Below are 56,177 nucleotides of genomic sequence, written 5' to 3'. Positions count from 1 at the left end.
CTTCTACAGGAACTACTCGACGATGTCGAAACGATCCAGCAACGCCTGCTGGACCCACTGGATCCAAAGGAGCGCGTAGTTTTTATGCGCCTCCTGACGAAGGTAGTGCATCTGAACAACGACGTTAGCCGCGCCCCTCTTCGCATCGAGTGAGGCGAGAACCACGCTGGGCCCCCACTGTGGGCAAAAACTTGGCACCGACTCGGCCGAGCTAGCACCGGCCCAGCATCTCAGGCTGCGAAGATCTAGATAGCTCGGATCGCACCTCAGGCAACGCCAAGTCGCTTGCCAGCGCCGGGAACTTGGCCAAAGACATCCCCTTACGGCGATTTCCCGTTCAGCACATCGCGGTCCGCTACCCCAAGCAAGTCGGATCGACACCGCTATAACCCGCCCGACAGGGCATGGTTCCCCTCCCCGACATACCCTCCTTGGCGGAGCTGAGCGCACCAAGCACGCCGCGGAAGCGACTCACTGAAACACGGCGCACGACACGCAGTGCGGGCGAGCGGCGCGCCCCTTCCCCCTTGCCTACGGGTATCCCCTTGCAAGCCTCAACTTAATTGATGAGTACACTTATTTAAATGAACAGTACACTTATCAATTTGACTGGCTCACCTGCCTCTGCCCTGAACGCCACCTATGACCGGGAAGTAGATCTCCTCGTCGTCGGCGCGGGCGCCGCGGGAATGGGAGCAGCACTTGTCGCCGCAATAGAAGGGCTGGAGGTACTCTTGTGCGAGGCCAGCACCCAAGTGGGCGGCACTGCGGCGACATCTGCAGGAACCGTGTGGATTCCAGGGAACCATCAAAGCAGGATGGCCGGTTACGATGACACCGTTGACGCGGCGCGCGAGTACCTTCGTGCATTGATCGGATCAAACAGCAGAGACGACTTGCGTCATGCTTATCTCGAACACGCGCCCCAGGTCATCGACTATCTACGTCAGAACTCCAAGGTGGAATTCGTGCCGTGCGGCATGCATCCCGACTATCAGGATCTGCCGGGCGCTGCAGCGATGGGACGAGCACTTGCACCCAAGGCGTTCGACGGGCGGACACTAGGCAAAGCATTTGCACGCGTGCGAGCGCCCATCTCCGAGTTTCTGGTCCTCGGCGGCATGATGGCGGGCAAGGAAGACCTGCCTCGCCTCATCGGCCGCTTTCGCTCGCTGCCCAACTTCCTTTACTCGGCAAGTCTTTTTCTGCGCTACGCCGCGGATCGAATCATGGGCTACAGCCGCGGGACTCGGCTCCTGATGGGAAATGCTCTGGTCGCGCGTCTTTTCGCCAGCCTGCGCGACCGGGAAGTGCCTATCTTGTTCGAGACACGGCTTGTCGACTTGCTAAAAGAAGATGGAGCGGTCGTGGGCGTCGCCTTGCAGACACGCGAACGGATCGAGCGGGTGCGCGCGCGCCATGGCGTCATCTTGGCCACCGGCGGGATTGCCCATGACAATGCCATGCGGCAAGCCTATCTGCCATCTCGCGTGCCGACCCACTCTTTGGCATGCCCGAGCAATCAGGGAGATGGGCTAAGGCTCGCACAGGGAGCTGGCGGTGCGATCGGCGACGCGCCAGCGAGCAGCGGAGGATTCTGGACTCCCGCATCGGTGACTCGCATGCGAGGGAAGCACTGGGGAGGGGTGTTCCCTCACCTCTCGTTGGATAGGGCCAAACCCGGCCTCATCGCAGTCAATGCTGCCGGTCGACGCTTCGTCAACGAGGCGGCGTCATATCACGACTTCGTACTCGCGATGTTCGCCTCGAATCTTCAAGCGCCAACCGTGCCGGCTTTTCTTATCTGTGAGCAGCGCTTCGTTACCAGGTATGGCTTGGGACTCGTTTATCCAGGAGTGAAAGCATCGGATCTGACCAAGCACGAAGCTGAGGGCTATCTCTTCAGAGCATCGACGCTGTCCGAGCTCGCAGAAAAGATCAAGGTCAGTGCCTCTGGTCTGATACAGACTGTCGAGCGCTACAACGTGCATGCGCACAAGGGAGAGGACCCAGAGTTCCACAAAGGCAGCACTACGCTCAATCGCTTTAACGGCGACCCTTCCTGCAAACCCAATCCTTGCTTAGCGCCGATTGAGCACGGACCATTTTGTGCAATGGCCGTCTGGCCGGCCGAGATCGCCTGCAGCACGGGCTTGCTAACTGACAAGCATGCACGAGTACTTGACCCGCGCGGTCGACCGGTTCCCGGACTCTATGCCTGCGGCAACGACATGAGCTCCATTATGGACGGCACCTATCCTGGCCCTGGCACAACACTAGGCCCAGCGCTGGTCTTTTCCTATCTGGCTGTCCAGCATGCACTGAAGATGCGCCATACAGGTACGCACGAACGCGCGTCAAAAGCTGATCCGTCGGGTAGTAGACCAACGATGTCAGGCATGGATTCTTTAGAGAACTTGAAAGCCCATCCAAATGAAGCTTCTTGATAGATGGCTATCGGCTCTTGGCCAGCGCGTTGCGGATGGATAGTCACTGGCGGATACACGCAGCGGAATTTCTGTAGGGTCATCCTGTTTCGCCAGGCACTCATGAAACACCAAGTTGCTCATGCTCACGCGGCTATGGCCCCTGCCAAATAAGTTCCGCCGACCGATGTCTTGGTCGAAGCCCCGGACATTGGGTTCTTCAAGACACAGAAATACAGATCTTTAGGTGCGGCAGAGAAAGCCGCGCTGGTGCGCTCGCGTGCCAAGAGGATGTGGAGACATCCTGGCTCTCGCGCTTTTTAGGTTGCAGTTGAGACACATGAGGAATGAGACAAATGACTAAACCCAGTTCCCTTGGTTCGTATGCGAAGGAAAACGATGGAGGCGCCAGTGCAGGGCGCACTCCAAGCAACGCAGCGCGCGTGCGGGCTGCGATCGCCGCCATGGTCGGGACCATGCTGGAATGGTACGACTTCACGTTGTTCACACTTTTCTCCGCGCTGGTGTTTCAGCGAATATTCTTCGTCAGTTCTTCTCCTGAGATCGCGACCGTTCTTTCGCTGGGCGTATTTGCAGCGGGGTTTCTCGCACGTCCCATCGGCGCTCTGTTGTTCGGCCGCATCGGCGACAAATACGGTCGCAAGAACGTGTTGGTTGCGAGCCTCGTCATGATGGGCACTGCGACGACGCTCATCGGCTTGCTCCCCACCTATGCACAAATTGGCGCTTGGGCTGCTCTGCCATTGTTGGCTCTGCGAGTGGTTCAGGGATTTGCCGCCGGCGGCGAATTAGGAACCGCGATTACGTACTCGGCTGAGTATGCCCCCCCTCGTTGGCGTGGCCTATGGGCAGCAATGCCAGCAGTTGGGAATTTCGCCGGCATCGTCCTGTCCGCCTTGGCATTTCGTTGGGCGGTGGGTCTTTCGGAGGAAGAGTTGTTCTCCTGGGGTTGGCGCATCCCGTTCATTTCAGGTGCAGCGGTCCTGATCCTTGGCATCGTAATCCGCTCGGGCATGCATGAGACGCCGGCATATATTGCCAAGGATTCGGGTGGGATTGCCCAGCACCTTACCCTTCAACAAGTCCTGCTGCGCGCATGGAAGCCGATGCTCATCCTCGGTATTGTTTACTTCTGTGCCAATGGGACGGCGTATTTCTTTCAGGCACTAGCCGCTAACTTCGCCTCAAGTGTTCTCATGATCTCGCGCGTTGGCATCGCTAACGGCACACTTCTCGGTGCGATCGGCGGCATGTTCACCGTAATGATGTTCGGCGCCCTGTCGGACAAGATTGGCCGGCGACCTGTCATGATCATTGGATTCATGCTTGCGCTCGCTGCGGCAGCCATTCTCTTTTTCTTCCTCAAGACCGGTGACGCCGCTGGTTTTGCCGTCGTTGTAGTCATTGCTCTGGCCGGTGCAAATGCAGGCTACAACTCCGCGATCAACAGTTGGGGCTCTGAGTTGTTCACGACCGAAATTCGCTTGACTGGCATGAGCTTTAGCAGAGAGGTCGCGGGAAGCTTGGGTGGAGGCTTGGTTCCGGTCGTCGGCGCGAGCATCATCGCTGCAACCGGCGCAGGGGCCAGCCGATACTTGTTCGCACTGCTTAGTGCGTTGATTGGCATTGCAGTCATTGCCATTCTGATGACCAGGGAAACACGCGGGGCCGCGTCCGATATGGATATTGGTGAAGTGAAGCTGGGCCCAGGCCGTTGACAACAGGGAGGACCAGGGTTGTGATGAACAACTGGTCCTGCTGATCACCAAACGCCTCTATCGGTGCAGCTACCGGTGCAGGTCCTGCCAACTCGGCTCAACCGACGGTGCCGCAGCCTAGAGCTTGGTAGTCCCCTCGGTGGCAGTGTGCAAGGTCAGACCTACAGAACGCTCTGCCAGGAAAGTATCAGTCTTGGCTACGCAGGCCACGAAACACGAAGTGCATCGGTAACAACGCTCCATCCTGCGGCTGGAGGTCGCGCATGCCGGCACGCGCGACGCGTGTGGCAACCCGATGCCCGATTCGGAGGAACACCTCGGGAGCTTCTATCTATCAACGAGACCTTCAATTCCCGCCTAGATCACTGGTGACTGCAAATCACCTTAGCAGTCATTCATCTGTTCCGCCTTTACCAATTAGAGTCTTTGGAGATTTATCAATGCTCAACAATCAAACTGAGCTTCCCATACTTGTAGCCGGCGGCGGCATAGGTGGTCTGGCCGCGGCGCTTTCGCTTGTTCGGCGAGGGTTCCGCGTCAAGGTGCTGGAGCAGGCGCCCGAGATCGGCGAGATCGGTGCCGGCATCCAATTGGGTCCGAATGCCTTCCATGCCTTCGATGCGCTCGGCATCGGCGAGAAGGCGCGCAGCCGTGCTGTTTACACCGACTACATGGTCATGCACGACGCTACCGACGAGTACCAGGTCGGCAGGATTCCGACCGGTGAAGCGTTCCGTCAGCGCTTCGGCAATCCGTACGCGGTGATTCACCGCGCGGACGTGCACCTCTCGCTGCTCGAAGGCGCGCAGGAAACGGGTCGGGTGGAGTTTCTCACCGCGACCCGTGCCGAGCGCATCGAGCAGGATGCGCATGGCGTCACGGTCCTCGACCAGCACGGCAGCGCCCACCGCGGCGTGGCGCTGATCGGCGCCGACGGCGTCAAGAGCGTGGTGCGCGAGCAGTTCGTGGGAGACCCGGCGCGCGTGACAGGGCATGTGGTCTACCGCGCCGTGGTGGACAGGGCCGACTTCCCTGAGGACCTGCAGTGGAATGCCGCCAGCATCTGGGTGGCCCCCAACTGCCATCTAGTGCACTACCCGCTACGCGGTGGTGAGCAGTACAACGTCGTCGTCACCTTTCACAGCCGCGAACAGGAGGAATGGGGTGTCCGCGACGGCAGTAAGGAAGAGGTGGAGAGCTACTTCCAGGGCATCTGTCCGAAAGCACGCCAGCTCATCGAGCTGCCCAAGAGTTGGAAGCGATGGGCCACGGCCGACCGCGAGCCCATTGGCATCTGGTCGTTCGGCCGCGTCACACTGCTGGGCGACGCCGCCCACCCGACGACGCAGTACATGGCGCAGGGCGCCTGCATGGCGATGGAAGATGGCGTGACGCTGGGCGAGGCCTTGCGCGTGAACGGCAACGATTTCGAGAAGGCGTTCGATCTCTACCAGCGGTCGCGCGTGGCGCGAACCGCCCGCATCGTGCTGAGCTCGCGCGAGATGGGCCGCATCTACCACGCCGAGGGCGTGGAGCGACTGGTGCGCAACGACTTGTGGAGAGGTCGCTCGCCAGAGCGCTTCTATGACGCAATGGAGTGGTTGTACGGCTGGAACGTCAATAACTGTCTAGCCGACTATTGAACACCAGGAGAGGGCCGCATGCGAGGGCGTATCGCCCTGCAGCGACCATCTCCTTGCTGTTCTTGAACAAAGAAAAGGGCCGAGAGCGTTGAAGGATCCGCCTCAGACAGGGCTCTGTTCGAACAAGTCGTGGGAGGAATCAGTGCGTTCTTCTGAGTGTCCAGCAACGAAGCCAACGGAACGCTGGCACTGAGCTGTGGAAGCACGTCCGCAGGTTTCGCAACCTGCTCAAACTCCAACCAGCATCCCTTCACCGAGATGGTCCTGGGAGTTCTGCGCAACGCCGATGCCGTGCCTACCGAAGTCCGAGCGCGGTCGATTACCTTTAACAATGCCGAGGCGGCCGGGCGGCCATGTACGGAATCCGTATTTGTAAGAGACTGTGAAAAATCAAGTCTCAACAGGATTGGGCGCAATTTCTGGATTATCCATCCAGCCAGGGACAGCTTATCCCTGAGTCGCTGTTGCCTAGACTCGATCTCCCGTCACACACATTCAAGGAGATTGATATGGCAGACCATTCCATCAGAGGCAAGACCGTTCTCATTGCGGGCGGCGCCAAGAATCTCGGTGGGTTGATCGCCCTCGATCTGGCGCGACAAGGTGCCAAGGCCGTGGTAGTCCACTACAACAGCGCCGGCAGCAAGGCCGATGCCGATGCCACTGTTGCAGCAGTCAAGGCCGCTGGCGCGCAAGCGATCGCGATTCAGGCTGACCTGACGACGGCCGGCGCCGTCGAAAAGCTGTTCACGGATGCCATCGCTGCAGTAGGCAAGCCGGACATCGCCATCAACACCGTCGGTAAGGTGCTCAAGAAGCCCATGGCCGAGATCAGCGAGACCGAATACGACGAGATGACTGCCGTCAATTCCAAGACCGCCTTCTTCTTCCTCAAGGAAGCAGGCAAGAACCTGAATGACAACGGCAAGATCTGCACGGTGGTTACGTCGTTGCTTGGCGCGTTCACCCCGTTCTACGCGGCCTATGCGGGCACCAAGGCCCCGGTCGAGCACTACACGCGCGCTGCGTCGAAAGAGTTTGGCGTGCGCGGCATCTCTGTGACCGCAGTCGGCCCTGGCCCGATGGACACACCGTTCTTCTATCCTGCGGAAGGTGCCGACGCTGTGGCTTACCACAAGACGGCCGCGGCGCTTTCACCGTTTAGCAAGACCGGCCTGACCGACATCCACGACGTGGTGCCGTTCATCCGTCACTTGGTCAGCGACGGCTGGTGGGTCACCGGTCAGACCATTCTCATCAACGGCGGCTACACCACGAAGTAAGCATGCGCGCCGGGCGGCGTGCACGGAGACGACGTGACCCGAAGCGAGCGGTCGTGGCCCGACTGGCAAATTGGACGACATAGGGATGTACCCCTAAAACGCACTTAGAGATTTCGAGGGAAACAACAATGCCAGCATCAAACCTGAAGGTGGAAACACGCATAGGCGCGAAGCGTAAGCCGCGGCGCATCCTATCGATCGTTTCCAATACCGCCCAGCTCAAGGGCTTCCCGGTGGGCTTTTTCGCCGAAGAGATGACGCGTGCCTTCCTGATGTTCACGGAGGCCGGGCATCACGTGGATCTCGCATCCCCGAACGGCGGCGAGGTGATGTTTGATACGCACAGCGATCCGCGCACCCCTGGCGGGGCCTATGTCGACGATCTCATCAGCCTTGGCTTCGCACATCACGCCAAGTTTTCAGGGATGTTGAAGAACACCCTTGCCATCAGCGCGCTCGCTGTGGATGACTATGACGCGATCTGGGTCGCCGGAGGTGGAGGGCCTCTCCTAACCTTTAAGGACGATTCGGCGCTGCACCGGCTGATCGCTGCCTTCTATGAGAGCGGCAAGATCGTCACGCTGATCTGCCATGGCTCTTCTTTGCTACTTTGGACGCGTCTGTCTAACGGAAAACTTCTAGCCGAGGGAAAGAGCTGGACCGGGTTCACCGATGAAGAAGAAGACGAGGTGAATGCCGCTTTCGGCATGAAGTTGAACGAATACACCATCCAAAGTGAGGCTCGCCTCATCGAAGGAACCCGCTTCCTGTGTCGTCCGGCCAACGAGCCCTTTGCTGTACGCGATGGACGCCTAATCACCGGGCAGCAGCAATACAGCAGCGGTATCACGGCGGATCTGGTTCTGGAAGCGCTAGACGAATACTGAGGTTCGATCTGCGGTTGGTGAGCCTTTCCAACAGCAGTATGAAATGCGCTGGTGAATGATCTCGCGCGGACACCGGCAGCATTTCGTGACGTCAACGGCAGGACATTTTTCTATCTGACAGGAGTTTGCGAATGGTTGCTATCGCCCACCAAGAAATACGAAAGACATTTCCTTCGGCCACAAGCACCGGCGCGCGTCGCTTCATCGGCAAGACCGCCATCGTGGTGGGCGCCTCCGCCAACGTGGGCCGGGCGTTGGCCGAATTGCTAGCGCAGGAAGGCGCTGATGTGGTGGTCCACTACAACTCGGCGTCCAAGCAGCAACAGGCCGAAGAAACCGCCACGGCGGTGCGGGGACACGGCCAGCAGGCGCTGATTTTCCAGGCCGACCTCACCAAGCCCGCGCAGGCCACGGCGCTGTTCGATGCCGCCCTTGGCCGGTTCGGCAAGATCGACATCCTGATCAATACGGCGGGCAAGATCATCCGCAAGCCACTCGCCGAATTCGAGGAAGCGGAATTCGACGATCTATTCAACGTCAATGCCAAGGCCGCCTTCTTCCTGCTGAAGGAAGCCTCGAAGAAAATTTCCGACGAAGGCCGCATCCTGAGCTTCGTCACCACCATGGTGGCGGCCTTTGCACCCACGTATGCAGGCTATGCTGGTAGCAAGGCGCCGCTCGAGCACTTCAGCAAGGCCCTTGCCAAAGAATTGGGCGGTCGCGGCATCACAGTCAACTGCATCGCGCCCGGACCGCTCGATACCTCCTTCTTTTATCCCGCCGAATCCAACGAGAACATTGCCTGGCTGCAATCGATGTCAATTGACGGTGGCCTTGGCAACATCGCCGACATCACTGGCCTAGCGCTTTTCTTGGTCTCGCCGGAAGCGCGCTGGATGACGGGCACCACCAGCTATATCAACGGCGGCATCATTTCACCGATCAACTGACAGGTTGAGCGTCGGCGGCATCAATGATTAGTCAGTCCTCCGTAGAGGATAGTTTGGTAAGGAGAGATCGCGTGCCCAATAAATTCCAAACGTTGCTCGATGCCCAAAAAGCGCAATTTCTGAGCGATGAAACGAAGTCCTTTGAATGGCGCATCGACCAGCTCGAGCGCATGGAGCGGATGCTGCTCGAGAATCAGGACGCGTTCTGCGCCGCGCTCTACCAGGACTTCGGCAAGCCGTCGTTCGAACAACTGTTTGAGATCACGGTGCCGCTGGGCAACATCAAGTACTACCGGGAGCATCTGAAGGACTTGATGGCGCCCCAGCCGGTGGCCATCCCGAAGGGCCTTGAAGCGACCGGAAACAGTGGACTGATCCTCAAGGAGCCTTACGGCGTCACGCTGGTGATCGGCCCCTTCAACGCCCCCATCCTGCTGTTGCTCGATCCGGCCATCGCCGCGCTGGCCGCCGGCAACCCGGTGGTCCTCAAGCCCGCCAACACCACGCCGGCCACGGCGGCGCTGTTCCAGAAGTTCGTGCCGCGGTACTTCGAACCCGAGAACGTGACCATCGTGACGGGCGGGCGCGAGGAGATTGCCGATCTGCTGGCACTGCAGTTCGACTTCATCTTCTTCACCGGCAGTTCGACCGTCGGCAAGATCGTGATGCGCGCGGCAGCCGAGAACCTGACGCCGGTGATCCTGGAACTTGGCGGACAGAACCCCACCATCGTCGACGAGACCGCCAACCTGGACATCGCCGCCGACCGCGTCGCTTGGGGCCACAACGCCATCTCCGGCCAGTGGTGCATCGCGCCGGGCTACGTCTACGTGCACGAGAGCGTCGCCGATGCGTTCATCGCAAAACTCAAGGCAGCCATCGTCAAGATGTACGGCGCCGACCCGCAACAAAGCCCCGACTTCGCCCGCATGATCAGCGAGCATGACGCGCAGCGCGTGGCGTCGTACATCCTGCCCGACAAGGTGGTGCACGGTGGCCGTTCGGATATTCCTGGTCGTTACGTGGAGCCTACCGTGCTGTATCCCTCCACCTGGGACGACCCGGCGCTGCAGCAGGAAGTCTTCGGTCCAGTGTTGCCAGTGATGCCCTATTCCGACCTGAAAGAGATCGTAGGCCTCATGAAGCGCAAGCCGAAATCGCTCGCCGCCTACATCTTCAGCAAAAACCAGGCGAACATCGACTACGTACTAGCAAGCCTGTCTTTCGGCGGTGGCTGCGTGAATCAGACCAACCTGCATTGCTGGATCGACAGCCTGCCGTTTGGCGGTGTCGGCTACAGTGGCATGGGCAAGTACTACGGCAAGGCCGGCTTCGAAGCGCTCAGCAATACCAAGGCCTTGTTGATCGGCAATCCGGACCTCGAACTCGATGTATTCCCGCCCTATGCCGGCAAGGACATCGCGAAGAATCTGAGCGTGTTCTCCTGAACGGGAACGTCTGCAGATAAAGAATCCGTTTCGAGGAGAGCACGTGTCCGAACCGATTCGTAGAAGAGCGCTGTTGCTGATGGCCACAACCGTTCCATTGAGCGCCTGCGCGCAGAAACCGTCGGTGCCGCCGCCAGGTCCAGGGATGAGCGCATCCACCACCTACCTCCACCTGCTGGCCAAGACGCCCTTCTTCACGGCCCTGTCGCGCGACCAGTTGCAGTGGGTGATCAATCATTCGCGCGAATGGTCCGTCGCGCCTGGCACCGAGATCGCTGGTAGCACACGCGCTGCCGGGAGCTTCTGGGTACTGCTCGACGGCGGCTGGCAGGTCGAGCACAAGGGCCGCAGTGTGAAAGCCGGCCACGCTGACCCGGCCAAGTGGTATGGCGGGCGCGACATGCAGGCACTGGGCATTGGCGACACGCGCCTGCTGGCCACAGCGAAGAGCTACGTCATGCAGATCCATCAGGTGGATCTGGATGAGATGCTCCGACGCGGTTTCGCTTTCGGCCCGCACCTGGACGCTGGCATGAAATTTTATCGTTCGCTGCGCAAACAATGAGAACTACGGGAGATTCGACATGCATGTGCTGATGGTGATCGGGGGTGGCTTGGTCCTCCTGGGTGTTTTCGTCCTTTTCGGCTGGCTCTGGGGCGCGAGTGCCGCCGGCATGGCGCTGGCGGCCAAGGTCTTCGTGCCGGCCTGGCTGTTGTTGGCCGCCGTCAACATGTGGGTGGGTGTCGCCCACGCGGGCTACAGCACGCGCGAGGAGTTTCCTATCCTCCTGCTGGTCTTCGCGGTGCCGACCATCGCGGCCGGCATCGCGGTCTGGCGCCTCTCGCAGGCATGAAGCACGAGGCCGCGACGGTGTCGAACGGACCGGTGTCAGACCATCCCTTGCTGCGGCATCGGGATGGCCACCACGCGCGCGTGACCTACGAAGAACTGTTCTTCGACCTGGTCTACGTCTTCGCGGTGACCCAGCTCAGTCATGAACTGCTGCACAACCTCACGGCCTTCGGCGTGGTCGAAACGCTGATCCTGTGGTTCGCCATCTGGCTCGGCTGGCAGTACACCTGCTGGGTCACCAACTGGTTCGACCCGGAGACACCCCGTATCCGCGGAATGATGTTCGCGACTATGCTGCTGGGGCTGGTCATGGCGGCCAGCATTCCGAAGGCCTTCGGTGACCGGGGAGTCATCTTCGCCGGTGCCTACGTGGCAATGCAGGTGGGGCGGACCGCGTTCATTGCGTTGCAATTGCCCGCCGGCCATCCATTGGCACCGAACTACCGCCGCATGCTCGGCTGGGTCTCGATCTCCGCTGTATTCTGGATCGCCGGAGCCATCGCGCAGCACGAGATGCGTGCCTTGTTCTGGCTCGTCGCCGTGCTATGCGAGTACATCTCGCCGATGTTCGGCTTTGTCTTGCCGGGAATGGGGCGCTCCCATACGCAAGAATGGACGATCGAAGGCGGCCACCTGGCCGAGCGCTGCCAGTTGTTCGTGATCGTAGCCTTGGGTGAAACGGTTTTGGCCAGCGGCGCCACACTCGCCGATGCCGGCAGTTGGGACGTGCCGGTGGTACTGGCGCTGCTGGCGACCTTCGTCGGCACATTGGCCATGTGGTGGCTGTATTTCGGCACATCGAGTAAGGATGCGACGGCGGCCATCACGCGCTCGGATGACCCGGGTCGCATTGGTTCGTATTTTCACTATGTGCACGCCATCCTGATCGCGGGCGTCATTGCCTCTGCGGTTGGCAACGACCTGGTGCTGGCCCATCCGCAGGTGCACGCAGGTGCGGCCCAGATCGCTGTTCTGCTGGCCGGCCCGGCAATCTATCTGTTGGGCAGCGCCATCTACAAGCGCATTGTCTATGGCACGTTGCCGGTGTCGCACCTGGCCGGGGTGCTGATGCTGCTCGTGTTGGTGCCCGTTGCCTTTGTCGCCGACATGCTAATCCTGGGCTGGCTGACCACCGTGGTTGTGCTGGTGGTGAGCTTCTGGGAGGGGCGCTTGTTGCGCAGACGCCGAAATATGCACCGAGCATGAACGCTGCAGTCGGTTTCAAACGGGCGCGTGCCTACAGGGCTGCCGACGAGCAGGGCACTGCGAGCGGTGCTGCCGATGTCGTACGTTTTTGGCAGGCGGCCCACACGGATTGGTTCAGTCATGATCCAGCCTTCGACCGGCGCTTTCGCGAGTGCTTTTTAGACCTGCATTTTTCGACGGCACGGCGCGAGCGTGACGCTTGGGCAGAAACGCCCGAAGGCTCGCTGGCATTGCTGATCCTGCTCGACCAATTTCCGCGCAATGCCTTTCGCGGCACGAGCCATATGTACGCGACTGACGCGCTGGCGCGGCATTTCGCGCGCATGGCGAATGCGGCCGGGTACATAGACTTTATCGATCCGGAGCTGCGCCTGTTCTTCTGCCTGCCTTTCTCGCATTCGGAGGACATCGCCGACCAGGACCTGTCGGTGGAACTCAACACCAGGCTCGGCCCGGCCGAGCAATCGCACGCCGAAGGCCATCGCGACATCATCCGCCGCTTCGGCCGCTTTCCACACCGAAACCCGCTTCTGCTGCGCGAGACGACCTCGGAGGAACAGGCCTTCCTGGACCGGGGTGGGTTTACAGGGTGAGCCTCATCCTTTTGATCGGGTCCCGCTTGTGCCGGCGAGCCTGACATCGCTACCAGGGTTAAATGCGGAATGGACAAACTCGATCAGTACCGCGTCTTCGTGCAGGTGGCCGAGATGGGCAGCTTCATCAAGGCGGCCCATGCACTGGCACTACCGCGCGCCAGCGTGTCTGCCGCCATTCAACAGCTAGAGGAGAAGGTCAGCGCGCGCCTTTTGAACAGGACAACGCGACAGGTTCACCTGACAGCGGAGGGCACACAATTGCTCGAACGCCTGCGCCCCTTGTTAGCCGACGCCGAAGACGTCGAGCACCTGTTCCAGAGCAGTCAGCGACAAGTCGCAGGTCGGCTTCGGATCGATGTACCCAGCCGAATCGCCCGACGCCTCATAGCGCCGGCGCTGCCGGGCCTGCTGCGGCGCTATCCAAGGCTGCAACTAGTGCTAGGCTCCACCGACCGCGCCGTCGACCTGGTCCAAGAAGGCGTTGATTGCGCAGTGCGTTTCGGAGCGTTGCACGACAGCAGTCTCGTTGTCCGGCCGCTGGGGTGCATCGCGCTGATCAACTGCGCCAGTCCGGGGTACTTGCGTGAATATGGCGTCCCGGAGAAACCGGAAGACCTCTTGAAGAAGCACTGGACTGTCGGCTACGCATCGCCATCCAGCGGTCGGGAACTGCCTTGGGAATACATTGACGCCTCGGGCAAGACGCAGGATTTGAATTTACCCAGTCGAGTCGTCGTCAACAACGCAGAAAGCTACATCGCCGGTTGCCGTGCCGGCACCGGTTTGATCCAGATCCCTCGGTTCGACGTCCAGCATCTGCTGGACCGGGGCGAACTGATCGAAGTCATGCCGGCGCACCGCGCGACTTCGATGCCGGTCTCGCTCTTGTATCCACACCGGCGCCAGCGCTCTCGGCGTCTGGTCGCCTTCGTGGAATGGTTCTCCGAATTGATGGAGGCACATCTGGAGCGTGGACCGGCAGGGGCGCAATGCTGATCTAAGATGCGACGGGTTTTGGCGCCATCTGGAGACCATGGCATAGCAGCTGACGCAGCTCAATTTCCAATCACATCGTACAGGCGCAGGATCCACGAGACTTGGTAGGCTAAGCTGAGCACGGCAAACGCGGCGTGGAAACGCGCATTGGCGGTGCGGAAAGCCAGAATGCACAAGCCGCCGCTCAACCTGCCTGTATGGCGAGGCCGTTTAGCGACAGCTCGGTCCCCTATCAATGCCAACATGACAGGAGCCCTCCCCCGGCGTCGCCTACTTTTCGGGGGACTCGGCAGTTTGGGCCGCAATCATGGCGCGCTGCATCTCCTCGCGGGAAAGAACTCCGTCCTTGTCGGCATCAAGCCCGTCGAAGTACCTTGATATCTCTGGAACAACAATGGCCTCTGCCTTGCTGATCTTTCCGTCCTTATCTTTGTCCAGTTCCTCAAATGCGGCGTCGACTGCCTGTGCCCGATTCTTAAATCGCGACTGCTGGAAACTGGTGTATTCGGTCTTGTCGACACGGCCATCACCATTGGTATCCATGGAAGCGAATGTCTTGTCGATGTAGGTCTGCTTCTGGTCTGGCATAGCTGCCAACGCAGACACCGCTGCGAACAAGGTCAAGAGAGCGATTTTTTTCATAGTTCACGTCTTTCTAGATCTAGAGTTAATGTCGAAAACTCTTTTTTATGCCTCGGGGGTAAGTTCTTTCCCATAAGACTGTTTTCTGAATTGGTGAACGGGTTCGCCTCTGCGAACAAGCCCGCCAAACTCTAAAGCACGCAGTAGTTGCGCGGAAGGCGACAGAGCGTTCCATCGCCTCGCATTCCAAACGCAAGCACCGACAACAAGGTCTACACGCAAGGGCACAAGAGCGTGGCGGCTTTTCTGCTGTACAAGCACATCCGGCGCGCACCGCTGAATCAACTCATTCGCAGCGATAGGCGTACCCGTCCCTGGCCCGGTAAGTGTCCGTTGCCCGGTCGTAGTTTCCATAGCGGCTTAGGCAGTAGTCCGCCCGCGAGCGTTCATCCTTTTCCCGCTTGGCCGCCGCCGCGATAACGCCTGCCAACACCGCCGTTCCAACGACCCCAACCACGACACCCGCGGCTGTGGCGTCCTCCCTGCGCTCGCGCTCGCGTCGGTTGTGATCTTCGCGCTGACGCTCCCAGTTGTTCATGTACCAATCGGTACGCTGATGATCCCATCTCTGCGCATGCGCAGAACCTATATAAGACAACGCCAAGACTTGGGCGATTGCACCCAGCCACAACGTCATGCGCCCCGCTTCAAAAAACATAACTCGTACTCCTTTGTGCCAATCTTCTGGCAGTTGGGAGTGGGCACCACAAACATTGTCTCAACATGGTGCCATCACCACTTCTCATCCTGAGCATGGGTGACATGCTTTTTCCCTGCAGGTGAACGTCGGATCCGTTCGATTCACCGAGAGGTTGACGTGCGAGAGGAAAGCCACGCCCGCACAAGGTGCATGAGGCAAATCTGACGCACGGGAGATCCAAGGGTCATGCTCCGACGCCCAGAAGATCGCACCGAGGAAGCCGGCATCTGCCGTGCCGCGCGCAACCAGTGAGGGCACCATCTCGCGTTGTATCCGGCATTCGGCGTCACCGACAGCGCCAATGCTGCTTGGCTCAGGGTTTGGAACCTAGGAGTAGCCGCCGGGTCCCGCACAATCGTGCGTACGGTGGTCCTTCGATACCCGGTTTCCCAGAAGGACCACGATAGGTCGAGTTCCCGGGTCACGTCTACCTTGGCACTTCCGCCCAAGAGAAGCCTCTGCTCCACCGCGACGGCAGCGCCAAAGAGGCTTGGGGAGCGACTTCACCTCATGCTCATTGTGTTCGCACCAGAACGCCCAATTTTTCCCATAGCACCGGCGGACTGACCCAGCACATGCGGCGACTGGCCATGTCCAACGCTACTTGGACGGAAGAGGCCTTGTGAAGGCGTCTGCCTGTATGCAAGCACGAGATCAGGTAGTCAATCTTGAGGCGATGCTCCCATTCGACAATGGTGGCCCGGATGCGCACAGGCTGATCGAACTCAAGCGGCGCCATGTACTTCATGCGCATCTCAATGATGGGCCAGACGTATCCGGAAGCCTGCATCTGTACGTCGCCGCAGTCGAACTTCGCCAGCAGCGCGACACGGGCGGCTTCGAGGTATTGGGCGTAGTGACCATGCCGGGCGCTGCTGATCGCATGATCCGGCTCGTTCACCATTGCAGGCATTTCGATTGCGTGGCTCAGATCGAGAGCGTTGCTCTCTGTCAGTGCGAGAGCAGAGTCGACCCGCCGATGCGGCTCGGGCGACGAAGGCGACTTGTTCGGACGCATGATCGACATCTATCGTTGAAGGTATAGGGGCACTCTATGTCCGCGACATTGCCGCAACATTGCGTCGTGCCGTGTCTCTATGTGCTACTTTTGGCGGATGAAGTCAATGGAAAGCTGAGCGCTTCGCATGCGGATACTCATCGTGGAGGACGAACCAGAGATGGCGTCAGTGATCAAACAGGCTCTCGAAGCAGAGGGCATGGTGGTCGACGGCGCAGTGTCAATCGCGCAGGCCCATGCGGCGCTTCGGCAAGGTGTGCATGATCTGTTGCTGCTCGATCGCCAGTTGCCCGATGGGGACGGTGCCAGCCTCATTGCCGCAGCGCGCAGTTCCCACCCGGATCTGCCCATCATCTTGTTGACTGGCAAGAGCGGCGTTGCCGACAAGGTGCAGGGGCTGGACCTGGGCGCAGACGACTACCTGAGCAAACCCTTTGCCATCGAAGAACTCATGGCCCGCCTCCGCGCCATCGGCCGGCGCCCGGCGCAGGTGAGCATTCCGACAGTGAGTGTGGGGCGCCTCACCTTCGATTTCAGCGCAAGGGAAGCGCGCGTCGATGGCTTGCCTGTGCCCCTTCCGCGCCGCCAGTTGCTGGTACTGGAAGCGCTATGTCTGCGCGCGGAGCGCACGGTGGTGCGCGAATGGCTGATCGAGCGCGTCTATGGCTTTGACGACGACATCCAGTCCAACGCGCTCGATGCGCACGTTTCCAAGCTGCGTCGACAACTGGAATCGGTGGACGCGAAGGTGACCATTCACGTCATCCGCGGCGTGGGCTACCTGCTCAGGGCAGCAAACCATGGCTAGGCGCCGCAGATCGCTCGTTTTCAAACTGACTGCCAGCCTCATGGGCTTCCAGTTGGTCATCTTCGTGCTGGTCCTGACGGGAATTTCATGGGTGATCGCCGTCAAATCCGCTGGCTCTGTGGACGAAAGCGTGGTGGCCGCCGTCGCGAAATCGATCGAACTTGACGCACAGGGCCATCTGGTTCAAGCCAACACAGCAGAAGTCCGCGCCCTGGAGAGTTTCCCAACTGTCTGGTTTGTGGCCAGGGATGGTGCAGGGCGCGAACTTCGCCGCGGACCTGTGCCGCCACACATCGAAGGCTTGGTCAGCGTGCTGCCGTCGTTGGGCGACTCCGGAATATGGGCACGTCACAACCCTGCAGTGTTCGCAACGCGCGTCGCGGTGCACGATGCGCCATTCGGGCCGGTGTATCTGCTGGTGGGGGGTGCCCCCACCCAGGGCATCTGGGCTGCCTTCACGCTGTTGTTCAGCGCGTTTGGCCTGCAACTGATGCTGCCGCTGTTGCTGGTGACGCTATGCTTCATCCCCTGGTTGGCGCGACGAGCGCTGGCGGGCGTCGCTCGAACTGCGCGGCAGGCCGAGGCTATCAACATCCGCAAGCGGGATGCGCGACTGGGCGAGGAAGACCTTCCCACCGAGATCCAGCCACTGGTCCGAGCGGTCAACGAAGCCCTGACGCGCCTGAGCCAGGACTATGACGCACGCGACCGCTTCCTCGCTGACGCCGCGCATGAACTGCGTGCACCGATTGCCATTTTGGAGGCTCGTGTCGGCCTGCTGGTATCAGGATCGGCACGCGCACGCGTGCTGGCCGACGTGTCCCGTCTCTCGAACCTCGCCGAGGCGCTGCTGGACCTGCAGCGCTTGGGGCGCAAGCTAAGTGACCTGAAACCGGTGAATCTGCGTGCAGTCGCACATCAGGTGACCACTGACATGGCGCCCCTGGTGCTCAGCGCAGGGTATGAGATCGAGGTCAATGGGGGTGATGCGCCTGTCCTCGTTGCGGGAGACAGGTTGGCGTTGGGGCGCGCCTTGATCAACCTGGTGCAAAACGCGATCGTGCACGGCGGTGGTCATGGCGTCATTTCCATCGACGTCGGCGCCAACGGCACGCTGAGCGTGCGCGACCAGGGACCCGGCGTGGCAACTGAAGAGCAGGAGCGCATCTTCGAACCCTTCTATCGCATCCAGCCCAGCGACCAGGGCACGGGGCTGGGCTTGCATCTGGTGCGTGAGATCGTCGACCTGCATCAAGGCTCGGTCGAGGTCGCGGAAATTCAGGGTGGGGGAGCCTGCTTCGAGATACGACTGCCTCTGCTGTCGGCCCCCCCTGCCGCCTCCCCCCGCTGACTCACGAGCCACCCAACGCCAGCGCCAGCTTCACGTCATTGCCAACCTGATCGCGCAGGACCTGCGCCAACGCAAGCTCGGAGCTGCGCAGCTCCTGCTGTGCATCCAGCCAAGTGCGCAGCGCGCTGGCACCTTCTCGGTAGCGCGCCTCGTACATGCGCGCCACATCGCCCGCCGCCTGATAGGACCGCTGTCGGGCGTTACGCTGGTCCTGCAGGCGCTCGCGCGCCGACAGGGCATTGTCCACTTCCTGAAACGCGATATGAAGCGTGGTGCGGAACTCACTGGCGGCCTTCAGATAGGTCACGCCAGCCGTTTCCGTGCTGATCCGCATGCGCTCCACGTTGATGAACGGCAGGTTCAGGCTCGCGCCCAGCATCCCCGCCGGGTGACGAAGCACGTCGGACAAGGCGGCGCTGCTGCCGCCCATGGACCCCGTGAGGCTGAGCGACGGGTAGTAGCTGAGCACCGTGGCGTCGACGTTCACGAGCGATGCACGCAAGCGCCGTTCAGCAGCGCGCAGGTCGGGGCGTCTGCCCAGCAGTTCGGCCGGGACTCCTTCGCGCACCATCAGCGCATCGAGGTGTTGCAAAGACTGAGGCTCGTCCTGCTGCGGCCAAGGCCGACCATCGAGCAGCACCGTCAGCGCATTGCGCACCTCCACGCGCTGTTGCACAAGCGCTCCCTGCGCCGCTCGCTGACTTTCCAACCGCTGCTGCGCCTCCCGCGGCTCCAGACGAGACACATCGCCTTCGCGATGCTGGACCTCCACCAATTGGAGAATGCGCTCCAGCGCAGCCAGATCCTGCTCGCCCGCATGAATGGACTGGTTCAGATAGGCCAGCATCCAGTAGTAGCGGCAAACATCACCCACCAGTGCCAGCGCTGTCGCCTGCAGATCGTCGGCAGAAGCCTGTGCCCCCCACGTCTGCACATCGCGCTGTGCGGCCAGGCGGCCGAACAGATCGACCTCCCAGTTGAGTCCGACATTGACGCGGTGGCTTCGCGCAGAGCTGCCGCCACCATCAAGCTCGCGGGTGGCACTGCCTTCAAGCCTGGCCACAGGCTGCGGAAACAGGTCGTTTGAAGTCATCCTCGCCTCCAGTCGGGCTCGGCGCAGCGCAAAGCCTGCCGCCGTGAGGTTGGCGTTGACGGTCAGGGAGTGGTCGACCATCCGCGCCAATCGCTTGTCGCCAAAGCTGTGCCACCAGGGATCCTTCCGCACGTCGCTGCTGCGCTCGGCGTCAAGCGGCGGAAGCATCGCGAGTGCCTCCACGGACGCGTTAGACAAAGCTGTGCCCCGGCCGTACTCGGCCGGGATCTCGATGGGGGGCACCTGCGAGGCATAGTGATCGGACGACGCGCATCCGGCGACAAGCACCGCCAAGGCCAGTGCCGAAATGGAAAAGATCTGGTTCATCAGCGGATCAGTGCCTCTACAGGGTCGAGTTGTGCGGCGTTGCGCGCCGGAAGAAAGCCGAATGCAACGCCGATCAGGCTAGAGCAAGCGAAGGCCGCCACGATCGAGGTCGCGGAGAACACGAGGCTGAATCCCACGTCCGCCAGTTCCAGCAACAGCCCCAACCCCAATGCCAAGCCCACGCCGAGCGCGCCGCCCAGCAGGCAGACCAGCACGGACTCGATCAGGAACTGCTGGAGGATGTCGCTGCGTCGCGCGCCGACGGCCATGCGCACCCCGATTTCTCGGGTGCGCTCCGTCACCGAAACCAGCATGATGTTCATCACGCCAATTCCACCCACCACCAGTGCAATCGCCGCGATGGCACCGATCATCATGGTCAGTGTGCGGGTGGTCTGCTCGATCGTTTCGCGAATCTGCGCACTGTTGTTCATGTAGAAATCCTGCGTGCCGTGGCGGTGCTTGAGAAGTCGAGTGACAGCCCTTTCGGCGGTCTGCATCGAGACGCTTTCGGACACGCGCACGGTGATGCTTGACACATGGCTCTTGCCCAGCATGCGCGACATGGCCGTCGTGTACGGCACCCAGGCGTTGAGTACGGAGCCGTCGCCGAAGGCGGCAGACTGTTTCTGCGTCACTCCAACCACGCGCGCCGGCACCTTGCCCAACAGAATGGTCTGGCCGATCGGGTTCTCGCGCGGACCAAAGAACCTTGCGCGGGTGTTCGGATCGATCACGACGACTTGCTGGTGACCATCGACACCGGGGGCTCCGAAGAATCGCCCTTCGGCGATCTTGATTCCGCGCACGCGAAAGTACTGCGCCCCCACGCCGCTGACTTGGGCAGTGGCTGATTTGTTGCGGTACATCGCCGTGACGGTCGACGCTACGCCTGGCGTGGCGCTGTCCACGAAGCTCTGCCGCGCCAGCGCTGCGCTGTCGCCGGGGGTGAGCGTTTCGACGAGGCTGGCGCGCAGATCCCCAACACCCGTGCCCGGATAGACCTCAAGGGTATTGGTGCCCAGTGATGAGATGTCGGAAAGGATCTGCTGACGCGCGCCGGCACCGAGCGCCACCACCGACACCACCGAGGCGATACCGATGATGATGCCCAGCATGGTCAGGAAAGTGCGCATGCGATGGGCATTCATCGCCCGCAGCGCCATGCGGAATGCCTCCGTGAAGCGGTCACGCAGGGCCCGAGCGCTGTCGCCGACGGACGAGCGCCGGGCCTGTGGCCGGTGCTCCGTGTATTGCGTTGCCTGCACGTCGGTGCGCCGATCGGCCACGATGCGCCCGTCGCGGATCTCGATGATGCGCTGGGCGTGCTCGGCCACCGCCATGTCATGAGTCACCAGCACGATGGTGTGTCCGTCGGCATGCAGCTCGCCGAGGATCGCCATCACCTCCTTGCCCGAGTGAGTGTCGAGCGCCCCGGTAGGTTCGTCGGCCAGGATGACGGCACCGCCGTTCATCAACGCGCGGGCGATCGAAACGCGCTGCTGCTGTCCACCGGAGAGTTGGCCGGGACGGTGGTCGGTGCGCTGTGCCAACCCGAGCCGCGTCAGCAGTTCCTCGGCCCGCGCGTGCCGTACCTGCGCAGGAACGCCCGCATAGATGGCGGGCACTTCCACATTGCCTGTCGCGCTCAGATCACTCAGAAGGTGATAGCGCTGGAAGATGAAGCCGAAGTGCTCTCGCCGCAACTCGGCCAGCTCATCCGGTGTCATCTGGCTGGTCTCACGCCCGGCCACCCGGTAGCTGCCGCCAGAGGGTCGATCCAGGCAGCCGAGGATGTTCATCAGCGTCGACTTGCCCGAGCCGGACTGGCCGACGATTGCGACCAGTTCGCCAGCGTCGATGTTCAGGTCTACATCATTCAGAACGACCAGAGGCATGTCACCGGCAGGAAACTCGCGACGCAATCCGCGCACGCGCAGCAGGGGTTCCGTCATGTGCTCCCCCCTACGCCGCAGGCCCATTGGGATTGGGCTTGTGCGACGGGTTCTTCGCCTTGCTGGTCGTACGGGTCTCGGGGTCACCCAGCACCACCTGCTCGCCTTCGCTCAGTCCGCGTTTGACTTCCACCTGCAACTGATCATCGAGACCGATTTCTATCTTGCGCGTCTGAACGCGACCGTCTGGGCCAAGTACCTGCACGGCGTAGCTGCCATCGCCGGCCCGCGCCCCCAGGGCGGTTGAAGGAATGGTCAGCACGCTCTTGGCTCGGCCCAGCACGATGCTGACCTGTGCCGTCATGTAGGCGCGCAGTTGCCCGTCGGTGTTCTCCACGTCGAACAGGCCGCTGTAGTAGATAGCCGTCTTCGCCGGGGCGCCTGCAAGAGCCTGCGCGGACAGACTGGACCGGTCCTCATTGGTGATCGATTCGGGCGCGGGCGCAATGTCTCGCAAGGTGCTGGTGTAGCGCCGATATGGATTGCCGAGAATGGTGAAGAAGACTTCCTGCCCCAGTGCGGTGCGGATCACGTCGGCCTCGGAAATTTCCGCATGGACAGTCATCGAATCCTGGTTGCCCAGCATCACGATGGTGGGGGCGCTTTGCACCGCATTCACGGTCTGTCCCTGCATGGAAACGACCGCCAGCACGGCGCCATCGATGGGGGCGGTGATCCTTGTATACGCCAGATTGGTCTGCGCGGCGGCAACTTCGGTGTCGCGCTGGGCAATCTCGGCCTCGAGCGCGGCGATCTGCTCGCGCGTGCCCTCCACCTTGGCCTTGGCGGCCTCGTAGTCGGACAACGAGGTCGCCTCGGCCGCCAGCAAACGCTGCTGCCGTTGCAGGGTCTGCTCGTACTGACCAAGACTGGCCGCCAGCGCGTTGCGGTTGGCCCGCGCGCTGCGCAGTGCCGCCTGAGCGCTGCGCAGCGTGTTCAGTTGGGTGCGTGAATCAATCTCGGCGATCAGATCGCCCGCCTTGACCTTGTCTCCCAATTTGACGTGCAGAGACTCGATCCGGCCCGAAACCTGGGAGCCGACACTGACGAGACGAGACGGCTTAAGCGTGCCCGTTGCCTCCACTGTCTGTTCGATGTCTCCACGCGCGACCTTCGACAGAACCAGTTCCGGTTTGGGGTCAGGCTTGAACGTTTGGTACAGGAGCACTCCGAGGATGAGAAGCGTAGCAACGGCCAAAAGAAGAACACGGCCTCGCCGCAATGGATGCAACCCAGCACTCATGGAAGCAGCACCCCTGCCTGGTTAGTCATCGATAGATCCTCGAGAAAGAATAGAGCAAACACACAGACACTGCCCCTCGCCTTGCGCCCGGGGCAGTTCAGAATTGCTCTCATTCTTTATTTTTCAAAGTTGCCGCAACATTGCGCGCATCCGCGCGGCAGCATATTGGCCTTTGACTTCGACGTGAACGCCGCCCATCGCCAGTGCTGGCGAATATGCTTCTCGACCCAAGTGTTGACCACAGCCTCGTCGGAGGAATCGAAGGTGTGTTGTAGATAGATCAGCCCGGCGATCAGCCGCAGGAGCAGCGCGCTCGTGAGCGATAGCGGCAACAGCGGTCGCTCACCACGGCGGTCGACGAAACGCGTGCTCGCTCTTTAGGTCTCCGTATGCACCAACCGACGATAAACAGGCGTTTACGAAGGTTAGCTTTGGTGAAAAACTGGAGCCAACACTACCTTGTTGAAGGGTGCTTGATCAACTCGCGATAACGACAGTCACGAGAGCACCTTATTACTGTCGGCTGGCAAGGCGCCATAGCTGCGCAAAGCTCGGGGGAAAGCATCGACGCGGTGCGGGTCGCGGAAAACCCGGACCAGCCGGAAAGCGCGGCATTTGGGCACGAAGTGCGCGTACTGGAATCGCTGGTGCGCATGGCGCGCGACATGCCCTAAATAGACTAGACACGGCGGGCCTTCGCACCTTGCAGGACATCGCCCATGCTTGGCCATAGGTACTCATTTCCATGGCAAAAATGGCCTCTATCGCCAATCCACCAAGAAAATCTTCCATGGCACACACCAAACACCTCCCCTCAATCGACTGGCCCGCACTGCTGCGGCGGGCTCCGTATTTCAGCGCAGCCATCGTGGATGTCCTGTGCGACGCAGACCCTTTAGCGTTCGCGCCCCACCTGCGCGCCGTCTATTGCTTCGACCAGTTCGACGCGCAGGTCTCCAATGGCGGCGTCGATCAGTACTTCGACAACGTGGCCGCGCACCTGGACGATGCAGACGCGGTGCCGGGCCTCATCGCGGCCAACCCCGTCTATGCGCCCGCGCTGCCGCTGATCAAGGAAGCGCATGCGATCTGGAGCGCGGTGGCGGCGGCGTACCCGAAAGAGGACGAAGACGATGATGAGGAAGACGACGACGCCTGGGATGCTTACCAGAGTCTTCTTGCTCCGCATGAGGAGCGCATGCAGGCCATCGCCACCGAATTCTTCGCCCTGCACAACGCCATCCGCCAGCGCCTAGAGGCAGACATCGTGCGCGACCCGCACCGCTACTTCGCCATCGCGCTGGTGCCAGGCCTGCACGGCAGCGGCGTGGAGCACATCGTGTTGGCAGGCGGCGCACACCGCCTGCGCTTCGAGGACGGCTTCCCCATCGGCCCCAACACCTTCGAGAACGAGGGCGGCGGCTGCGACGTGGTCTGGTTCTCACGCGACCGCACGCTGCTGCAATGTGAGGCGGCCGACTGGGCCGAGCAGCGCAGCCGCCACTGGATCCACTACCCCAGCCAATCGAGCGGAAGCTGGACATGGGACGAGGAGCAATGCGTGCGCAACGACCGGCAGGCGCTGGGCTTGGGCCACCACGGCCTGCACGAGACCTTCGGCGCCAGCGGCCAGCGGGAAAGCGCCGAGCTGCACTGGCACGGCAAGGAACTGTGCAGCGAGCACTTTCACCCGGACGGATCTCTGCTGCTACGCATCGAGCCGCACGGCGGCGGCCAGCGCTGGCTGCGCTACTGGCCCGGCGGCGCGCTCAACACCGAAAGCCTGCAAGAGCGCGACGGCCGCGACCGCTACCTGCGGTGCCTGGACGAAAACGGCACCGACCTGGCGCCGGGCGGCACCGGCCGCCTGCGCGAAGTGCTGGGCCAGGACGGAGAGATCGTGCAGTGGCGCGAAGGCGAACTGGCCGGCGGCTTCCTGCAAGGCCCCGTGCGGCGCATGGCCTGCCGGCCCGACGGCAGCGGCGCGCGCGAGACCGAGTGCACTTTCTACAAGAACGGCCGAATGAGCGGGAAATCTCTTCTCACCTAATCATGATGAGCTTTCAGACTAATGCTTGTGGATTGAGGAACGACAGCTCATTGTCAACCCGGCAGTTGCTTTGAGCCCATTGACGTTGACGTGCTTGCGGCAGAATTCGGCCAACACCTGACCCTCATGCCTCCCTTCCAATTTGCTACGAACTGACCGACGGACGCGCCCCTACAACCCCCGTTCGGCGCTGCGCCCAGCGAAACCATTTGGGGCGTTCGTAGAATTCACCGCTTTGCCGAGACAAACATGACCACTGCTAAGAAGCAAACGGCGTTCACGCGCCCCCTGGCACCCAGCGCCGAGCTCGCAGCCGTCATTGGCTCCGCACCCCAGCCTCGAACCGAGGTCACCAAGCTGCTGTGGGACTACATCAAGCTGAACAACCTCCAAAACCCAGCGAACAAGCGCAATATCCTTTGTGATGCCAAGCTTCAAGCGGTGATGGGCAAGCCCGAGGTGACGATGTTCGAAATGTCGGGTCTTGTTGGGAAGCACCTGTCCTGAAGAGCGTTGCCGCATGCAGCGGCTCTGGCCGGCCAGGAGACGACCTGGTCGGTGACCGGCCTGAGGCGTGCCACTAGCAGGCACTCGACATGGGACAGGTGTCGACCGGAAGCTGTCCTCTCGGTCTGCACCAGAATTTCCTCCGACCTGCGAAGGCCTCATCACATGCAACAACGTTTTCTGAACGCCTTGCTGGTTGCCCTCGTCGCCAGCTTCGGCATCTCTGGCGATCCGGCACACGCCCAGGCCCAAACGACGCCGAAGGTGCAGCCCGGCGAGGGGCGGCCTTACGAGATTGTCGACAGCGAGGTATGGGACGTGCCCGATCCGGTTTCAGGCCGTGGCTACCAAGTCTTCGTCGCTTTGCCGCCGTCCTATACGAAGCAGCCGCGGCAGCGCTACCCCGTGCTGTATGTGACTGACGCCGACTACGCTTTCCCGATCGTCCGGCAGTTGGGGCGCCGCCTGAACGTTGAAGGGCCTCAGATCGAGGAATTCATCCTCGTCGGCCTGTCCTACGCAAAGGGCGAGGACGGCGCGGTCAGCCGCCAGCGCGACTACACACCAACACCGAACGGCCCCAGCACCGCGCCTGCCAATGCGGTCCACGGTCAGGCGCGCGCCTATCAAGAATATCTGCGCAACCAGGTAAAGCCGTTCATCGCCGCTCGCTACCGGGCCGACCCGGCCAGAGCCATCTTTCTCGGCCACTCCTACGGCGCCCTGCTTGGGACGCAGATCCTTTTCACCGATCCCGGCTTGTTCAACGGCTATCTCCTCGGCAGCCCATCTCTCTGGTACGACAAGCGACATGCCTTGAAGCTCGAAGCGAGCTACGCCAAACAGAATCGGGACCTGACGGCGAATATCTATCTTTATGTCGGCGCCTATGAGGCGCTGCGCAAAGGTGTTCGACGCTACAACCAGACGGTAGACATGGTTGCCGACAACCAGGCGCTGGAGACGGCGCTACAGAGCAGAAAGTACCCAAGCTTGAAGCTGAAGTCAGCGGTCCTGAACGACGAGGACCATCTCACCGTCGCGCCGCGTGGCTTCACGCAGGGCCTGAAGTATCTGCTCTCGGCGCACTGAGAAATCACAGCGAACGGAAAAGCCGTCAACTCTTTGTGAGGGCGTATGAAAAAAGGAGCGAGGCTGCAGCCTCACACCGTCTTTCTGTGAATCAGCGGAAGCCCAGCTTCGACCAACTGCAGACGTAGACTCAACACGCTGACCGAAAGCCGGCACCACGTGCGAACATCAAGCCAGCATCTCCAATCCTCAGGTACCACAGGATCTCCCGAAGCACGCTCGGCACGCGCTCATCTCCGCCCCCTCAGCAAGAAATACTATGCGCAACCGCGTCCTCCAGGTCGCTGCGACAGCAGTGGCCATTTTTTTCTTCTTCTTTCTCGACCGCGCACGAGCTGCTTCGGCTTCTGCCAGTCGCAGCCCATTGAGATGGGCATCGCCATGACCACATTGCGTCGCGCGCTTTTCGCCCTTCTCATCGTTCTCAGTTCGTCCGGCGTCTTGGCCCAGACCTTGGCGCTGACATTCGACGACGGGCTCAATCCCCTGAAGGAGCCCGCGGCCCCGTCGTGGAACCGGCAGATCCTGGAGACGCTCCACGATGCAGGCGTGACGTCCATGGTGTTTCCCGCACTCGTGCGCACCGGCCAGGCCCAGGGACTGGACCTCATCCGGGACTGGGCGCGCGCCGGCCACGGGATCGGCAACCACACGTCCCAACACCGCAGCCTGGGATCGCCTCAAGTGCCGCTTGCGGACTTCATCAGCGATGTTAAGGAGGCCGACGCCGTGCTGAGCCGTATCCCTGGCTGGACGAAGATGCTGCGCTTTCCGTATCTCAAGGAGGGCGACACGCTTGCCAAGCGAGACGGCATGCGCCTTTGGATGCAGGCTGCCGGCTACAGGGCGGCGCCGGTTTCGATCGACGCGAGCGATTGGTACTACAACCAAGCCTATGCGGCGTGGCTGGACGAAGGAAATGCCGACAAGGCCAATCGCGTGAAGGCCGCGTACATCGAGCATCTGTTGGACCGTGCAGCCTACTACGATGGTTTGGCTCGGCAGGTCCTCGGCCGCAGCCCTAAGCATGTGATGCTTTTGCACACAAGCAGGATCAACGCCGCTGCTCTCGGGGAGTTGATCACGGCGTTCCGGGTGCGAGGGTGGTCTTTCATCGCCGCCAACACAGCCTTCGATGACCCGATCTACACCGTGCAGATCGACACCCTGCCGGCGGGCGAAAGCGTCGTTTGGGCCAGCGCCAAGGCAGTGCAGGTTCCAAGTCTGCGCTATCCAGCCGAGGACTCTGTCTATGAAGAACCCAAACTACGCGCGCTGGGACTGGTGCCAACGCGCATGCTGGAGTAGTGCACCAGCTAGAGTCAGCTTGAACTAGGCGAAGAGCTCCCGGACCGTTTCTGGCCCGACTGTAGCTTCACACGCCAGTGCGTCACCGAGACAGTACTTTAGATTTCCATCGGCGGCCCAGTTCCCCCCCCTCCCTCCTCTGGTTGCCCTTGCCCGTCTCGTGCGGGTTTTTTCTTGCTTCCCTCTCGGCTCGCGAAACGTTTAAATACAACCAGGAGGCAAAGAGGTGTCGATAAGGTTTCAGATTCTGCTGAGCGCTGAGGGGGCGAGCGCAGAGCAAAAGGAGGCAGCAAAGTCCGTATTTCTCCGGGCATTCGTGGATGCGCTGGGGCGCCCCGCCAACTTCCGCCCCTATCTGCTGGCATGGGCAGTACACGAGCGCGGTGAGCGCTTAAGCGACGAGCAGAAAGATCTGGTTTCCGCCGTCCTGCTTGCCCAAACCCTCGCTCAACGCCAGGGGCAGAAAGAGCTAGGTGGAGTGGCGGGCGTTTTCGAGATCGTCACCTCTTCCTCGCAGATGAAGGCGCGCCCTGTCGCGCGGCAAGAGCGGGCGGTGGATTGACAGCCACCTTGTCAGCCTTGGCCTGTTGAATCCACGCGATGCAATTTTGCTTCAACAGAGCAACGCCTTCAGCGCGGGTCATGCGCGACCTGCACACCACGACCTTGCATCGCTCCTTTCCGCCCTGTGTGATGTGAGCCGCCGCGGAGAACGAATTGGGCGAAGCCTGACTGAAATGAAATGTGCACGACCATTGCCCCAACTTGCCGTCGTATACAAGAACTTCGCCTCCCATGGCATACCCCTGTACTCTGTACAAGCGTGGCACCAGGATTGATGATTGGCGCGAGCAGCAAGTTGCGCCAACTTGCTCGCGTTCTTCGGTTGTGCATGTAGGAAATGACGCCCCCAGAAAGATGGCCGTCGCTGGCCGGACTATCAAGCCGCGCAGCTACGATCAACCGATGCCCCCTCTACCTCGAGATCACCGCTCGCCTCTCCGAGCACTGGCAAGCGAAGGGCAACGCTTACCCCAAGAAATTCGTGCTCTCGCCAGCGCTGCGCGCTGAGCACGTGCTGCAATGAGAATCGCCGAGCGTTACTACTAACCACACGTTCAAAGCGCGTGCAGCCATCACAGCTGCACGCGCATGCGCTCAGGTCACATCGACATTAATTCGCCTGGGCTTCGCATGCTCCGCCTTGGGAATCCGCAGCTTCAGGACGCCCTGCGTAAGCTCCGCCGAAACCTTTTCAGTGTCCAGTTCCTTGCTGAGCGTGAAGACGCGGCGGAATCGTCCCAACCCGACCTCCGTATGGCTGGTCTTCAGACCTTCAGGCACCGTCAGATTCGACTCGGCCTCGATGGTCAGCGTCGCCGCCTCGACGTGAAGGGAGAGGTTCTCGCGCGCGACGCCAGGAAGATCTGCGTAGAGCGTGATACCGCCTGTGTCCTCAATCACGTCCACTGGCGGCGTCAGCGCCGCACTGCCATAGCGCGACGGCTTCGCTTCAGAGCCCTCGGGCGCGCCGGTCGAACGGGTCTGGATGTCGTTATTCATGGTGGTCATCTCCTCTTGTCTCACTGAACCGCGATGCGGCGAGGCTGGGCTGACGCGCGCCGGCGAATGGTGATGCGCAGCACACCGTCAGCGAGCTTTGCATCGACCGCATCCGGGTCTGCATCATCCGGCAGCGTGAGCATGCGGCGAAACGCTCCTTCGAAACGCTCGTTGATGTGCACCGCAGCTTTCGCATCCCCCTCGGGCAGCACGGGCGCGCGTTTGCCTGCGATGGTCAGGAGGCCACGTTCGAGTTGGACCTCCAATGTGGCTGGATCTACACCCGGTGCGAAGGCATAGATTTCCACCGCCTGCGGTGTGGCACCGACGTTCAGCGCAGGAAACCCGTTGCTGCCGAAGCCGCGGATCGTGGGTGCCAGATCGAACGCTTGCTGCATATCCCGCTGCAAGCGATCCATCTCGGCAAGCATGTCGCGTGGGAAGAATGTTCTGTACATGGCTGAGCCTCCAAGAATCTGGAACGAATGGAACCCGAAATGGACCGAAGTCCTTACTGGGGCAGATGGCGCACGCTGCTCGGCCGTGGAGGGCCGCTCGCATAGGAGCGGGGCCGTGCAGTGAATCGCGGCGAGCGGTTTCGCCAGCGCGGAGGTCGTGATTCCGGGTAGCTGAATTTCGCCAGTTCCTCGCGCCCCTTCTGGGTGATGGCCAGCACTTGAGCGGCTGTGGCGGAACCGGACATGGACAGTGGATCTGAGGGCGATGGCACCAGGGCGACGACTAACCCGGCGGCCCGCAGAATCCTGACCTGGTCGATGTCCTCCGTGCGATAGAACGTCACGGGCAGTCGAGAGCCGGCGATTTGCTTGAGCAAGTTCATGGTCATTGCAGTACCTCCTTTTCGGTTGACCAATTTCCGACGGAAGAGAAGATAGGTGGGCCCTTGCGCGATTTCAAGAGGGATTTTTTCGACTGGCTCGCGCGCCCTTGCGTCCAAAAAAAAGCCCGGCGCTCAAGGCCGGGCAGAGGTTTTTTACAGCAAGCCTACACAGTAGGCGCCCGAAGTTTACGATGTTGATCCAACCCATGAATGTAGGAAAATTCCGTCATCGGATCGGCAATCTTCAAAGAGGCGCGCTACGGCAGTTCCATCAGCGCACGGTCGTTGTTCAGTGTGCCGAGCAGAAGCTGCACTTCGTTGTCTTGCCCTAGTTCCGAGCCGCCTCCCAGGCAGCTCTTTCATGGGTGTCGCCTGCTCGCCCCCTCTTGATACAGCCCCCCTCAGATCTCTCCTAGAACGGCCAGTCATCTTCCGTGAGGTGATCGGCCGCTAGTAACATCCGGCCCGCAAGATTGGCGATGGTGTCATCGAGGCAGACCTTGCTGCCCTGCATGCCGAGGAGGCCGGCGTGCTCCTCGAAGGCTCGATGATGAGATGGATCCTCCAGGTACTGTGCGCCCGACTGGCAAGTGGCGCAAGACATACCAGTCCCACTGGCAGCAAACGCCAGATACCACCCAGGGGTGGTTGGTATCGCCGCGCCGCCGAGGGATGCTGGCGACAATTCGCGTATGAGCCAGACTGGCTTTTTTCTCCGAAGCCACCACGATCCTTGACAACCCTCTATCTGCAGATGACCGGGAAGCTGATCGCCCACTGGAAGGCGTACGGCAACGCATATCCCCAAAAGTTCACGCTGTCGCCAGCGCTGCGCGATGAGTACCTCCGCTGCCTCAGCTGGATGACCAACAACCGCGGCAAGACGGTCACCATGCCCGCGACGCACATGGGCGTGCGCATCGAGGTCGCGGAGGGCTCGCCCGGTGTGATGGTGGCGGCCGACGGCACCGAGGTTTCGCTCGTCTCACCCGAGGCATGAAGACCTTGGAGTTGGCCGGTGCCGCCCTGCTGCCAGGGCTGACCAACCCGCTGTCGGGAGAATCGAGCCCCGGCGAAAGCGCGGGCCCTAGTGACAACAAGGTGGGCCTCGGCGTGCGAGCGCCGGAAGGACGCTTGCCGTAGGCGACATGGGCCTATCGAGGCGGCTTTTTCATGGGTGCTTGATCTGATGAGTTGATATATCCGTCAGCACGACCTCAAGCGAAGACCATGATGGAAAGGCCCATCCATTGAGCCGATCGACCCAGCGCCCGCCACACTCCCTCAAACCCTCTGCACACGCCGCCGAAGCACCCTTGACGATGGGCTGCCGTGGGCACGGCCGTGCGTGCAGTGGGCGCGCGCGCTGCTGCGTTCGTGGGCCTGCGCATCGTCGGCATGGCGCTGGGCGGCTGGATCACTGTGGGACTGTTCGCCATTCAGTTGGTAATCTGGTGGGTCACGCCCGATGCGCTGCAGGTGTGGCTTGACCATTCGGCATTTGGAAAAGAGCGCCGGAACGAGGGCTACAAGAGCGCTGACGAGCAGGACAAGAAATTGCAAGAAGCCCTGGTGGAGATGGGATTCCAATGAGCGAAAGTACGGCGACACCGGTAGCCTCCGGCCTGGTGACACTGAACGGTGTCATTCGCAACTACCGCAGCACGAGAGCGAGCGCGAGCTTTGTCTTCGACGACAGCGACAAGTCCAAGCTGGGCGTGGTGGCCGTCGCGGCTGCGACGGTCGGGCTCAGCGGACAGGCGATCTCCACGGCAGCGAGCGCAACGAGCCTAGAAGAGGACGCGGACCATGTCGAGTTCGAGCTCGACGGCCAGCAAGTCAAGGGGTGGCTGTGGCGCAGCCCTTTCAAGGAAGGCGACGAGGTGCGTGTGGCGGCGCAGTGGACAGGTCAGCACTACGAAGCCATGGGGATGGCACGTCCATCGGACCGCACCATTGCGCTGTATCCGCATTGTTCCAGGAGCCGGCGCACGCACATCCGCAATGCGGCCAAATGGTGGTTCCTCGGCGTGACGCTGTGGCTTGCCGTCCTTGCGGGCGTGTGCCTCGCGGTTCTCGGACTGACCAGTGGCCTGGACATGATCGCTTTCGGATTTCCCTACGGCGCACCGATTTCCTACGCCTTCTTCGGCTTGATGACCTTCAGCCTCACGCGCAAGTGGATGCCTTTCGCCCGCCTGACAGAGAAGGTCGGCAAGGCCCTGGGGCTTCCAGCGCCAGAAAACATCGATCTTGTAAAGACCGCCAAGGCGCAGAGAAGATCAGAAGATCCGGGCGAATATGGGACCTTCTACTTCCGGTACTGATCAGTAGAAATGCCCAGCCATTTGATACCGAGGCTGGAGGATCGGGCACGACGAAGATCGTCGATGCCTGATTGGCGGATGGATCCGTTTCTTGGATCGCCAACCTCAACTCACACACCAACATCGTCATGAGCGCACAGCAGATCATCACGGACCACGACCTCTGGCGCAAAGGTGTTGGCGGCGCTGCTGCAAGCCTGGTCGGTCAGTCCGACAACTTTGCCTATGCTGGCTTGGACTTGAATCTGGCTCAGTTTGCTAGTAGCAACTTTTGCGGCACGAGCTTCTCGGACACGACTTTCCAACGGGCTGGCTGGTCAGACTGCACTTTCGTCGGGTGTACCTTCACGCACTGCGATTTCCAGTTCATCGCAATCAGTGGTTGCACATTCGTCGACTGCAACTTCAGTGCCAGCAAATTCGATCAAAGTAGTTTCAATGATGTTCAGTTCGACCAATGCTGTTGGATTCCGCCGATCTCTGACCCTAGATTTCCACTAAATACTGACCCACCCGCTTTGTGAGCCTGAAGGCTTCACTGTGTGGATAAGTGCTTGGTGTTCTCCTTTTTGGGTTGAGTGTGTGGATCTGCCGCAGATTGCGCCGCTGTTTCCGCGATTTGGTGGCCTCGATCGCGAGCCAGGTCGCGAGCTTCTCGGCATAGGGATCGAGCTTGCTTGAGCTCTCCCGCTTGGCGTAGCGCGGCATTTCTTCGCCCGCACGCAGGTATTTCTTTACGGTGTTGCGAGACAGGCCTGTACGCCTGGCTATCTCGCGGATGGACATCTGCTCTCGCAGGGCCCAGCGTCTGATGACACTCAATGTCGCCACGTCTATCACTCCTAGGATCCCCTGCTTTAAAAATCAGCAGGGTAGGGTTTTACGTGGGTCAGTCTTAGACGGAAATTACTGCGCTAGCTGGGTCAATTTTCGACGGTAAACAACATGCTGGGGCTGCTGGGGCTGCTGGGGCTGCTGGGCAAACGCTACAGCACGCGCCGCCTTTCGAAGGCACAGCCCACCCCCGCGCTTGTGCAACGGGGCACAAAGCTGTCCAACTGAGCGCAAAAACAAAAGGGGGTAAAAAAGGGGGTAGAACTACCCGCTTAGGCTGCAACCCGCATGAATGCTGGGTCACTGGAGGAGAGGGAGGGATTCGAACCCTCGGTACTATCGCTAGTACGCCTGATTTCGAGTCAGGTACATTCGACCACTCTGCCACCTCTCCGGTGCTGTCGAGCCTCAGATTATAGCCAGAAAAATCGGACTTCTGACGCTCCGGGCTTCAACCGCGCAAAACTTCGAGGCCGCCGAGGTACGGACGCAACGCCGCAGGCACGTTGATCGAGCCGTCTTCGTTCTGGTGGTTCTCCAGCACGGCGACCAGCGTGCGGCCCACGGCCAGGCCGGAACCGTTGAGCGTGTGCACCAGTTCGTTCTTGCCCTGGGCATTCTTGAAACGGGCCTGCAGGCGGCGTGCCTGGAAGGCTTCGCAGTTCGACACCGAGCTGATCTCGCGATACGTGCCCTGCGCGGGCAGCCAGACTTCGAGGTCGTAGGTCTTGGTGGAGCCGAAGCCCATGTCGCCGGTGCACAGCAGCACGACACGGTACGGCAGCTCCAGCGCCTGCAGCACGGCTTCGGCGTGGCCGGTCATCTGCTCGAGCGCGTCGTAGCTCTTCTCGGGGTGCACGATCTGCACCATCTCGACCTTGTCGAACTGGTGTTGGCGGATCATGCCGCGCGTGTCGCGGCCCGCGCTGCCGGCTTCGGAGCGGAAGCATGGCGTGTGGGCCGTGAGCCTGATCGGCAGCTGCGATTCGGCCACCACCTCGTCGCGCACGAAGTTCGTGAGCGGCACTTCGCTGGTCGGAATGAGGTACAGCGCCGAGTGGTCGGGCGCGGGTTCGCCGTCCTGGCCGCCCTTCTTCGCGGCGAACAGGTCGCCCTCGAACTTGGGCAGCTGGCCGGTGCCGCTCAGCGTGGCGGCATTGACGATGTAGGGCACGTAGCACTCGGTGTAGCCGTGCTTCTCGGTCTGGATGTCGAGCATGAACTGCGCAAGCGCGCGGTGCAGGCGGGCGATCGGGCCCTTCATGACGGAGAAGCGCGAACCCGAGAGCTTGGCGCCCATCTCGAAATCGAGCCCCAGCGGCGCGCCGAGGTCGACGTGGTCCTTGGCCGTGAAGCCCAGCGGCGTGGCGCTGGCACCGGCACCGCCCTTCGGAGCCCAGCGGCGCATTTCGACATTACCGGTCTCGTCCTCACCCAGCGGCACGCTGGCGTGCGGCAGGTTGGGCACGGCGAGCAGCAGCGCATGCAGCTCGGGCTGGATCTCGTCGAGGCGCTTGGATTGCGATTCCTGCTCGGCCTTGAGCGCATTGACCTCGGCCATGAGCGCATCGGTCGATTCGCCCTTGGCCTTGAGCGGGCCGATCTGCTTGTTCAGCGAGTTGCGGCGCGCCTGGATTTCCTCGGTGCGGGTTTGCAGCGTCTTGCGCTCGGCCTCGAGCGCGGTGAACGCCGAAACGTCGAGGTAGGGCTGGTTCTTCTTGCGTTTTTCGAGGCCGGCCACAGCGGAGGCCAAGTCTTTGCGGAGCAGGGTGATGTCGAGCATGGGGGGATTTTAGGTGGGCGCCCGGCCCGCGCCCGCCCTCCCCGCCCGCACACCTCAGGTGGCTCAGGCGACAGTGGCCGGATCGACATTCGCCCCGCAGACGATCAGGCACACCTTCTCGCCCTCGCGTGGCACATAGGCGCCCGTCTGCAGCGCCGCCAGCGGCAGCGCGGCGGCCGGCTCCACGGCGAGCTTCAGCTCCTTCCACAGCCACTGCTGGGCGGCGCGGATGGCGTCGTCGGACAGCAGCAGCGCATCGCGCACCTGCTGCTGCGTGATCTCCCAGGCAATGGCGCCGATGCGGCGCGCGCCGAGCGAATCGGCCGCGATGCCGCCGACGTCCACGTCGACAGGCTCGCCCGCCTCGCGGGCGCGGAACAGCGTCGGCGCCTTTTCGGGTTCGAGCGCCACCACGCGGGCGCGCTGCTCGAACCAGCCGGCCAGGCCGCCGATCAGACCGCCGCCGCCCACGCTCACGAGCACGGCGTCGGGCAGGCCGCCCTGCGCCTCGATCTCGCGGCCGAGCGTGCCGGCGCCGGCCACCACTTCGGGCTGGTCGTAGGCGTGGGTGAGCAAGGCCCCCGTTTCTTTCTGGCGCGTCAGGCAGGCGGCCAGCGCATCGGGGTACAGCTCGCCGACCACGACCACTTCGGCCCCCAGCGCGCGCAGACGTGCGCGCTTGGCTTCGGGCGACACGCCCGGCAGGAACACCTGGCACGGCACGCCCAGCGCCTTGGCCGCCGCCGCCGTGGCGATGCCGGCGTTGCCACCGGAAGCCACGATCACGCCGGCTTCAGGGATGTCGTTGGCCAGCAACCGGTTCATCATCCCGCGGGCCTTGAAGCTGCCGCTGACCTGCTGGTGCTCCAGCTTGAGCCAGACTTCGGCGCCGGGCGCGGTTACGCCGAAGGCAGCGGCCGGCAGCTTCCACAGCGGGGTTTCACGCAGGAAGTGGCCGGCGCGCTCGCCCAGCCTGCGGGAGGCGTTCTCGATGTCGGAGCGCCAATCGGTGTTTGTCATGGAATTCAGGAGATGTGCCCGGGGGGCGGGATGTCGTCGAGCTTGAGGCCCTTGGGAAGCGGGAACTTGATGGTTTCCTCGATGCCGTCCATCTTGCGCACCGACACGGCGCCGAACGCGCGCACGCGCTCGATCACCTCGTGCACCAGCACCTCGGGCGCCGAGGCACCGGCGGTGAGGCCCACGCGCGTCTTGCCCTCGAACCATTCGGGCTTGAGTTCGTCGGCCGAATCGACCATGTAGCTCTCGGTGCCCAGGCGCTGCGCCAGTTCGCGCAGGCGGTTGCTGTTGGAGCTGGTGGGGCTGCCGACCACGATCACGAGGTCGACCTGCGGGCTCATGATCTTCACCGCGTCCTGGCGGTTCTGGGTGGCGTAGCAGATGTCCTGCTGCTTGGGCTCGCGCACGTTCGGAAAGCGCGCGCGCACGGCGGCGGCGATCTCGGCGGCGTCGTCCACGCTGAGCGTGGTCTGGGTGACGACGGCGAGCTTCTCGGTCTGCAGGGGCGCGGCGTTGGCCACGTCGGCCACGTCTTCCACGAGGTGGATGCCGCTGGACAGCTGTCCCATCGTGCCTTCGACCTCGGGATGACCCTTGTGGCCGATCATGATGAATTCGTAGCCCTCCTTCGCGAGCTTGGCCACCTCGACGTGCACCTTGGTCACGAGCGGGCAGGTGGCGTCGAAGATCGAGAAGCCGCGATCGCGCGCCTCTTGCTCGACGGCCTTGCTCACGCCGTGCGCGCTGAACACCAGCGTGGCGCCGGGCGGCACGTCGGACAGCTCTTCGATGAAGATCGCGCCCTTGGCCTTGAGCTCGTTCACCACGTAGGTGTTGTGCACGATCTCGTGGCGCACGTAGATCGGCGCGCCGAACTTGGCGATGGCGCGCTCGACGATCTCGATGGCACGGTCCACGCCCGCGCAGAAGCCGCGCGGCTCGGCCAGGAGGACTTCTTCGATGTTCGGATTCATAGCACCCCGATCAACTTCACCTCGAAGGTCACCGGTTGCCCGGCCAGCGGGTGGTTGAAGTCGAAACGCACGCCGGTCTCGTTCGACTCGACGACCGCGCCCGCGTAGCTGCCCGAGCCATCGGGCGTGGGGAACTGCACCACGTCGCCGACGGCGTACTGCTCGTCGGGATCGCCCATCTTCGCGAGCAACGTGCGGGCCACCCATTGCTGCATGTCGGGGTTGCGCTCGCCGAAGGCCTCGCCGGCGGGCAGCTCGAAGGTGGCGTGCGTGCCCTCTTCCAGGCCCATCAGGCGCTGCTCCATGGCCGGCGACAGCTCGCCGGTGCCGAGCGACAGCGTGGCCGGCTTGTCGGCGAAAGTGTTGATGATGTCGCCCGCCGGACCGGCCAGCCGGTAGTGCAGGGTCAGGAAGGAGCCGGAAGTCACAACTTGGGACATGGGTGCAGCGAAGGTGGGCAAAGACGAGGGAGGTGTCCCGATAAACTGGCCGCCATTTTAAGGATCGGGGCATCCACCTGCCCCGTCACAGGTTTCCGCAGGGTTTCATGGCATTCAAGGATCTCCCTCTCGACGCCCGGCCGCGTGAAAAGCTCATCGCGCGGGGCGCCGCCGCGCTGGCCGACGCAGAGCTGCTGGCGCTGCTGCTGCGCACGGGCGTGGCCGGCAAGAACGTGCTCCAGCTGGCCCAGCAACTGCTCGAACGCTTCGGGGGCCTCTCGGGGCTGCTGCACACGGCGCCCGACGACCTCAAGGCGGTCAAGGGCATGGGCGGCAGCGCCAAGCGCTCGGAACTCATGGCAGTGCTCGAACTGGCGCGCCGCGCCATGGGCGAGCGCCTGAAGGAGCGCACGGTGTTCGACTCGCCCGAGTCGGTCAAGCAGTACCTGCAGCTGCACATCGGCTCGCGCCCGCACGAGGTGTTCGCGGTGCTGTTCCTTGACGTGCAACACCGCCTGCTCACGCTCGAAGAGCTGTTTCGCGGCACGCTCACGCAGACCAGCGTCTACCCGCGCGAGGTCGTCACCCGCGCGCTGCACCACAAGGCGGCGGCCGTGGTGCTGGCCCACAACCACCCGAGCGGCAGCATCGAGCCCTCGCGCGCCGACGAATCGCTCACGCAGACGCTGCGTGCCGCGCTCGCGCTGGTCGACGTGCGCGTGCTCGATCACGTCATCGTGAGCCCGGGCCAGAGCTTCTCGATGGCGGAACGGGGGCTGATCTGATGGCGTCGTCTTCCCGTCCCCCGGCCCTGAAGGCCCTCGCCGACCTCAAGCAGGTGCAGCGCGTGCTCGCCGAGACCCGCGAGCGCGAAGCCGCCGAAGCCGCCGCGCGCGACGCGGCCGAGCGCAAGCGCGCCGCCGAGAAAGACCTGTTCACGCGCGCCATCGGCGCCACCGCGCCGCTGCGCCGCAAGGCCGCGGTACCGCTCTCGCCCGAGCCGCCCGCGCCCATTCCGGTGCAGCACCAGCTCGACGAGCAGCGCGTGCTGCGCGAGTCGCTGTCCGACGAGTTCGACGTGACCACGCTGCTCGACGTCGACGACGCCATGAGCTTTCGCCGCCCCGGCATCGGCACCGAGATCACGGCGCGGCTGCGCAAGGGCGACTGGGCGATCCAGGCGCAGGTCGACCTGCACGGCCTGCGCAGCGACGAGGCGCGCGAGGCGCTGGGCGGCTTCATCCGCAACGCCCACAAGCAGGGGCTGCGCTGCGTGCGCGTGGTGCACGGCAAGGGCCTGGGCTCGCCCGGCAAGCAGCCGGTGCTGAAGACCAAGACGCAGCGTTGGCTGATCCAGAAGAACGAGGTGATTGCCTTCGTGCAGGCCAAGCCGGCGGAAGGCGGGGCGGGCGCGCTGGTGGTGTTGTTGGCGCCCGTGCGGCGCTGAGCTTCTTGTCTTGCCCCTTCCCCTTCCGGGGGAAGGTTGGGATGGGGGCACGCGGCCATCGAGGCTGCTCGGCGTTGGAGGCCGTCAGCCCCCACCCCTGCCCTCCCCCAGCGGGGGAGGGAGCAGTTCATTCAGGTCACTGGCCCAGCTCGACCTTGTAGACCGAGAGCCCCTTGCCACTCTTGTCATCCGCCTTCAGCAGCGAGATGTTCGTCAACCCCGCGTCCGTCGCCGCACTCAGCTGATCCTGCCCCGACGTGATCGTCACGTTGCCCGACGTCGTCACCTTCGTGAAGCGCCAGCTGCGCGCCGCGCCGTTGGCCGCGCGCGTGATGGTCTTCTTGGCCTTGATGTACGCGATCAGCACGTCACGGTTCGCATCGGGCGAGGCGTAGATCGTGGCGCGCCCGTCCAGCGCCGGGATGAAGCTCGCGCCGCTGGTCGCGCGGTAGTTGTTCGTCGCAATGACGAATTCCTTCGCCGGGTCGATGGGCGCGCCCAGGTACATGAGGTTCTTGATGCGGCTGCCCACGGCCTGCGTCACGTCGATCTCGTACTGCATGTCGGGCGTGGTGAACATGTCGAAGTTGTAGCCCGGGAAGGTGCTGATGAGCGGCTGGTCGGCCGTCGCCGCCGGGTCGATCTTGTTGAAGCGCTTGGCCGCCGCTTCGAGCCAGCCCTTGATCTCGGCGCCCGTCACCTTCACCGCGTACACCGTGTTCGGGTACAGGTACAGGTCGGCGGCGCTGAAGATCGCGAGGTTGCCCACGGCCACGTCGGTGTAGTCGCGTCCGCCCTCGAAGCCCGACTTGAACGGTGCGCTCACCGACAGCACCGGCAGGCTCGCGTACTGCGGCAGGTTGGCCTGGATGTAGGTCTTCACGTAGTCGGCCTGGGCCTGGTTCACGATCTGGATCGCGCCCGGGTCGCCGACGTCGGCGAAGAAGGTGTTCATGCGGAAGTCGGTGGTGCCGACCGGCGTCTTCACGTAGTCGATCGCGGCCTGGTGCTGCGTGTCGACCAGCGGCGCCACGCTCGGGTCGGCATCGACGTACACGGCCTTGCCCGTGCCGTCCTTGCCGGTTTGCGTGGAGCGCGCCTCGACCAGCGTCTTGCTCTTGTCCACGCCCCAGGCCTTGCCGTCCCACACCAGCTCGAGCTTGACGAGACCCAGCGCCTTGCCCCACGAACTGGGCATCACGGCCGGCACGCCGTTCACCGTGCCGGCGGCGTTGTCCACACCAGCCTGCGTGTAGCCGGGCTTGGCGCCGCGGTCGGGGAACAGGCCGTGCTGGTGGCCCATCATCAGCACGTCGATGCCGGGCACCTTCGACAGGTACAGGCCCGGGCTTTCCATCGACGGCGAATACGGTGACGCGTCGAGGCCGCCGTGCTGCAGCGCGACGACGATGTCGGCGCCCTTCTCGCGCAGCTCGGGCACGTAGCGCTTGGCGGCTTCCACGGCGCCTTCGGTGCGCAGCTTGCCTTCGAGAAAGCGCTTGTCCCAGTTCATGATGCCGGGCGTGGTGAAGCCGATCACGCCGACCTTCACCGGCACCGTCACGCTCTTGCCGTCGGGTGCGGTGGCGGTGAACTGCTTGGTGACGATGGTGTAGGGCGCGACCAGCGGCTTGCCGCTCTTCACGCTCTGCACGTTCGCCAGCACCATCGGGAAATTCGGGCCGGCGCACTTCTTCGTGCCGTCCACGCCCTCGACATCGAGGCCGCCGCCGAGCACCTGGTTGAGGAAGTCCAGACCGTAGTTGAACTCGTGGTTGCCCAGCGTGCCGGCGTCGTAGCCGGTGGCGTTCATCACCTTGTACATCGACAGCGGCTGCGTGCACGGGATGCGGCTGACCAGCGCCTCGTAGTCGGCCAAGGCCGTGCCCTGGATGGTGTCGCCGTTGTCGAACAGCATCGTGTTCGCGAACTCCTTGCGCGCGGCGTTGATGAGCGTGGCGGTGCGCTCGTAGCCGTACGACTTGTCTTCGGCGAGCTTGAAGTAGTCGTAGCTGCGCACGTTGAAGTGCAGGTCGGTCGTTTCGAGCAGCGCGACCGTGGTGCGCGTGCCGGCGGCCACAGGCGCCGGGGCAGGTGCCGGCGCAGGGGCCGGAACGATCGGAGGAAATGCCGTGCCGCCTCCGCTGCTGCCGCCACAGGCGACGAGCACGGCGGACAGGACGGCGGCACAGGTGGTCATGGGGGCGAGGCGCGCAAGCGACGCGGCCACTGCGTTGTTCATCGAGAGGTCTCCCTGCGGATATGAGGAAGGCCAGTCTCCGAAAGCAGGGTGACAGACCGGTGAATCCGGGCCTGTCGTGCGGCACCCCCGCGACAACCGTTACGACAGGTGATTCTTTAGTGGTACCGCCGCATCCACCACCGCTTCAGGCGCAGGGTTGCGGCCCGCTTCGAGCAGCTTGCGGCTCATCATGTGATCGACCGGCGCGTTCACCGATTCGACGCACACGAGCTGGCCGTCGACGTAGTGGAACAGCGAGAACGCCTCGGGCTTCGGCCCTGCGCGGCGCACGCTCACCAGGCCCGGCGTGCCTTCGGCCGGCATGAGACCCGCCATCTGCAGTCGCAGGCCGCCCTGGTCGGACCAGAACCACGCGACCACGTCGTGATCGCGAGCGGCGCCGGTCAGCGTGGCCACCGCCGTGCGCGCCTGGTCGTTCGCGTTCTGCACCGATTCGAGCCGCAGCGCGCGGCCCGCGCGGCGGTCGGGAAAGCGCGTGCAGTCGCCCACCGCGAGCACATCGGCCGCGCTGGTCTGCATGCGGCCGTCGACCACGATGCCGTCGGCGCATTCGATGCCGGCCGCTTCCGCGAGCGCGGTCTCGGGCACCGCGCCGATGCCCAGCAACAGCAGGTCGATCGGCTGCTTCGTGCCATTCACTTCGAGCGACACGAGCCGGTCGCCCTCGACCTCGAAGGCGCCCGTCTGCGCGCCCAGCACGATGTCGATGCCGGCTGCGCGGTGCGTGGCGAGCACATGCGCCGACAGCTCGGGCGACACGGCGCGGCCCAGCAGGCGCGGCGCGCATTCGATCACCTGCACCGACTTGCCCAGCGCCTTCGCGGTGGCCGCCACTTCGAGGCCGATGAAGCCGCCGCCCAACACGGTCACCTGCTGTGCATCGGTCAGCCGTGTGCGCAGGCGATGCGCCTCGTCGGCAGCGCGCAGGCTCGCGACGTTCTCCAGGCCCGCTTGCAGGCCGGGCATCTGGCGCGCGCGCGTGCCGGTGGCCAGCACCAGGCGCTCCCACGGCAGCACCGCGCCCGAGCGCAACGTGACGGTGTGCGCTTCGCGGTCGATGGCCACGGCGGCATCGCCCAGGTGCAGCGTGATGCCCGCTTCGCGGTACCAGTCGGCAGCCTTGTGCGGCTGCGTGGTTTCTTCCGCGCTCTTGAGGAAGGCCTTCGACAGCGGCGGACGGTGATAGGGCTCGCAGGCCTCCTCGCAGACCAGGTGCACGCGCGCGCCCTGCCCGGCTTCAGCAAGCCCGGCGCAGAGCTGGGCCGCGGCGTGGCCGCCGCCGATGATGACGATGGAATTCATGGCGTGATTTCTTTCAAGTCGGTGTTGGATCGCTGTCAGAGCGGTGGTGAACTTGTCTTTTCGAGGAACACCGCGGAACCGGCTTTGCCGGGCCGCTGGTGTTGCCCCCGATAGGGGGTTGGCGAAGCGACACGAAGTGCGCGCAGCCTGGGGGCGAGCCTTTTCTACTCGCCGCGATTGCGCATCCAATCCGCGGTCTTGAAGAAGGAGTCGCGCAACCTCGCGCGCAGGTCCTCGGGCACACCGGTCTCGCCCATCGCCTGGTCCATGCAGGCCAGCCACTGGTCGCGTTCCTTGATGCCGATGGTGTGGCCGCCGATGGCCTGCGGCAGGTGCCGCGCGCGCAGCATCGGATGGCCGAAGCGGTCGGTGTAGTGGGCAGGCCCGCCGAGCCAGCCGCACAGGAACCAGAAGAGGCGCTGGCGCGCGTTGTCGAGGTTGGTGCCATGCACGGCGCGCAGTTGCGCGTAGGCCGGCTCGAGGTCCATCAGGTCGTAGAAGCGCTCGACCAGCGCCTCCACCTTCGGCTCGCCGCCGATCCACTCGAAGGGCGTGCCGGCGGGCGGTTTGTCTTGAATCTGCATGGGGAGGGAGTATCCCTGCGAGTCCGCTCTAGAGTTGGATCAGATCGGGAATGCCCACATCGGTGCTCACGTCGGCCGTGTAGTCCACGCCATCGACGGCAAAGCCGAACAGGCGCAGGAACTCGGTCTTGTAGCCCGCGAAATCGGTCAGCTCGTTGAGGTTCGCGTCGGTGACCTGCGGCCAGAGCTCGAGCACGCGCGCCTGCACCTGCGGCGCCAGTTCCTTGTAGTCGGCGCGCAGGCGGCCTTCGTCGTCCAGGTGCGGCGTGGCGCCGTACAGGCTGTCGGCGTACAGGCCGTGCACCTGCTCGATGCAGCCCTCGTGCGTGCCTTCGGCCTTCATCACCTTGAACAGCAGCGACAGGTACAGCGGCATCATCGGAATGGCCGAGCTGGCCTGCGTGACCACGGCCTTGAGCACCGACACACGCGCATCGCCGCCCTTGGCCGCGAGCTGCGCGCGAATGCCCAGCACCTTCTCGTCGAGGTCCTTCTTGGCGGCGCCGATGGAGCCGTTCCAGTAGATGTCATGGGTGATCTGCTCGCCCAGGTAGGTGAAGGCCGTGGTCTTCGCGCCATCGGCCAGCACGCCGGCCTGCTGCAGCGCGTCGATCCACATCTGCCAGTCTTCACCGCCCATGACGGCGACGGTGTTGTCGATTTCTTCCTGCGTGGCGGGCTCGAGCACCGATTCCTTCACGCTGCCGCTGTCGGTGTCCAGGCCGCGCAGCGTCACCGCCTTGCCGATGGGCTTGAGCACGGAATTGAAGACCTGGCCGGTCTTCGGATGCGTGCGGCGCGGTGCGGCCAGGCTATAGACCACGAGGTCGACTTGGCCCAGGTCGGCGCGGATGGTGTCGATGGTCTGCTGCTTCACCGCATCGGAAAAGCCGTCGCCGTTGATGCTCTTGGCATAACGCCCTTCGGCCGTGGCGGCACGGTGGAAGGCAGCGGAGTTGTACCAGCCGGGCGAGCCGGGCTTGGTCGCGCTGCCGGCGCGCTCGAAGAAGACGCCCAGCGTGTCGGCGCCGCTGCCGAAGGCCGCAGTGATGCGCGCGGCCAGGCCGTAGCCGGTGGATGCGCCGATCACCAGTACGCGCTTGGGGCCGCCCGCGATGGGGGGCTTGGCTTTGACGTACTCGATCTGTTGCCGGACATTGGCTTCGCAGCCCACGGGATGGGTGGTGACGCAGATGAAGCCGCGCACGCGGGGTTGGATGATCATGAAAAGCTCGCTCGGTAAGACATTCGGGGGACGGCAACAGGGGCACGTCGCGGCGCCGCGAATTTAACCCAGCCGGCAGCAGGCCGATTCATCAGCCCTATATGCATATGTCGATTGACGATTTAATAATCTTGGGTTTTATTGATATGGTTCCGGCCTGAATTTCACTCTGGAGAGAGGACGATCCCCACCATGCGCCACACCCTGCTTGCCGCGGCCCTTGCCGCTTCCGCCCTGCTGACCGGCGTTGCCGCCCACGCGGACCAGCTCGCCGACATCAAGAAAAAGGGCGAACTCGTCGTCGGCGTGCTCGGCACCGACGAGCCCGCGACCTTCATCGACCCGAAGACGCGCCAGATCGTCGGCTACGAGGTCGACCTGGTGAACGCCATCGCGAAAAAGATCGGCGTGAAGCCGGTGCTCAAGCAGATCGCCGTGGCCGCGCGGATTCCCGAGCTGCAGCAGGGCCATGTGGACCTGGTGGCCGCCGGCCTCACGCACAACAAGGAGCGCGAGGCGCAGATCGACTTCTCGCTCACCACCTTCGTCACCGGCCAGAAGGCCGTCGTGAAGAAGACGAGCAACATCACCGAGGTGTCGCAGCTCGGCGGCAAGAAGGTGCTGACCATCCGCGGCGGCACGCAGGAACCCAACATCCGCAAGGCCGTGCCCACCGCCGAGGTCGTGACCTTCGACACCAGCCAGCAGGCCTTCCAGGCCCTGCAGCAGGGCAAGGGCGTGGGCTACGTGGACGACGAAGCCGCGCTGCTGCGCAGCTACGCCAAGCTGGGCCCGCAGAAGGCGCAGTACGTGGTGCTCAAGCAGAACCTGAGCACCGAGTCGCTGGCCATCGGCATCAAGAAGGGCGAAGCCGGCCTGAAGGCCGTGGTGGACGACACGCTGCGCGAACTCGAGAAGTCGGGCGAGGCGCAGAAGATCTTCATCAAGTGGTATGGCCCGAACACGGCGTCGGGCTTCCAGACGCGCGACTTCAAGCTCGAGACTGACAAGATCGACTGAGCCCGCGCGCTCGGCACACCAGGGGCGGGCCGCCATGCGACCCGCCCTTCGCTTTTGAGCGGCACGGCGCGCATGCGTACCATGTGCGCCCCTGCGCCTTTCGCCGTGCCTTCCGTTTTCCATGCCCCTGTTCGACTATTCGCTGCTGCTCACCGGCCAGTACCACGACATGCTGGTCGCGGGCCTGTGGCTCTCGCTGCAGCTGCTTGCGGTCTCCCTCGTTGTCGCGCTCCCGCTGGCGCTGGTGGTGGCGCTGCTGCGGCTCTCGCCGCTCGCGCCGCTGCGCTGGCTCGGTTTCGCGTATGTGGAATCGATCCGCAACATCCCGCTGCTGGCCCACATGCTGTTCTGGTACTTCGGCGCCCCCGAGCTGCTGCCCGAAGGCGTCAAGACCTGGCTCTACGAAGGCCACATCGAGGCCTACAGCGCGATCGTGGCGCTGTCGCTGTACACGGCGGCCTTCATGGCCGAGGACATCCGCAGCGGCATCCGCTCGATCCCGACAGTGCAGTTCGAGGCCGGCCGCGCGCTGGGCTTCAGCTTCCTGGCCACCATGCGCCGCGTGGTGCTGCCGCAGGCGCTGCGCGTGACGGTGCCGCCACTCATCTCGCAGACGCTGAGCCTGTGGAAGAACACCTCGATCGCCACCGTGATCGGCGTGGCCGAGCTGATGTACCAGGCCGGGCAGGTGGAAAGCGCCACCTTCCGCAGCTTCGAGTCGTTCGCGTTCGCGAGTGCGGCCTATCTGACGGTCTCGCTGGCCATCACGGGGCTCGCCACCTGGTATCACCACCGCTTCCCGGTGCGGACGATCTGAAAGCGGTGCGCTGATGCTCGAAATCATCAACGACTACTGGGTCTACTTCCTCATCGGCCAGTACCCCAACGGCCCGCTCGGCGGGCTGGTGCTCACGCTGCTGCTGGCCTCGTGCGGACTGGTGCTCGCGCTGCCGCTGGGCATCGTGCTCGGCCTGGCGCGCGTGAGCCCGTGGCGCTGGCTGCGCTGGCCCGTGACGGGCTTCGTCTTCGTGGTGCGCGGCCTGCCGCTCCTGATGGTGATCTTCTGGGCCTACTTCTTCCTGCCCAGCGTCACGGGCGTGAAGACCGACCAGTTCACCACCATGCTGATCGCGCTCGTGATCTTCGACGCCGCCTACCTCGCCGAGATCGTGCGTGCCGGCATCCAGGGCCTGCCGCGCGGGCAGATGGAAACCGCGCGCGCGCTGGGCCTGAGCTACTTCGGCGCGATGCGCCTGGTGGTGCTGCCGCAGGCGCTGCGCAGCATGCTGCCCTCGCTGGTGAACCAGTTCGTCTCGACCATCAAGGAGACCTCGCTGGGCTACATCATCGGGCTGGCCGAGGTGTCGTTCATTGCCACGCAGATCAACACGCAGGTGTTCACCAAGCCGGCGCAAATCTACCTGATCCTCGGCCTGACCTACTTCATCCTGTGCTTCGGCCTCTCGCGCTTCGCTTACTGGCTGGAGCGCCGGCTCGCGCGCCGCGGCCTTCCCGCCGCCACCCTCAAGGTGTCCGCATGATCGAACTCGAAAAAGTCAACAAGTGGTACGGCAGCTACCACGCGCTGGTCGACGTGACCGAAACCATCCACAAGGGCGAGGTCGTCGTGGTGTGCGGGCCCTCGGGCTCGGGCAAGTCGACGCTGATCCGCACCTTCAACCGGCTGGAGCCGATCCAGTCGGGCCGCATCACGCTCGACGGGCAGGACATCCACGCGCCCGGCCTGGACGTGAACGCCTTCCGTTCGCGCATCGGCTTCGTGTTCCAGCAGTTCAACCTGTTCCCGCACCTCACGGTGCTGCAGAACTGCACCATGGCGCCGATGCAGCTGCACGGCCTGTCGCGCAAGGAAGCCGACGAGCGCGCGATGGCGCTGCTGCAGCGCGTGGGCCTCGCGAACAAAGCCAATGCGTGGCCCGGCGAGCTGTCGGGCGGCCAGCAGCAGCGCGTGGCCATTGCGCGCGCGCTCGCCATGAAGCCGCCGCTGATGCTGTTCGACGAGCCCACCAGCGCGCTCGACCCCGAGATGGTCGGCGAGGTGCTGCTGGTGATGCGCGACCTCACGCGCGACGGCATGACCATGGTGTGCGTCACGCACGAGATGGGCTTCGCGCGCGAAGTGGCCGACCGCGTGCTCTTCATGGACCAGGGCCAGGTGCTGGAACGCGCCACGCCCGACGACTTCTTCAACCGCCCGCAGCATCCGCGCGCGCAGCAGTTCCTGTCCGACATCCGATCGCCTTTTTCGAGAGACGCATGACCGACTCCTCCCTCCCCCTCATCGACGTCGCGCCGCTGGTGGCCGGCACACCGGAACGCGCACGCGTGGCGGCGCAGATCGGCGACGCCTGCCGCGCGCACGGCTTCTTCTACGTCACGGGCCATGGTGTCGACGCGGCGCTGGTGCAGCGGCTCGAAGACCTGAGCCACCAGTTCTTCGACCTGCCCGAAGAAACCAAGATGCAATGGCGCATGGCCCTGGGTGGCCGCGCCTGGCGTGGCTTCTTCCCGCGCGGCGGCGAGCTGACCTCGGGCCGCCCCGACTGGAAGGAAGGCCTCTACCTCGGTACCGAGCTGCCCGCCGACCATCCGCTGGTGCAGGCGAAGACGCCGGTGCACGGGCCGAATCTCTTTCCCGACGTGCCCGACTTTCGCGAGACCATCCTCGCGTACATGGACGCCGTCACGCAGCTGGGCCACCGGCTGATGGAAGGCATCGCGCTGAGCCTGGGCCTGCCCGCGAGCTACTTCGCCGAGCGCTACACGGCCGATCCGCTGATCCTGTTCCGCCTCTTCAACTACCCGACGCAGGCCGTGCCCGAAGGCCTCGACGTGCAATGGGGCGTGGGCGAGCACACCGACTACGGCCTGCTCACGATCCTGCACCAGGACACCGTGGGCGGCCTCGCGGTGCACACGCCAGGCGGCTGGATCGACGCGCCGCCGGTGCCCGGCGCCTTCGTCTGCAACATCGGCGACATGCTCGACCGCATGACCGGCGGGCTCTACAAGTCCACGCCGCACCGCGTGAAGCGCAACACCTCGGGCCGCGACCGGTTGTCGTTCCCGCTGTTCTTCGACCCGAACTTCGAGGCCCGCGTGCAGCGCATCGAGGGCCTGGCCGGTGCCGACGCGCTGGACGACAGCGCCGAACGCTGGGACCGCGCCAACGTGCACGCCTTCAGCGGCCGCTACGGCGACTACCTGCTGGCCAAGGTGTCGAAGGTGTTTCCGCAGCTGCGCGACGAAGTGCTCTGAGCACTTGCCCCGGCGCTGCGTACGTCAGGGAAACCAGCGAGGCACGTGCGGCATCGCATCGTGCAGCGAATCGAGCACGTGAAAGGCCTGCGCGACGATCGCCTCGGGCGGGTGCTTGAGGTCGGGCACCACCACCACGCGCATGCCGGCAGCCAACGCGGCCTTGGCGCCGTTCTCGCTGTCCTCGAAGGCGACGCAGTCCGCCGGGTCCACGCCCAGGCGTTCGGCGGCGAGCCGATAGAGCGCCGGATCGGGCTTGGCCCGCGCCACCTCGTCGCCGCCCGCGAAGGCCTCGAAGTGATGGAGCACGTCGAGACTGCCCAGGCACGCGGCGATCTGCCCACGCGTGGACGACGAAGCCACGGCGCAACGCGTGCCGCGCCCGCGCAGGGCGGCGAGCAGTTCGGCCGCGCCGGGCTTGATGGGAAAGAGCGGCCGGACGTCGCCGTCGGCACGCTCCAGCTGCAGTGCGGCGGTCACTTGCGCCGCTGCGTGCTGGTAGGCGGCCGTGCCGCCGAGCAGCTCGGCAAGGATCTGCTTCGACTCGACCATGGCCAGCCCCACGCATTGCAGGTACTGGGCGTGCGAAAGCTCGACATCGAGCGTGCGGGCCGCGGCGATCCAGGCGGCCATGATGGGGCGCTCCGAATCGATCAGCAGCCCATCCATATCAAAAATGGCGGCGGTGAACATCGAGGCGAATCCTAACCAAGCCGGCGCACCGGCCATGAAAAAGGGGCCGATCGGCCCCTTTGTCGTTGCTTCGCGTGCGGTTGAAGCGTCTCAGTCTTCCCGTGCCAGCGCCCGGTTCAGCCCCAGCGCCGCCAGCGTGCCGAGCGCGCCCGACAGCAGGTAGATGCTCACGAAGGCCAGGCCGAAGTGCGCCGACAGCCCCAGCGCGACCAGCGGTGCGAAGGCCGCGCCGATGAGCCAGGCCAGGTCGGCCGTCAGGGCCGCGCCGGTGTAACGGTACTTGGGTTCGAAGTTCGAGGTCACGGCGCCGGCCGCCTGGCCGTACGACAGGCCCAGGATCGCGAAGCCCAGCACGATGAAGATGTCCTGGCCGATGCGACCGCCGTCGAGCAGCGTGGGCGCGAAGCCGCTGAACACCGCGATCATGGCGGCCAGGCCGCCGAGCGTGAAGCGACGGCCGATGCGATCGGCGATCAGGCCCGAAGCCACGATGCCGATGGCGCCGAACACCGCGCCGACCATCTGCACGATCAGGAACTCGGTGATCGACTGGTCGGAGTACAGCGAGATCCACGACAGCGGGAACACCGTGATCAGGTGGAACAGCGCGTAGCTGGCCAGCGCGGCGAACGCGCCGATCAGCAGGTTGGTGCCCTGCGAACGGGCCAGTTCGACCACGCCGGTGGGCTGCAGCTCGCGCTCTTCGAGCAGGCGCGCGTATTCGTCGGTGGCCACGAGGCGCAGGCGGGCGAACAGCGCCACCACGTTGATGGCGAAGGCCACGTAGAAGGTGTAGCGCCAGCCCCAGTCGAGGAAGTCGGCCAGCGGCAGGCTCGAATACAGGTACGCGAACAGCGCGCTGGCCACGAAGAAGCCCAGCGGCGCGCCCAGCTGGCCCAGCATGGCGTACCAGCCGCGCTTGTTGGGCGGTGCGTTCAGCGCCAGCAGCGACGGCAGGCCGTCCCAGGAGCCGCCCAGTGCCAGGCCCTGCGCGAAACGGAACACCGACAGCAGCACGATGGCGCTGAAGCCGATGCTGGCGTAGCCCGGCAGGAAGGCGATGCCGGCGGTGGAGGTGCCCAGCACGAACAGCGCGATGGTCAGCTTGGTCTCGCGCCCGAAGCGCCGCTGGATCGCCATCGAGATCACGGTGCCGAAGGGGCGCGCGATGAAGGCGAACGAGAAGATCACGAAGGCCCAGAGCACGCCTTCCAGGCGCTGCTCGAACGGGAAGAACACCGCCGGGAACACCAGCACCGAGGCGATGCCGTAGACGAAGAAGTCGAAATACTCGGAGGCGCGGCCGATGACCACGCCGACCGCGATCTCGCCCGGGGCAATGTGCGAATGGTCGGCGTCTGCGGCGCGGGCGCCGGCTTGGGGCGGGTGCGACACAGGCTGGGCGCCTTGTGGACTGATGCTGGACGTCGTCATCTTGCTGGCTGGCTGTAATTCGGGTGTCACACCGGGGCGCGACACAGGGGGATTCTGGACACCCTGTAGCGTCGCACTGAAATGCATTTACCGCCATAGGACAAAACGTCCAATAGGCGAAACCCCTTGGCGGGCGTAGATTGCGGGGTCATTTTTGCGCGGCCTTCGCACTTTCCTCCCCCGGCATGCACATCCTCAAGACCCTTCGCCGAGCACTCCTGCTGCTTTCCGCCATTTTCCTGGCGGGCTGCAACACCGTGCTGTTGAACCCCTCCGGCGACATCGCCCACCAGCAGGGACGCCTGATCGTCGTCTCCACGGTGCTGATGCTGATCATCATCATCCCGGTGATCGCCCTGACCATCTTCTTTGCCTGGCGCTATCGCCAGTCGAACAAGGAGGCCACCTACAGCCCCGACTGGGACCACTCCACCCAGCTCGAGCTGGCGATCTGGGCCGCGCCGCTCTTGATCATCATCGCGCTGGGCGCGATCACCTGGATCAGCACCCACGTGCTCGACCCCTACCAGCCGCTGCGCCGCATCGACGCCCAGCGCGCCATTCCCGCCGACACCCAGCCGCTGGTGGTCGAGGTGGTGGCGCTGGACTGGAAGTGGCTCTTCATCTACCCCGAGCAGGGCATCGCCACGGTGAACGAGCTGGCGGCCCCGGTGGACCGCCCCATCCAGTTCAAGCTCACGGCCTCATCGGTCATGAACTCCTTCTTCATCCCCGCGCTGGCCGGCCAGATCTACGCCATGCCGGGCATGCAGACCCAGCTGAACGCGGTGATCAACAAGCCGGGCGAGTTCGACGGCTTCTCCGCCAACTACAGCGGCGCGGGCTTCTCGGGCATGCGCTTCAAGTTCCACGGCCTGAGCCATGACGGCTTCGACCAGTGGGTGGCCAAGGTCAAGACCGGCAAGGACGGCGAACTCACGCGCGAGCTCTACAAGAAGCTCGAGGCGCCGAGCGAGCGCGAACCCGTGCGCCACTACGCCAGCGTCGACCCCACCCTGTACGACGCCATCCTCAACCTGTGCGTCGACCGCAACAAGATGTGCATGAAGGAAATGATGGCCATCGACGCCGACGGCGGCCTGGGCAAGCCCGGCGCCTTCAACGTCGCCACCAAGCAGGCCTGGCAGGCCGCCTCCCTCGACACGCCCCAGCGCAAGTACGTCACCGCGATGTGCACCACCGAAGACTAAGATGCTGCAGAACCTAGACCTGACGAAGCTCGTCTTCGGCCGCCTCACCTGGGAGGCGATTCCCTACCACGAGCCGATCCTGCTCGTGACCTTTGCCGCCGTCGTGCTCGGCGGCCTCGCGCTCCTGGGCGCCGTGACCTACTTCAAGCTGTGGGGCACCTTGTGGCGCGACTGGATCACCAGCATCGACCACAAGAAGATCGGCATCATGTACATCATCCTCGGGTTGGTGATGCTGCTGCGCGGCTTCGCCGACGCGCTCATGATGCGGGCCCAGCAGGCCGTCGCCTTCGGCGACAACGCGGGCTTCCTGCCGCCGCACCACTACGACCAGATCTTCACCGCCCACGGCGTGATCATGATCTTCTTCGTGGCGATGCCGCTGGTCACGGGCCTCATGAACTTCGTCGTGCCGCTGCAGATCGGCGCGCGCGACGTGGCCTTCCCGTTCCTGAACAACTTCAGCTTCTGGATGACCACCTTCGGCGCCGGCCTCGTGATGGCGTCGCTGTTCGTGGGCGAGTTCGCCAAGACCGGCTGGCTCGCGTACCCGCCGCTGTCGGGCATCCTCTACAGCCCCGACGTGGGGGTCGACTACTACATCTGGTCATTGCAGATCGCGGGGGTGGGCACATTGCTGTCCGGCGTGAACCTGCTGGCCACCATCGTGAAGATGCGCGCGCCCGGCATGACCATGATGAAGATGCCCGTCTTCACCTGGACCGCCCTGTGCACCAACGTGCTGATCGTGGCCGCCTTCCCGGTGCTCACGGCCGTGCTGGCCCTGCTCTCGCTCGACCGCTACGCCGGCACGAACTTCTTCACGAACGACATGGGCGGCAACGCCATGATGTACGTGAACCTGATCTGGATCTGGGGCCACCCCGAGGTGTACATCCTGATCCTGCCGGCCTTCGGCATCTTCTCGGAAGTGGTCTCCACCTTCTCGGGCAAGCGCCTGTTCGGCTACGCCTCGATGGTGTACGCCACGGTCGTGATCACGATCCTGTCGTACCTCGTGTGGCTGCACCACTTCTTCACCATGGGCTCCGGCGCCAGCGTGAACTCGTTCTTCGGTATCACGACGATGATCATCTCGATCCCGACAGGGGCGAAGATCTTCAACTGGCTCTTCACCATGTACCGCGGCCGCATCCGTTTCGAGCTGCCCATGATGTGGACCATCGGCTTCATGATCACCTTCGTGATCGGCGGCATGACCGGCGTGCTGCTGGCCGTGCCCCCGGCCGACTTCGTGCTGCACAACAGCCTGTTCCTGATCGCCCACTTCCACAACGTGATCATCGGCGGCGTGCTGTTCGGCATGCTGGCGGGCATCACCTACTGGTTCCCGAAGGCCTTCGGCTACAAGCTCGACCCGTTCTGGGGCAAGTGCTCGTTCTGGTTCTGGATCGTCGGCTTCTGGATGGCCTTCATGCCGCTGTACATCCTGGGCCTGATGGGCGTCACGCGCCGCGTGAGCCACTTCGAGGACATGTCGCTGCAGATCTGGTTCCAGATCGCCGCCTTCGGCGCCGTGCTGATCGCGCTGGGCATCGCCTCGTTCCTGATCCAGCTGGTGGTGAGCTTCATCCGCCGCGACTCGCTGCGCGACACCACGGGCGACCCGTGGAACGGCCGCACGCTGGAGTGGTCGACCTCGTCGCCGCCGCCGGCCTACAACTTCGCGTTCACGCCGCGCGTGCACGACAACGACGCCTGGACCGACATGAAGGCCCGGGGCTACCAGCGTCCGCTGGACGGCTTCAGCCCCGTGCACATGCCCAAGAACACGGCCGCCGGCTTCGTCATCGCGGCGCTGAGCGCGGTGTGCGGCTTCGCGCTGATCTGGCAGATGTGGCTCGTGGCCGGCATCGGCTTCGTGGCCATGATGGTCGCGATCATCGCCCACACCTTCAACTACAAGCGCGACTACTACATCCCCGCGGAAGAAGTCGTCCGCACCGAAGAAGCGCGCACGCGCCTGCTGGCTGCCCATGTCTGATACCACCGCACTCCCCTCCCGGAACCTGAACGCCCCGGCGTTCGACCTGTTCCACGTCCGCAACGAGGACCACCACCCCGAGAACGGCACGCTGCTGGGCTTCTGGCTCTACCTGATGAGCGACTGCCTCATCTTCGCCTGCCTGTTCGCGGTGTACGGCGTGCTGGGCAAGAGCTACGCGGCCGGCCCCTCGGGCGCCGACCTGTTCGACCTGCCGCTGGTGGCGATCAACACCTCGCTACTGCTGCTGTCGTCGATCACCTACGGCTTCGCGATGCTCGAGATGCAGCGCAAGCGCATGGGCGGCGTGCTGCTGTGGCTGGGCATCACGGGCCTGCTGGGCCTGGGCTTCATCGGCCTGGAGCTGTACGAGTTCGCCCACCTGCTGCACGAAGGTGCGGGCCCGCAGCGCAGCGCCTTCCTGTCGTCGTTCTTCGCACTGGTCGGCACGCACGGCCTGCACGTGAGCTTCGGCATCATCTGGCTCGTCGTGCTGATGTTCCAGCTGCCCAAGCACGGTTTCACCGCCGCCAACCGCCGCCGCCTGATGTGCCTGTCGATGTTCTGGCACTTCCTGGACGTCGTGTGGATCGGCGTCTTCACTTTCGTCTACCTCATGGGATCGATGGCATGAGCGCCCCCGCACACACCGACGCGCACGGCCACGGCGCACACGACGGCCACGGTCACGGCGACCACCACGACGACGGCCCGGCCAGCCACAGCACCTTCAAGGGCTACATGACCGGCTTCGTGCTGGCCGTGATCCTGACGGCGATCCCCTTCTGGCTCGTGATGGGCAAGGTGATTCCCAGCCAGAGCACGACCGCGCTGATCATCCTCGGCTTTGCCGTGGTGCAGATCGTGGTGCACATGGTGTACTTCCTGCACATGGACGCCAAGTCCGAGGGCGGATGGAACATGCTGGCGCTGATCTTCACGCTGGTGCTCGTCGTCATCACGCTGGCCGGTTCGCTGTGGGTCATGTACCACATGAACACGAACATGATGCCGCACTCGATGCACGACATGAAGAACATGCCCTGATGGCATCCCCCGGCCGCCCGCGCTCAGCCGCCACGCGGATGGCGCTGGCGGCCTTCGCCGTCCTCGCCTTCGCCGGCTTCATCGCGCTGGGCACCTGGCAGGTCGAGCGCCGGGCCTGGAAGCTCGATCTCATCGCCCGCGTCGACCAGCGCGTGCATGCCCCGGCCACCGATGCGCCGGCGCGATCCGAGTGGCCCACGGTCAACGCGGCCCACGACGAATACACCCACGTGCGCCTTCGCGGCACCTTCCTCCATGACAAGGAAGCGCTGGTGCAGGCCAGCACGAAGCTCGGCCCCGGCTTCTGGGTGCTGACCCCGCTGCGCACCGCCGACGGCAGCATCGTGCTCGTCAACCGCGGCTTCGTGCCGCCCGAGGCGCGCCAGCGCACGGCGCGCACCGCATCTGAGCCCCAGGGCGACACCACCGTCACCGGCCTGCTGCGCCTGACCGAGCCCCATGGCGGCTTCCTGCGCAAGAACGATCCGGCGGCCGACCGCTGGTTCTCGCGCGACGTGCAGGCCATCGCGGCGGCACGTGGACTGGCGGACGCAGCGCCCTACTTCGTCGATGCCGAGGCTGCGCCTACACCCCAGGCCGCGCAAGCCACGTCCGACACACCCGCCTGGCCCGCCGGCGGCCTGACGGTGATCGCATTCCCCAACAGCCACCTCGTCTACGCGCTGACCTGGTACGGGCTGGCACTCATGGTGCTCGGCGCCGCCTGGTTCGTGTGGCGCCACGACCGACGCGGACTCCCGGAC

The 56,177-nt window shown here is 63.6% G+C and carries 56 protein-coding genes, 1 tRNA gene and 1 pseudogene (1 of these 58 running past the window's edge); 36 read left to right on the top strand and 22 right to left on the bottom strand.

What is annotated here, in order from left to right; genetic code table 11:
• The 13 genes from D3H34_RS07100 to D3H34_RS07040 all read left to right on the top strand — a co-directional run.
• On the top strand, positions 1–153 hold the final stretch of the coding sequence (locus D3H34_RS07100; protein WP_119552739.1) for a MarR family winged helix-turn-helix transcriptional regulator. The gene continues 303 nt to the left of window position 1, outside the view; only the last 153 of its 456 coding nucleotides appear in the window; its start codon lies off the left edge, out of view; the stop codon is at positions 151–153.
• A gap of 431 nt (positions 154–584) precedes the next feature.
• Positions 585–2,447, top strand: coding sequence for an FAD-dependent oxidoreductase (locus D3H34_RS07095; protein ID WP_119552738.1), 1,863 nt, complete (start codon positions 585–587; stop codon positions 2,445–2,447).
• Positions 2,448–2,782: 335 nt separating this feature from the next.
• Complete coding sequence (locus D3H34_RS07090; protein WP_167481136.1) at positions 2,783–4,165, top strand: MFS transporter; 1,383 nt, start codon at positions 2,783–2,785, stop codon at positions 4,163–4,165.
• Positions 4,166–4,605: 440 nt separating this feature from the next.
• Positions 4,606–5,808: a 3-hydroxybenzoate 6-monooxygenase gene (locus tag D3H34_RS07085; RefSeq protein ID WP_119552736.1), complete on the top strand. Its 1,203-nt coding sequence runs from the start codon at positions 4,606–4,608 to the stop codon at positions 5,806–5,808.
• Positions 5,809–6,317: 509 nt separating this feature from the next.
• Entirely contained in the window at positions 6,318–7,091 is a 774-nt protein-coding gene (locus tag D3H34_RS07080; RefSeq protein ID WP_119552735.1) for an SDR family oxidoreductase, read from the top strand.
• 128 nt (positions 7,092–7,219) lie between these two features.
• Complete coding sequence (locus D3H34_RS07075; protein ID WP_119552734.1) at positions 7,220–7,978, top strand: type 1 glutamine amidotransferase domain-containing protein; 759 nt, start codon at positions 7,220–7,222, stop codon at positions 7,976–7,978.
• Between the two features lie 131 nt (positions 7,979–8,109).
• Positions 8,110–8,928: an SDR family oxidoreductase gene (locus D3H34_RS07070; RefSeq protein ID WP_119552733.1), complete on the top strand. Its 819-nt coding sequence runs from the start codon at positions 8,110–8,112 to the stop codon at positions 8,926–8,928.
• A gap of 71 nt (positions 8,929–8,999) precedes the next feature.
• Positions 9,000–10,376, top strand: a complete 1,377-nt coding sequence (locus D3H34_RS07065; RefSeq protein ID WP_286185500.1) for an aldehyde dehydrogenase family protein — start codon at positions 9,000–9,002, stop codon at positions 10,374–10,376.
• Positions 10,377–10,521: 145 nt separating this feature from the next.
• On the top strand, positions 10,522–10,941 hold the full coding sequence (locus tag D3H34_RS07060) for a hypothetical protein (RefSeq protein ID WP_286185498.1): 420 nt from the start codon (positions 10,522–10,524) through the stop codon (positions 10,939–10,941).
• A gap of 19 nt (positions 10,942–10,960) precedes the next feature.
• Positions 10,961–11,230, top strand: coding sequence for a hypothetical protein (locus D3H34_RS07055; RefSeq protein ID WP_119552731.1), 270 nt, complete (start codon positions 10,961–10,963; stop codon positions 11,228–11,230).
• Entirely contained in the window at positions 11,227–12,435 is a 1,209-nt protein-coding gene (locus tag D3H34_RS07050; RefSeq protein WP_119552730.1) for a low temperature requirement protein A, read from the top strand. Before D3H34_RS07055 ends, D3H34_RS07050 begins: the two co-directional genes overlap by 4 nt.
• The gene (locus D3H34_RS07045; protein WP_119552729.1) at positions 12,432–13,028 is read left to right on the top strand and encodes a DUF924 family protein; all 597 of its coding nucleotides are present in this window, start codon (positions 12,432–12,434) and stop codon (positions 13,026–13,028) included. Before D3H34_RS07050 ends, D3H34_RS07045 begins: the two co-directional genes overlap by 4 nt.
• 69 nt (positions 13,029–13,097) lie before the next feature.
• Complete coding sequence (locus tag D3H34_RS07040; RefSeq protein WP_119552728.1) at positions 13,098–14,027, top strand: LysR family transcriptional regulator; 930 nt, start codon at positions 13,098–13,100, stop codon at positions 14,025–14,027.
• A gap of 270 nt (positions 14,028–14,297) precedes the next feature.
• Here the strand turns inward: D3H34_RS07040 and D3H34_RS07035 are convergent, their stop codons facing one another.
• The 3 genes from D3H34_RS07035 to D3H34_RS07025 all read right to left on the bottom strand — a co-directional run bounded on the left by D3H34_RS07035 (position 14,298) and on the right by D3H34_RS07025 (position 16,387).
• Positions 14,298–14,669 carry an EF-hand domain-containing protein gene (locus D3H34_RS07035; RefSeq protein ID WP_119552727.1) on the bottom strand — a complete coding sequence of 124 codons (372 nt, stop codon included), beginning with the start codon at positions 14,667–14,669 and terminating at the stop codon, positions 14,298–14,300.
• 286 nt (positions 14,670–14,955) lie between these two features.
• A complete protein-coding gene (locus D3H34_RS07030) occupies positions 14,956–15,327 on the bottom strand; it encodes a hypothetical protein (RefSeq protein ID WP_119552726.1) in 372 nt (123 codons plus the stop codon).
• 556 nt (positions 15,328–15,883) lie between these two features.
• Positions 15,884–16,387, bottom strand: coding sequence for an acyl-CoA thioesterase (locus D3H34_RS07025; RefSeq protein WP_205736680.1), 504 nt, complete (start codon positions 16,385–16,387; stop codon positions 15,884–15,886).
• Positions 16,388–16,514: 127 nt separating this feature from the next.
• Between D3H34_RS07025 and D3H34_RS07020 the strand changes: the two genes are divergently transcribed.
• Positions 16,515–17,195, top strand: coding sequence for a response regulator transcription factor (locus D3H34_RS07020; protein ID WP_119552725.1), 681 nt, complete (start codon positions 16,515–16,517; stop codon positions 17,193–17,195).
• 40 nt (positions 17,196–17,235) lie between these two features.
• Positions 17,236–18,546, top strand: a complete 1,311-nt coding sequence (locus tag D3H34_RS07015; RefSeq protein WP_167481135.1) for a sensor histidine kinase — start codon at positions 17,236–17,238, stop codon at positions 18,544–18,546.
• Position 18,547: 1 nt separating this feature from the next.
• Here the strand turns inward: D3H34_RS07015 and D3H34_RS07010 are convergent, their stop codons facing one another.
• From D3H34_RS07010 to D3H34_RS06995, 4 genes are all read right to left on the bottom strand, one after another.
• The gene (locus tag D3H34_RS07010; protein ID WP_119552723.1) at positions 18,548–19,966 is read right to left on the bottom strand and encodes an efflux transporter outer membrane subunit; all 1,419 of its coding nucleotides are present in this window, start codon (positions 19,964–19,966) and stop codon (positions 18,548–18,550) included.
• Entirely contained in the window at positions 19,966–21,921 is a 1,956-nt protein-coding gene (locus D3H34_RS07005) for a MacB family efflux pump subunit (RefSeq protein WP_119552722.1), read from the bottom strand. The genes D3H34_RS07010 and D3H34_RS07005 overlap by 1 nt, the downstream gene beginning before the upstream one ends.
• Before the next feature lie 10 nt (positions 21,922–21,931).
• Positions 21,932–23,164 carry an efflux RND transporter periplasmic adaptor subunit gene (locus D3H34_RS07000; protein ID WP_119552721.1) on the bottom strand — a complete coding sequence of 411 codons (1,233 nt, stop codon included), beginning with the start codon at positions 23,162–23,164 and terminating at the stop codon, positions 21,932–21,934.
• A gap of 116 nt (positions 23,165–23,280) precedes the next feature.
• The gene (locus tag D3H34_RS06995) at positions 23,281–23,496 is read right to left on the bottom strand and encodes a hypothetical protein (protein WP_119552720.1); all 216 of its coding nucleotides are present in this window, start codon (positions 23,494–23,496) and stop codon (positions 23,281–23,283) included.
• Positions 23,497–23,954: 458 nt separating this feature from the next.
• Here D3H34_RS06995 and D3H34_RS06990 point away from each other — a divergent pair, with 458 nt between their 5' ends.
• The 5 genes from D3H34_RS06990 to D3H34_RS06970 all read left to right on the top strand — a co-directional run bounded on the left by D3H34_RS06990 (position 23,955) and on the right by D3H34_RS06970 (position 28,683).
• Positions 23,955–25,214 (top strand): DMP19 family protein, encoded by a 1,260-nt coding sequence (locus D3H34_RS06990; protein ID WP_119552719.1) that lies wholly within the window; start codon positions 23,955–23,957, stop codon positions 25,212–25,214.
• Between the two features lie 249 nt (positions 25,215–25,463).
• Entirely contained in the window at positions 25,464–25,721 is a 258-nt protein-coding gene (locus D3H34_RS06985) for an SWIB/MDM2 domain-containing protein (RefSeq protein WP_119552718.1), read from the top strand.
• 165 nt (positions 25,722–25,886) lie between these two features.
• On the top strand, positions 25,887–26,813 hold the full coding sequence (locus D3H34_RS06980) for an alpha/beta hydrolase (protein WP_119552717.1): 927 nt from the start codon (positions 25,887–25,889) through the stop codon (positions 26,811–26,813).
• Positions 26,814–27,194: 381 nt separating this feature from the next.
• On the top strand, positions 27,195–28,121 hold the full coding sequence (locus tag D3H34_RS06975) for a polysaccharide deacetylase family protein (protein WP_119552842.1): 927 nt from the start codon (positions 27,195–27,197) through the stop codon (positions 28,119–28,121).
• Positions 28,122–28,347: 226 nt separating this feature from the next.
• On the top strand, positions 28,348–28,683 hold the full coding sequence (locus D3H34_RS06970) for a hypothetical protein (protein WP_119552716.1): 336 nt from the start codon (positions 28,348–28,350) through the stop codon (positions 28,681–28,683).
• A 596-nt stretch (positions 28,684–29,279) separates the two neighbouring features.
• On the opposite strand, the gene D3H34_RS06965 is transcribed toward D3H34_RS06970, so the two are convergent.
• The 3 genes from D3H34_RS06965 to D3H34_RS06955 are packed head-to-tail and all read right to left on the bottom strand — an operon-like array spanning position 29,280 to position 30,531.
• Positions 29,280–29,684: an Hsp20/alpha crystallin family protein gene (locus tag D3H34_RS06965; protein ID WP_119552841.1), complete on the bottom strand. Its 405-nt coding sequence runs from the start codon at positions 29,682–29,684 to the stop codon at positions 29,280–29,282.
• A 20-nt stretch (positions 29,685–29,704) separates the two neighbouring features.
• Positions 29,705–30,142: an Hsp20/alpha crystallin family protein gene (locus D3H34_RS06960; RefSeq protein ID WP_119552715.1), complete on the bottom strand. Its 438-nt coding sequence runs from the start codon at positions 30,140–30,142 to the stop codon at positions 29,705–29,707.
• A gap of 53 nt (positions 30,143–30,195) precedes the next feature.
• The gene (locus D3H34_RS06955) at positions 30,196–30,531 is read right to left on the bottom strand and encodes a hypothetical protein (RefSeq protein ID WP_119552714.1); all 336 of its coding nucleotides are present in this window, start codon (positions 30,529–30,531) and stop codon (positions 30,196–30,198) included.
• Between the two features lie 727 nt (positions 30,532–31,258).
• Between D3H34_RS06955 and D3H34_RS06945 the strand changes: the two genes are divergently transcribed.
• From D3H34_RS06945 to D3H34_RS06930, 4 genes are all read left to right on the top strand, one after another.
• The gene (locus D3H34_RS06945) at positions 31,259–31,525 is read left to right on the top strand and encodes a hypothetical protein (protein ID WP_119552712.1); all 267 of its coding nucleotides are present in this window, start codon (positions 31,259–31,261) and stop codon (positions 31,523–31,525) included.
• A gap of 332 nt (positions 31,526–31,857) precedes the next feature.
• The gene (locus D3H34_RS06940) at positions 31,858–32,118 is read left to right on the top strand and encodes a hypothetical protein (protein ID WP_119552711.1); all 261 of its coding nucleotides are present in this window, start codon (positions 31,858–31,860) and stop codon (positions 32,116–32,118) included.
• Entirely contained in the window at positions 32,115–32,852 is a 738-nt protein-coding gene (locus D3H34_RS06935; RefSeq protein ID WP_119552710.1) for a putative type VI secretion system effector, read from the top strand. Before D3H34_RS06940 ends, D3H34_RS06935 begins: the two co-directional genes overlap by 4 nt.
• Positions 32,853–32,980: 128 nt before the next feature.
• Positions 32,981–33,376 carry a pentapeptide repeat-containing protein gene (locus tag D3H34_RS06930; RefSeq protein ID WP_119552840.1) on the top strand — a complete coding sequence of 132 codons (396 nt, stop codon included), beginning with the start codon at positions 32,981–32,983 and terminating at the stop codon, positions 33,374–33,376.
• A gap of 58 nt (positions 33,377–33,434) precedes the next feature.
• Here D3H34_RS06930 and D3H34_RS06925 read toward each other — a convergent pair.
• The 6 genes and pseudogenes from D3H34_RS06925 to D3H34_RS06900 all read right to left on the bottom strand — a co-directional run.
• A pseudogene (locus D3H34_RS06925) lies at positions 33,435–33,692 on the bottom strand (helix-turn-helix domain-containing protein); the annotation flags it as partial.
• 298 nt (positions 33,693–33,990) lie between these two features.
• Positions 33,991–34,080: transfer RNA gene (locus D3H34_RS06920), tRNA-Ser, on the bottom strand.
• Positions 34,081–34,137: 57 nt separating this feature from the next.
• Positions 34,138–35,469, bottom strand: a complete 1,332-nt coding sequence (serS, locus tag D3H34_RS06915) for a serine--tRNA ligase (protein ID WP_119552709.1) — start codon at positions 35,467–35,469, stop codon at positions 34,138–34,140.
• A gap of 63 nt (positions 35,470–35,532) precedes the next feature.
• The gene (locus tag D3H34_RS06910; protein ID WP_434057681.1) at positions 35,533–36,489 is read right to left on the bottom strand and encodes a threonine/serine dehydratase; all 957 of its coding nucleotides are present in this window, start codon (positions 36,487–36,489) and stop codon (positions 35,533–35,535) included.
• Between the two features lie 5 nt (positions 36,490–36,494).
• Positions 36,495–37,463 (bottom strand): 4-hydroxy-3-methylbut-2-enyl diphosphate reductase, encoded by a 969-nt coding sequence (ispH, locus tag D3H34_RS06905; RefSeq protein WP_119552708.1) that lies wholly within the window; start codon positions 37,461–37,463, stop codon positions 36,495–36,497.
• Entirely contained in the window at positions 37,460–37,903 is a 444-nt protein-coding gene (locus D3H34_RS06900; RefSeq protein ID WP_119552707.1) for an FKBP-type peptidyl-prolyl cis-trans isomerase, read from the bottom strand. The genes ispH and D3H34_RS06900 overlap by 4 nt, the downstream gene beginning before the upstream one ends.
• 107 nt (positions 37,904–38,010) lie before the next feature.
• On the opposite strand from D3H34_RS06900, the gene radC reads away from it, so the two are divergent.
• Together radC and D3H34_RS06890 are read left to right on the top strand one after the other, a co-directional pair.
• Positions 38,011–38,688 (top strand): RadC family protein, encoded by a 678-nt coding sequence (radC, locus tag D3H34_RS06895; protein WP_119552706.1) that lies wholly within the window; start codon positions 38,011–38,013, stop codon positions 38,686–38,688.
• Positions 38,688–39,350 carry a Smr/MutS family protein gene (locus tag D3H34_RS06890; RefSeq protein ID WP_119552705.1) on the top strand — a complete coding sequence of 221 codons (663 nt, stop codon included), beginning with the start codon at positions 38,688–38,690 and terminating at the stop codon, positions 39,348–39,350. The genes radC and D3H34_RS06890 overlap by 1 nt, the downstream gene beginning before the upstream one ends.
• Before the next feature lie 136 nt (positions 39,351–39,486).
• Here D3H34_RS06890 and D3H34_RS06885 read toward each other — a convergent pair whose 3' ends face one another.
• The 4 genes from D3H34_RS06885 to fabV form a co-directional block, all read right to left on the bottom strand.
• Positions 39,487–41,550 (bottom strand): bifunctional 2',3'-cyclic-nucleotide 2'-phosphodiesterase/3'-nucleotidase, encoded by a 2,064-nt coding sequence (locus tag D3H34_RS06885; RefSeq protein ID WP_119552838.1) that lies wholly within the window; start codon positions 41,548–41,550, stop codon positions 39,487–39,489.
• Positions 41,551–41,691: 141 nt separating this feature from the next.
• Positions 41,692–42,915: an NAD(P)/FAD-dependent oxidoreductase gene (locus tag D3H34_RS06880; protein WP_119552704.1), complete on the bottom strand. Its 1,224-nt coding sequence runs from the start codon at positions 42,913–42,915 to the stop codon at positions 41,692–41,694.
• 164 nt (positions 42,916–43,079) lie between these two features.
• Positions 43,080–43,499 carry a group II truncated hemoglobin gene (locus tag D3H34_RS06875; RefSeq protein ID WP_119552703.1) on the bottom strand — a complete coding sequence of 140 codons (420 nt, stop codon included), beginning with the start codon at positions 43,497–43,499 and terminating at the stop codon, positions 43,080–43,082.
• 28 nt (positions 43,500–43,527) lie between these two features.
• The gene (fabV, locus tag D3H34_RS06870) at positions 43,528–44,724 is read right to left on the bottom strand and encodes an enoyl-ACP reductase FabV (protein ID WP_119552702.1); all 1,197 of its coding nucleotides are present in this window, start codon (positions 44,722–44,724) and stop codon (positions 43,528–43,530) included.
• Between the two features lie 192 nt (positions 44,725–44,916).
• Here fabV and D3H34_RS06865 point away from each other — a divergent pair, with 192 nt between their 5' ends.
• From D3H34_RS06865 to D3H34_RS06845, 5 genes are all read left to right on the top strand, one after another.
• A complete protein-coding gene (locus D3H34_RS06865; RefSeq protein ID WP_119552701.1) occupies positions 44,917–45,744 on the top strand; it encodes an ABC transporter substrate-binding protein in 828 nt (275 codons plus the stop codon).
• A 121-nt stretch (positions 45,745–45,865) separates the two neighbouring features.
• Positions 45,866–46,561, top strand: coding sequence for an amino acid ABC transporter permease (locus tag D3H34_RS06860; protein WP_119552700.1), 696 nt, complete (start codon positions 45,866–45,868; stop codon positions 46,559–46,561).
• A gap of 13 nt (positions 46,562–46,574) precedes the next feature.
• Positions 46,575–47,285, top strand: coding sequence for an amino acid ABC transporter permease (locus D3H34_RS06855; protein ID WP_119552699.1), 711 nt, complete (start codon positions 46,575–46,577; stop codon positions 47,283–47,285).
• Entirely contained in the window at positions 47,282–48,025 is a 744-nt protein-coding gene (locus D3H34_RS06850; protein ID WP_119552698.1) for an amino acid ABC transporter ATP-binding protein, read from the top strand. The genes D3H34_RS06855 and D3H34_RS06850 overlap by 4 nt, the downstream gene beginning before the upstream one ends.
• Positions 48,022–49,023, top strand: a complete 1,002-nt coding sequence (locus tag D3H34_RS06845) for an isopenicillin N synthase family dioxygenase (RefSeq protein WP_119552697.1) — start codon at positions 48,022–48,024, stop codon at positions 49,021–49,023. The genes D3H34_RS06850 and D3H34_RS06845 overlap by 4 nt, the downstream gene beginning before the upstream one ends.
• 24 nt (positions 49,024–49,047) lie before the next feature.
• On the opposite strand, the gene D3H34_RS06840 is transcribed toward D3H34_RS06845, so the two are convergent.
• Both D3H34_RS06840 and D3H34_RS06835 read right to left on the bottom strand, forming a co-directional pair.
• Positions 49,048–49,716 (bottom strand): HAD family hydrolase, encoded by a 669-nt coding sequence (locus tag D3H34_RS06840; RefSeq protein ID WP_119552696.1) that lies wholly within the window; start codon positions 49,714–49,716, stop codon positions 49,048–49,050.
• A 90-nt stretch (positions 49,717–49,806) separates the two neighbouring features.
• Positions 49,807–51,150, bottom strand: coding sequence for an MFS transporter (locus D3H34_RS06835; RefSeq protein ID WP_119552695.1), 1,344 nt, complete (start codon positions 51,148–51,150; stop codon positions 49,807–49,809).
• 185 nt (positions 51,151–51,335) lie between these two features.
• Here D3H34_RS06835 and cyoA point away from each other — a divergent pair, with 185 nt between their 5' ends.
• The 5 genes from cyoA to D3H34_RS06810 all read left to right on the top strand — a co-directional run.
• Positions 51,336–52,361 carry a ubiquinol oxidase subunit II gene (gene cyoA, locus D3H34_RS06830; RefSeq protein WP_119552694.1) on the top strand — a complete coding sequence of 342 codons (1,026 nt, stop codon included), beginning with the start codon at positions 51,336–51,338 and terminating at the stop codon, positions 52,359–52,361.
• A 1-nt stretch (position 52,362) separates the two neighbouring features.
• Positions 52,363–54,366 (top strand): cytochrome o ubiquinol oxidase subunit I, encoded by a 2,004-nt coding sequence (gene cyoB, locus D3H34_RS06825; protein ID WP_119552693.1) that lies wholly within the window; start codon positions 52,363–52,365, stop codon positions 54,364–54,366.
• On the top strand, positions 54,359–55,000 hold the full coding sequence (gene cyoC / locus D3H34_RS06820; RefSeq protein ID WP_119552692.1) for a cytochrome o ubiquinol oxidase subunit III: 642 nt from the start codon (positions 54,359–54,361) through the stop codon (positions 54,998–55,000). The genes cyoB and cyoC overlap by 8 nt, the downstream gene beginning before the upstream one ends.
• A complete protein-coding gene (cyoD, locus tag D3H34_RS06815) occupies positions 54,997–55,413 on the top strand; it encodes a cytochrome o ubiquinol oxidase subunit IV (RefSeq protein ID WP_119552691.1) in 417 nt (138 codons plus the stop codon). Before cyoC ends, cyoD begins: the two co-directional genes overlap by 4 nt.
• Positions 55,413–56,177, top strand: a 765-nt coding sequence (locus tag D3H34_RS06810; protein ID WP_147400395.1) for an SURF1 family protein, incomplete at its 3' end; no start/stop codon positions are given. The genes cyoD and D3H34_RS06810, both read left to right, overlap by 1 nt.

It is taken from the genome of Acidovorax cavernicola (genome assembly GCF_003581445.1).
The sequence above is the reverse complement of the archived record's forward strand: the minus strand, read 5'-3'. Positions and strand labels throughout refer to the sequence as shown.

Coding starts and splice junctions, on each gene's coding strand:
- D3H34_RS06860 (WP_119552700.1), top strand. CDS start 45,866: ATGCCCCTGTTCGACTATTCGCTGCTGCTCACCGGCCAGTACCACGAC.
- D3H34_RS07000 (WP_119552721.1), bottom strand. CDS start 23,164: ATGAGTGCTGGGTTGCATCCATTGCGGCGAGGCCGTGTTCTTCTTTTG.
- D3H34_RS07080 (WP_119552735.1), top strand. CDS start 6,318: ATGGCAGACCATTCCATCAGAGGCAAGACCGTTCTCATTGCGGGCGGC.
- D3H34_RS06955 (WP_119552714.1), bottom strand. CDS start 30,531: ATGACCATGAACTTGCTCAAGCAAATCGCCGGCTCTCGACTGCCCGTG.
- D3H34_RS06850 (WP_119552698.1), top strand. CDS start 47,282: ATGATCGAACTCGAAAAAGTCAACAAGTGGTACGGCAGCTACCACGCG.
- D3H34_RS06865 (WP_119552701.1), top strand. CDS start 44,917: ATGCGCCACACCCTGCTTGCCGCGGCCCTTGCCGCTTCCGCCCTGCTG.
- D3H34_RS06875 (WP_119552703.1), bottom strand. CDS start 43,499: ATGCAGATTCAAGACAAACCGCCCGCCGGCACGCCCTTCGAGTGGATC.
- D3H34_RS07085 (WP_119552736.1), top strand. CDS start 4,606: ATGCTCAACAATCAAACTGAGCTTCCCATACTTGTAGCCGGCGGCGGC.
- D3H34_RS06975 (WP_119552842.1), top strand. CDS start 27,195: ATGACCACATTGCGTCGCGCGCTTTTCGCCCTTCTCATCGTTCTCAGT.
- D3H34_RS06880 (WP_119552704.1), bottom strand. CDS start 42,915: ATGAATTCCATCGTCATCATCGGCGGCGGCCACGCCGCGGCCCAGCTC.
- D3H34_RS07030 (WP_119552726.1), bottom strand. CDS start 15,327: ATGTTTTTTGAAGCGGGGCGCATGACGTTGTGGCTGGGTGCAATCGCC.
- D3H34_RS06985 (WP_119552718.1), top strand. CDS start 25,464: ATGACCACTGCTAAGAAGCAAACGGCGTTCACGCGCCCCCTGGCACCC.
- D3H34_RS07045 (WP_119552729.1), top strand. CDS start 12,432: ATGAACGCTGCAGTCGGTTTCAAACGGGCGCGTGCCTACAGGGCTGCC.
- ispH (WP_119552708.1), bottom strand. CDS start 37,463: ATGAATCCGAACATCGAAGAAGTCCTCCTGGCCGAGCCGCGCGGCTTC.
- D3H34_RS06960 (WP_119552715.1), bottom strand. CDS start 30,142: ATGTACAGAACATTCTTCCCACGCGACATGCTTGCCGAGATGGATCGC.
- D3H34_RS06855 (WP_119552699.1), top strand. CDS start 46,575: ATGCTCGAAATCATCAACGACTACTGGGTCTACTTCCTCATCGGCCAG.
- D3H34_RS07090 (WP_167481136.1), top strand. CDS start 2,783: ATGACTAAACCCAGTTCCCTTGGTTCGTATGCGAAGGAAAACGATGGA.
- D3H34_RS06840 (WP_119552696.1), bottom strand. CDS start 49,716: ATGTTCACCGCCGCCATTTTTGATATGGATGGGCTGCTGATCGATTCG.
- D3H34_RS06890 (WP_119552705.1), top strand. CDS start 38,688: ATGGCGTCGTCTTCCCGTCCCCCGGCCCTGAAGGCCCTCGCCGACCTC.
- fabV (WP_119552702.1), bottom strand. CDS start 44,724: ATGATCATCCAACCCCGCGTGCGCGGCTTCATCTGCGTCACCACCCAT.
- radC (WP_119552706.1), top strand. CDS start 38,011: ATGGCATTCAAGGATCTCCCTCTCGACGCCCGGCCGCGTGAAAAGCTC.
- cyoB (WP_119552693.1), top strand. CDS start 52,363: ATGCTGCAGAACCTAGACCTGACGAAGCTCGTCTTCGGCCGCCTCACC.
- D3H34_RS07025 (WP_205736680.1), bottom strand. CDS start 16,387: ATGCGTCCGAACAAGTCGCCTTCGTCGCCCGAGCCGCATCGGCGGGTC.
- D3H34_RS07015 (WP_167481135.1), top strand. CDS start 17,236: ATGGGCTTCCAGTTGGTCATCTTCGTGCTGGTCCTGACGGGAATTTCA.
- serS (WP_119552709.1), bottom strand. CDS start 35,469: ATGCTCGACATCACCCTGCTCCGCAAAGACTTGGCCTCCGCTGTGGCC.
- D3H34_RS07095 (WP_119552738.1), top strand. CDS start 585: ATGAACAGTACACTTATCAATTTGACTGGCTCACCTGCCTCTGCCCTG.
- cyoC (WP_119552692.1), top strand. CDS start 54,359: ATGTCTGATACCACCGCACTCCCCTCCCGGAACCTGAACGCCCCGGCG.
- D3H34_RS07055 (WP_119552731.1), top strand. CDS start 10,961: ATGCATGTGCTGATGGTGATCGGGGGTGGCTTGGTCCTCCTGGGTGTT.
- D3H34_RS06845 (WP_119552697.1), top strand. CDS start 48,022: ATGACCGACTCCTCCCTCCCCCTCATCGACGTCGCGCCGCTGGTGGCC.
- D3H34_RS06900 (WP_119552707.1), bottom strand. CDS start 37,903: ATGTCCCAAGTTGTGACTTCCGGCTCCTTCCTGACCCTGCACTACCGG.
- D3H34_RS06885 (WP_119552838.1), bottom strand. CDS start 41,550: ATGACCACCTGTGCCGCCGTCCTGTCCGCCGTGCTCGTCGCCTGTGGC.
- D3H34_RS06965 (WP_119552841.1), bottom strand. CDS start 29,684: ATGAATAACGACATCCAGACCCGTTCGACCGGCGCGCCCGAGGGCTCT.
- D3H34_RS06910 (WP_434057681.1), bottom strand. CDS start 36,489: ATGACAAACACCGATTGGCGCTCCGACATCGAGAACGCCTCCCGCAGG.
- D3H34_RS07040 (WP_119552728.1), top strand. CDS start 13,098: ATGGACAAACTCGATCAGTACCGCGTCTTCGTGCAGGTGGCCGAGATG.
- D3H34_RS06835 (WP_119552695.1), bottom strand. CDS start 51,150: ATGACGACGTCCAGCATCAGTCCACAAGGCGCCCAGCCTGTGTCGCAC.
- D3H34_RS07035 (WP_119552727.1), bottom strand. CDS start 14,669: ATGAAAAAAATCGCTCTCTTGACCTTGTTCGCAGCGGTGTCTGCGTTG.
- D3H34_RS06990 (WP_119552719.1), top strand. CDS start 23,955: ATGGCACACACCAAACACCTCCCCTCAATCGACTGGCCCGCACTGCTG.
- D3H34_RS07010 (WP_119552723.1), bottom strand. CDS start 19,966: ATGAACCAGATCTTTTCCATTTCGGCACTGGCCTTGGCGGTGCTTGTC.
- D3H34_RS07075 (WP_119552734.1), top strand. CDS start 7,220: ATGCCAGCATCAAACCTGAAGGTGGAAACACGCATAGGCGCGAAGCGT.
- D3H34_RS07070 (WP_119552733.1), top strand. CDS start 8,110: ATGGTTGCTATCGCCCACCAAGAAATACGAAAGACATTTCCTTCGGCC.
- D3H34_RS06980 (WP_119552717.1), top strand. CDS start 25,887: ATGCAACAACGTTTTCTGAACGCCTTGCTGGTTGCCCTCGTCGCCAGC.
- D3H34_RS07005 (WP_119552722.1), bottom strand. CDS start 21,921: ATGACGGAACCCCTGCTGCGCGTGCGCGGATTGCGTCGCGAGTTTCCT.
- D3H34_RS06935 (WP_119552710.1), top strand. CDS start 32,115: ATGAGCGAAAGTACGGCGACACCGGTAGCCTCCGGCCTGGTGACACTG.
- cyoD (WP_119552691.1), top strand. CDS start 54,997: ATGAGCGCCCCCGCACACACCGACGCGCACGGCCACGGCGCACACGAC.
- D3H34_RS07060 (WP_286185498.1), top strand. CDS start 10,522: ATGAGCGCATCCACCACCTACCTCCACCTGCTGGCCAAGACGCCCTTC.
- D3H34_RS07050 (WP_119552730.1), top strand. CDS start 11,227: ATGAAGCACGAGGCCGCGACGGTGTCGAACGGACCGGTGTCAGACCAT.
- cyoA (WP_119552694.1), top strand. CDS start 51,336: ATGCACATCCTCAAGACCCTTCGCCGAGCACTCCTGCTGCTTTCCGCC.
- D3H34_RS06930 (WP_119552840.1), top strand. CDS start 32,981: ATGAGCGCACAGCAGATCATCACGGACCACGACCTCTGGCGCAAAGGT.
- D3H34_RS07020 (WP_119552725.1), top strand. CDS start 16,515: ATGCGGATACTCATCGTGGAGGACGAACCAGAGATGGCGTCAGTGATC.